Raw genomic sequence first — 53,279 nt, 5'->3', positions numbered from 1 at the left:
GGCGCCTCCCCAGCCCGCGCCCGGCGCGCCCGCCGCACGCCAGCCCGCGCCCGGCGCGCCCGCCGCGCGCCCCACCGCCGCCCGGGTCGAGCCCGGCGCCCGACCGGTCGGCACCGGCAACGGCCTGGGCCGGGCGGTGACCGGGCTGTCCGCCCGCCTCGCCGAGCGCGATGCGGCGGCCCGGCGGCTGCGCCGCGTCCGCCTGGCGGTGGCGGCCGGCGTCGTCGTCGTGCTCGGCGCCGTGGCCTGGGCCCTGCTGGTCTCCCCGCTGTTCGCCCTGCGCACCGACGCCGTCGACCTGCGCGTCACCGGCACCACGGTCGACGAGGCCGAGGTCCGCGACGTCCTCGCCCCCGCGGTCGGCACGCCGCTGCTGCGGGTGCGCGCGGCCGGGCTCGCCGAGCGGCTGGGGCGGGTCGTCGAGGTCGAGCACGCCGAGGTGGTCCGGGCCTGGCCGCACGGCCTGACCGTGCGGGTCACCGCGCGCGAGCCGGTGGCCGCCGCGCCGGCGCCCGAGGGCGGCTGGGCCCTGGTCGACGGCGACGGCGTGCGGGTGGGGTCCGTGGGCGAGGTGCCCGAGGGGCTGCCCGAGGTGACCGTGCCGCTGGGGGACAGCGCCGAGACGGCCCCCGCGCTGCGCGCCGTGCTGGGCGTGCTCGCGGCCCTGCCGCCGGACCTCCTCGGGCAGGTGGCGCAGGCCGGGGCCACCGGCACCGCGCAGGTCACCCTCACCCTCGACGACGGCGCCGCCGTGCGGTGGGGGAGCGCGGAGGAGAACGCGCTCAAGACCGAGGTGCTGCGCGTGCTGCGCCAGCAGCCGGCGGGCGTGTACGACGTGAGCGTGCCTCGCTCGCCGACCACCGCCTGACCGGGCGGCCGGGCACCGGGAGAGGCGCGCGCCACACGGCGCGCGACACACCTGGCGCGGTGATTGCCCCGTCCCAGCCGGGCACCTAGCGTCCTGGGTGGGCACCAAATGACATAAGTCTAACCCTGAAGTAGAGGTTGAGGGTTGGGCTCGGGAAAGACGACGAGAGGGACCGACGTGGCGGCACCGCAGAACTACCTGGCAGTGATCAAGGTGGTGGGCATCGGCGGTGGCGGCGTGAACGCCGTCAACCGGATGATCGAGGTCGGTCTGAAGGGCGTCGAGTTCATCGCCGTCAACACCGACGCCCAGGCCCTCCTCATGTCCGACGCCGACGTCAAGCTCGACGTCGGCCGCGAGCTCACCCGCGGCCTCGGCGCCGGCGCCGACCCCGAGGTCGGCAAGAAGGCCGCCGAGGACCACGCGGAGGAGATCGAGGAGGTCCTGCGCGGGGCCGACATGGTCTTCGTCACCGCCGGCGAGGGCGGCGGCACCGGCACCGGCGGCGCGCCGGTCGTGGCCCGCATCGCCCGCTCCCTCGGCGCCCTGACCATCGGCGTGGTCACCCGCCCCTTCACGTTCGAGGGCCGGCGGCGCGGCGTGCAGGCTGAGTCCGGCATCGAGGCGCTGCGCGCCGAGGTCGACACCCTCATCGTCATCCCGAACGACCGCCTGCTCTCCATCAGCGACCGCAGCGTGTCGGTGCTCGACGCCTTCAAGTCGGCCGACCAGGTGCTCCTCTCCGGCGTCCAGGGCATCACCGACCTCATCACCACCCCCGGCCTGATCAACCTCGACTTCGCCGACGTCAAGTCGGTCATGCAGGGCGCCGGCAGCGCCCTCATGGGTATCGGCTCGGCCCGCGGGGAGGACCGCGCGGTGCAAGCCTCGGAGCTGGCGATCTCCTCGCCGCTGCTCGAGGCGAGCATCGACGGCGCCCACGGCGTGCTGCTGTCCATCCAGGGTGGCTCGGACCTCGGCCTGTTCGAGATCCACGAGGCGGCCCGGTTGGTGCAGGAGGCCGCCCACCCCGAGGCGAACATCATCTTCGGTGCGGTCATCGACGACGCCCTGGGCGACGAGGTGCGCGTCACCGTCATCGCCGCCGGCTTCGACGACGGCAGCGGCCCCGCCGGCGCGTCGGCGAAGCTCGGCGGCCGCGCCCAGGTCGCCCCGCCGCAGGTGCTCGCCCCCGCCGCGGTCACGCCCAGCGCGCCCAGCCCCGAGCCGGTCGAGCCGGCCCACCGCGCCGTCCCGGTGGTCGAGGAGCCCACCGTCGTCGCGCCCTCGCCCGCCGGCGCCACGTCCGGGGAGCAGGTCCCGGCCTTCATCGGCGACGGCGAGTTCCAGCGCAGCCGCTCCTTCGAGGTGCCGCGGGTCTTCGACGAGGAGCCGGTCCGCCGGCGCGACGAGGACCTGGACATCCCCGACTTCCTCAAGTGAGCCCGGCGGAGGACCTCGTGCAGCTCCTCCCCGCCGACCTCGGTCCCGGCGCGCGCGGTGGCTTCACCGCGCGCGCCGGCGGCGTCTCCGGCGGGCCGTACGCCGGCGGGACCGGCGGCGGGCTCAACCTCGGGCTGCGCGTGGGCGACGACCCCGCCGCCGTGCTCGCCAACCGGGACCGGGTCGCCGCCGCCCTCGGGGCGCCGGTGGGCTGGATGGACCAGGTGCACGGCGCCGCCGTCCGCGTGCTCGACGGCGCGCCGGACCCGCGCAGCGAGGGGGAGTGCGACGGGCTCGTCGCCCTCGCCGGGTCCGCCGGGCCGGTGGCCGCCGGGGTGCTCGTCGCCGACTGCGTGCCGGTCCTGCTCGCCGCCGCCGACGGGTCCGCCGTGGCGGCCGTCCACGTCGGGCGCCAAGGGCTGGTGCGCGGGGTGCTGCCCGCCGCGCTCGACCGCCTCGCCGAGCTCGGCGTCCCGCCCGCGGGCCTGCACGCCGCCGTCGGGCCGAGCATCTGCGGGCGCTGCTACGAGGTGCCCGCCGCCCTCCGCGAGGAGGTGGCCGCGCAGGTGCCCGGCACCGCCGCCACCACGGCGTGGGGCACCCCGGCCCTGGACCTGCCGGCCGGCGTGCTCGGTCAGCTGGCCGCCCGCGGCGTCACCCGGGTCCACCACGTCCAGGCGTGCACCCGCGAGGACGCTCGCTTCTACTCCTACCGCCGCGCCGGCGAGCACGGGGCCGGTCCCACGGGCCGCTTCGCCGGGGTGGTCCGCACCGCCGCCTGAGCGCCGCGCGCGGCGGGGTCCGCGCGTCCGGGCGTCCGGGCGCCGGGCGGTCCGCCTCGCCGGCCGGTGTGCCGCGACACGCCGTCGCACGTGCCCGTGCGGCCGACGGCGCTGGTCTAGCGTCGGAACGAGCGGTACGGCGTGACCCGACGTCCTGCCGGGATGAGCGACGAGGAGCAGCGATGGCCGGAACCATGCGCAAGATGATGGAGTACCTCTCCCTGGCCGAGCCGGAGGACGAGCTGTACGAGGACGGCCCCGAAGCGGAGGCCTACCGCGAGGAGGACGACGTGCGGACCGAGGTCACCGAGCGCGCCGAGCACCGCGCCGAGGTCACCCCCATCTCGCGCGCCGTGTCGCTGCACACCGAGGAGCCGGCCGCCGTGGAGGACCTGCGACGCATCGTCACCGTGCACCCCGCCACCTACAATGAGGCGCGGGTGATCGGGGAGGCCTTCCGGGAGGGCACGCCGGTCATCATGAACCTCACCGGCATGAGCGAGAGCGAGGCCAAGCGGATGGTCGACTTCGCGGCGGGGCTCGTCTTCGGGCTGCACGGCGCGATCGAGCGGGTGACCAACCGGGTGTTCCTCCTGTCGCCAGCCACCGTTGAGGTTGAGTCCGACCGTGCCGACGAGCGGATCCCCGGCCGCTTCTTCAACCAGAGCTGAGTTGTGTGAGCATCTTCTTCGAGATTCTTGCTTTCCTTCTTCTGCTGTACATGCTCGTCCTCGTGGCGAGGCTGGTCTTCGACTGGATCCAGGTCTTCGCGCGTAGCTGGCGGCCCACCGGCGTCGTGCTCGTGATCGCCAACGTCATCTACTCGCTGACCGACCCGCCCCTGCGCTTCCTGCGGCGCCTCATCCCGCCGCTGCGCATCGGGCAGATCTCCATCGACCTGGGTTTCCTCATCCTCTTCATCGCCGTGTCGTTCCTGAGGAACATCGCGGCGGTTCTCGCGGCGAGCTGACTGATACCCTCAGCCGACACCCGCCGCCGATGGTCCGCTACGGTTTGTTCCGTGAGTGGGGACCAGGGCTCACGACCGAACGACACGACACCGAGGTGACGACTCATGGCGCTGCTCACGGCAGACGACGTCCTCAACAAGAAGTTCCAGCCCACCAAGTTCCGTGAGGGCTACGACCAGGACGAGGTCGACGACTTTCTCGACGAGGTGGTCAACACGCTGCGGGTGGTGACCGGCGAGAACGAGGAGCTCAAGGCCAAGCTGGCCGCCGCTGAGCGTCGTGTTGCCGAGCTGAGCCGCGGCGAGGGCACCGAGGCCCCCGCCCGTCCCGCCCCCCAGGCCCAGCCGGCGCCCCAGCCGCAGGCCGCCCCCGCACCGGCGCCCGCCGCGGCGGGTGCGACCGAGCCCGAGTCCGCCACCGGGATGCTCGCCCTGGCCCAGCGCCTGCACGACGAGTACGTGCGCAACGGCAAGGAAGAGGGCGACCGGATCATCTCCGAGGCCCAGATCGAGGGCCAGCGGATCATCAAGGAGGCCGAGGACCAGCACAACCGGACCCTCACCCAGCTCGAGCAGGAGCGCTCGCTCCTCGAGCGCAAGATCGACGAGCTGCGCACCTTCGAGCGCGACTACCGCACCCGCCTGAAGAGCTACCTCGAGTCGCTGCTGAGCAACGTCGAGGGCGGCGCCAAGGCCGAGGCGCTCTGACGTCCTGCTGACGCACGGCGGCGACGACCCACCGGGTCGTCGCCGCCGTCGTTCGTGGGACACTTCCCGGGATGGACAACCAGCCTGAGACCCCCGCCGTGGCGCCCGCGCGCCGTCGGCGCCTCCTCGCCCTCCTCGTCGGGCTCGCCGTCGTCGTCTTCGCCGTCGACCAGGTCACCAAGTACCTCGCCGAGCAGCGCCTGACGCCCGGCACGCTCACGCCGCTGCTCGGCGACCTGCTCGGGCTGCAGCTCATCTACAACCCCGGCGCCGCGTTCTCGCTGGCGACCGGGATGACGTGGATCTTCACCCTCGTCTCCGTCGTCGTCGTGGTGGTCGTGGTCCGCATCTCCCGGCGGCTGGGCTCCCTCGGGTGGGCGCTGGCCCTGGGCCTGCTGCTGGGCGGCTGCCTGGGCAACCTCTACGACCGGCTCTTCCGCGAGCCCGGCCTCGCCGTCGGGCACGTGGTCGACTTCATCAACTACGCCGGCTACTTCGTCGGCAACGTCGCCGACATCGCCATCGTCGGGGCGGCCGTCGCGGTCGCGCTGCTGGCCGTGCTCGGCCGCGAGGTCGACGGCAGCCGGGCGCACGGCCGGGCCGACGGCCCCGCGGCCGACGAGGACCTGCCCTCCGGCACCGGCACCGAGGCGCCCGGGGGGAGCGCCCGTGCCTGAGGTCCGGTCGCTGCCGGTGCCCGACGGGCTGGCGGGGGAGCGGGTCGACGCCGCCCTGGCGCGCCTGCTCGGCCTCTCGCGCACCCGGGCGGCCGAGCTCGCGGCGGCCGGGCACGTCACGCTCGACGGGCGGCAGCTGGGCAAGTCCGACCGGCTCGTGGCCGACGCCTGGCTCGAGGTCACCCTCCCCGACGTCGCCGCACCCGCCGCCGCGGCCCCGGAGCCCGTGCCGGGGATGGGCATCGTCTACGAGGACGACGACGTCGTCGTCGTCGACAAGCCGGTGGGCGTGGCCGCCCACCCCAGCCCGGGCTGGGGCGGGCCGACCGTGGTCGGGGCGCTGGCCGCCGCCGGCCACCGCATCTCCACCTCCGGGGCGGCCGAGCGCCAGGGCGTGGTCCACCGCCTCGACGTGGGCACCTCGGGGCTGATGGTGGTGGCCAAGTCCGAGCGGGCCTACACCGTGCTCAAGCGGGCGTTCAAGGAGCGCACGGTGGACAAGGTCTACCACGCGCTCGTGCAGGGCCACCCCGACCCCTCCACGGGCACCATCGACGCGCCCATCGGGCGCCACCCCACCCACGACTACAAGATGGCCGTCGTCGCCGGCGGCAAGGACTCGGTCACCCACTACGAGACCGTCGAGGCGATGCCCGGCGCGTCGCTGCTCGAGGTACACCTGGAGACCGGGCGCACCCACCAGATCCGGGTGCACATGGCCGCGGTGCGCCACCCGTGCCTGGGCGACGTCACCTACGGCGCCGACCCGCGCCTGGCCGAGCGGCTCGGGCTCTCGCGCCAGTGGCTGCACGCGGTCCGCCTGGGCTTCGAGCACCCCACGACCGGGCGGTGGCTGGAGGTGGCCAGCCCCTACCCGGAGGACCTGGAGCGGGCGCTGGAGATGATGCGCGAAGGGGGCTACCGGTGAGCGGAGACCGGCCGACGGGGGACGACCGCGCGCTGCTCGACGGCGGTGGGGCGCTCGACGGCGGTAGGGTGCTCGACGACGGCGCGGTGCTCGACGACGGCGCGGCGGGCGGGATCGCCGTCGTCCGCGTGACCACCCGCGCCCAGCTCGAGCAGGCCTGGCAGGTGCGGCTGGAGGTCTTCGTCGAGGAGCAGCAGGTGCCCGTCGAGGAGGAGATCGACGCGCTCGACACCGCGGCCTCGACCACCCACGTGCTCGCCGTGGACGCGTCCGGGGCGGTGCTCGGGACCGGCCGGCTGCTCAGCGACCCCGCCCACCCCGGCGAGGTGCACCTGGGGCGGCTCGCGGTGCGGGCCGCCGCGCGCGGCCGGGGCGCCGGGGCGCGCCTGGTCGTCGGGATCGAGGCTCTGGCCCTGGCCGAGCACGCCGTGGTCGACGGCGCCGACGCGCTGGCCGTGACCGTCGAGCTGTCCGCGCAGGAGCACGCCCTGGGCTTCTACCGGCGGCTGGGCTACGAGCTGCTGCCCGGGGAGCGCTACCTCGACGCCGGCATCTGGCACCGGGACATGGCACACCGCATCACCGGCTGACGGCCCGGCGGGCGGCGCGCCCGGGGCGTCCCACCCCGTGTGGCGCGCCCCTCCCCGGACACGCCAGCGGGTCGCCCGGGCATGTCACCGGGGCCACCTAGACTGGCCCGCATGGCAGCCGGAGGATCAGCAGACTTCGTCCACCTCCACGTGCACACCGAGTACTCGATGCTCGACGGTGCCGCCAAGCTGGACCCGCTGTTCGCGGAGGTCAACCGGCTCGGGCAGAAGGCCATCGCCATGACCGACCACGGCTACATGTTCGGCGCCTACGACTTCTGGTCCAAGGCCACGAGCGCCGGCGTCAAGCCCATCGTCGGGGTCGAGGCGTACCTGACCCCCGGCACCGCCCGCGCCGACAAGACCCGCGTGCGCTGGGGCGACGACTCCCAGACCGACGACGACGTCTCGGCGCGCGGCTCCTACACGCACATGACGCTGCTCGCCCGCACCACCGAGGGCATGCACAACCTGTTCCGCATGGCGTCCCTGGCCTCGCTGGACGGGCAGATGGGCAAGGCCCCCCGCATGGACCGCGAGCTGCTCACCACCTACGGCAACGGGCTCATCGCCACCACCGGGTGCCCCTCGGGCGAGGTGCAGACCCGCATCCGGCTGGGCCAGTACGACGAGGCGCGCCGCGCCGCCGGGGAGTTCCAGGACATCTTCGGCAAGGAGAACTTCTACGTCGAGCTCATGCAGCACGGGCTCGACATCGAGTCCCGGGTGATCCCCGACCTGCTGCGCCTGTCCCAGGACATCGGCGCCCCGCTGCTGGCCACCAACGACTCGCACTACGTCAAGGCCGAGGACCACAGCACCCACGACGCGCTGCTGTGCATCAACTCCGGCTCCGTGCTCGCCGACCCCAACCGGTTCAAGTTCACCGGCGACACCTACTACGTGCGCTCGGCCGCCGAGATGCGCGAGGTCTGGCGCGACCACCCGGACGCGTGCGACAACACCCTCCTCGTGGCCGAGCAGTGCGACGTGCAGTTCCGCACCACGAAGGACGGCGCGAACTACATGCCGGTCTTCGAGGTCCCGCCGGGGGAGGACGAGCAATCCTGGTTCGTCAAGGAGGTCGAGCGCGGGCTGCACTACCGGTTCCCGAACGGCATCCCCGACGACGTGCGCAAGCAGGCCGAGTACGAGGTCGGGATCATCACCCAGATGGGCTTCCCGGGGTACTTCCTCGTCGTCGCCGACTACATCAAGTGGGCCAAGTCCCAGGGCATCCGCGTGGGGCCGGGCCGTGGCTCCGGCGCCGGGTCGATGGTCGCCTACGCCATGCGCATCACCGACCTCAACCCGCTCAACCACGGGCTGATCTTCGAGCGCTTCCTCAACCCCGACCGCGTGTCCATGCCCGACTTCGACGTCGACTTCGACGAGCGCCGGCGCGGGGAGGTCATCGACTACGTCACCAAGAAGTACGGCGACGACCGCGTCGCCCAGGTGGTCACCTACGGCACCATCAAGGCCAAGCAGGCCCTGAAGGACTCCTCCCGGGTGCTGGGCTACCCCTACGCGATGGGGGAGAAGCTCACCAAGGCGATGCCGCCGTCGGTGATGGGCAAGGACATCACCCTGCACGGGATCTTCGACCCCAGCGACAAGCGCTACGCCGAGGCCGAGGAGTTCCGGCAGGTCTACAACGCCGACCCCGAGGCCCAGAAGATCGTCGCGACGGCGCAGGGCCTGGAGGGCATCAAGCGGCAGTGGGGCGTGCACGCCTGCGCCGTCATCATGTCCTCGCACCCGCTGATCGACATCATCCCGATCATGCGCCGCCCCCAGGACGGCGCGATCATCACGCAGTTCGACTACCCGACCTGCGAGGGCCTCGGCCTGCTCAAGATGGACTTCCTGGGCCTGCGCAACCTCACCGTCCTCGGCGACGCGCTGGAGAACATCGCCTTCAACGGCAAGGAGGCGCCGGACCTCGAGCGCCTCGGCCTGGACGACCGCAAGACGTACGAGCTGCTCTCGCGCGGGGAGACCCTCGGGGTGTTCCAGCTCGATGGCGGCGGCATGCGCACCCTGCTGCGACTGATGCGCCCGGACAACTTCGAGGACATCTCCGCCGTCGGCGCCCTGTACCGCCCGGGCCCGATGGGCGCCAACTCCCACACGAACTACGCGCTGCGCAAGAACGGCCAGCAGAAGATCGAGCCGATCCACCCCGAGCTCGAGGAGCCGCTCAAGGACATCCTGGGCACGACCTACGGCCTGATCGTCTACCAGGAGCAGGTCATGGCCATCGCGCAGAAGGTCGCCGGGTTCACGCTCGGCCAGGCCGACCTGCTGCGCCGCGCGATGGGCAAGAAGAAGAAGGCGGAGCTGGACAAGCAGTTCGCCGGCTTCGAGGCGGGCATGCTCGAGCGCGGCTTCTCCAAGGCCGCCGTCAAGACCCTCTGGGACATCCTGCTGCCGTTCTCCGACTACGCCTTCAACAAGGCGCACTCGGCCGCCTACGGCGTGGTGTCCTACTGGACCGCCTACCTCAAGGCGAACTACCCGGTCGAGTACATGGCCGCCCTGCTCACCTCGACGCAGGACAACAAGGACAAGCTCGGGATGTACCTGGCGGAGTGCCGCCACATGGGCATCACCGTGCTCCCGCCGGACGTCAACACCTCCGCGGCGAACTTCACCCCGGTGGGCGACGAGATCCGCTTCGGCCTGGCCGGCATCCGCAACGTCGGCGCCAACGTCGTGCAGGCGATCATCGAGGCACGCGAGGAGAAGGGCGCCTACGCCTCCTTCAACGACTTTCTCGACAAGGTGCCGGTGGTGGTGTGCAACAAGCGCACCATCGAGTCCCTCATCAAGGCCGGCGCGTTCGACACCCTCGGCCACACCCGCCGGGCGCTGGTGGCCCGGCACGAGGAGGCGGTCGACGCCGTCGTCGACGTCAAGCGCAACGAGGCCGTGGGCCAGTTCGACCTCTTCGCCGCCCTCGGCGGCGACGACGGCGCGGCCGGCGCCGGCTTCACCGTGGAGATCCCGGACCTGCCCGAGTGGGACAAGAAGCAGAAGCTCGCCTTCGAGCGGCAGATGCTCGGGCTGTACGTCTCCGACCACCCCCTCGCCGGGCTCGAGCACGTCCTGCAGCGGGCGGCCGACACCCAGGTGACGTCGCTGCTCGAGGACGACGCGAAGCCGGACGGGTCCAGCGTGCACATCGCGGGCCTGGTCACCTCCCTGCAGCGGAAGATGACCAAGAACGGCAACCCGTGGGCCATCGCCTCGGTCGAGGACATGACCGGCTCGATCGAGGTGCTGTTCTTCCCGCAGACCTTCGCCACCGTCTCCACCGCCCTGGCGGAGGACACGATCGTCACGGTGCGCGGGCGGCTCAACCGCCGCGACGACATCCCGACGATCTACGCCCAGGAGATGACCCTGCCCGACGTCTCCGACGCCGAGGACGGGCCGGTGAGCCTGACGCTGGCGGCGAACCGGTGCACCGGCCCGGTGGTCGAGCAGCTGCGCGGCATCCTCACCAACCACCCGGGGCCGTCGGAGGTGCGCCTGCGCCTGACCAGCCCCGGGCGGGCGACGGTCATGAAGCTGGCGGACAACCTGCGCGTGGCACCCAGCTCGGCGCTGTTCGGCGACCTCAAGGCGCTGCTCGGCCCCAGCTGCCTCGTGCACTGAGCCGCGGGGCGCGCGGCGGCGCGGTGAGCACCACCAGGCCGGCCAGCAAGATGCCCATGCCCGCCCAGCCCAGGGCCGGGAGCCGTTCGTGCAGGACGAGGACGGCCAGGGCGGCGGCGACGGCGGGCTCGAGCAGGGACAGGGCGGTGGCGGTGCTCGCGGCGACGGTGCCCAGGCCCCGGCCGAACAGCACGTAGCCGAGGAACATGGGCACGACGGCGAGGTAGGCGACGGCGGCGACGTGGGGCCCGGCCGCGACGATCGGCCCGCCGGTGAGCAGCAGGACCGGCAGCAACAGCACGCCGCCGAGCCCGAAGATCGCGCCCATCACCGGGCGGGAGGGCAGCCCGCGGCGCATGAGCCGCGCGGCGCCCCAGGAGTACAGCGCGTAGGTGAGGCCGGCCGCCAGGCCCAGCGCGATGCCGAGCGCCGGATGGGTGCCGGCGGCGGTGCCGGGACCGGGCGCCGGCCCGGCGTCGACGGCGCGGGCGACGGCCAGCGTCAGCACGCCCAGAAGGCCGGCCGCGGCGCCGAGCGCCCACCGGTGCGAGAGCGGCTGGCGGTCCACGATGCGCTCGACCAGGGCGGCCGCCACCGGCGCCGACCCGATGGAGACCACCGTGCCCACCGCGACCCCGGCCAGGCGCATGGAGGTGTAGAAGGCCAGCGGGTACACCGCCACCGCGGCGGCGGAGACCGCCAGGGTGCGCCACTGGGCGAGCAGGCCGGCGCGGTGGGCGCGCATGCCGCGGTGCGCGGCCGCCGCCTGCAGCAGTCCGCCGACGCCCATCGCCGCCGCCCCGACGGCGAGCGGTCCGACGCCGGGGGCCAGCGCCGCCGCGGTGCCCGTCGTGCCCCACAGCAGGGCCGCGGCCAGCACGCAGAGGCTGCCGAAGGTCGTCCCGTGTCTCACCGGGCGCTCCCGGCGGCGTCCACCAGCTGCAGGGCCAGCTCGCGCGCCCGGTGCAGCCGGCTGGAGTCGCCCTCCAGCCCGGCGCGGGCCATCGCCCCCTCGAGCAGGAACGCCAGGTGCTCGCCCAGCGCGGCGACGCGGGCGCCCGGCAGGCCGTCGAGCTCGGCGAGGTGCGTCGCCAGCAGCCCCTCCACCTCTTCCTTGTGCCGGCGCACCAGTTCTCGCCCGGGCGCGCCGGCGGGGAGCTCGGCCGCCGCGTTGAGCAGCCCGCAGCCCCGGAAGCCGTGGCGGTAGGCCATCTCGGCGTGGTCGGTATAGGCGTCGAACACGGCGGCGACTCGGTCCCGGGGGCCCGCCGCCTCCGCGAGGCGACGGCGGTAGAGGCCCAGCCACTCCTCGTGCCGCGCGTGCAGGTAGGCCAGGACGAGGTCGTCCTTGCCCGCGAAGTTGTTGTACAGGCTCATCTTCGCCACGCCGGCCGCGGCCGTGATCGCGTCGATGCCGGTGCCGGTGATCCCGCGGTCGTAGAAGCACTCCGCGGCGGCGGCCAGCAGCCGGTCGCGGGCCGACCCGTGCGCGGGCCCCCGCGGAGGGGCCTGCGCGCCCCGGTGCTGCCCTTCGGTCATGGCGCCTCCTGGACTAGACAGACCAGTCTACCTAGACGCTCGGCCCCGAGCCCCGAGCCCCGAGCCCCGAGCCCCGAGCCCCGAGCCCCGAGCGGCGAAACGACGATCTGCGCCATCTCGGACGCGGCTGTAGGGATCGTGCGAGTGTCGGACATATCAGGGGTATGAGCGCGCCACCTCCGACCGGGACCGCCGCCCGGCCGCCCGATGCCACGATGTACGGCATGACGTCGTCCGATATGCCGGGTGCGGCGGTCTTCCGCAGGATCTTCGAGGAGGCCTACGACGACGTCGTGCGCTTCGTGGAACGCCGCTGCGACCCGGCCGGCGTCGAGGACGTCGTCGCCGAGGTCTTCCTCGTCGCCTGGCGCCGTCTCGCCGACCTCCCGGCGGACCCGACCGGCGTGCGCCCGTGGCTCTTCGCCGTCGCCCACCGGACCCTGGCCAACGCCCACCGGGGGCGTCGCCGGGCTCGGGCGCTGCTGGTGCGGGTGGCTGCCCAGCCGCCGGCGCATGTCACCGACCCTTCGGAGGTGGTGCACCGGGTCGACCTCGCCCGCGCCTTCCGCCGCCTCGGACCCCGCGACCAGGAGGCGCTCGCCCTGGTGGCGTGGGACGGGCTGACGCCGACCGAGGCCGCGGTGGTCCTGGGCGTCTCGACGTCGGCGTTCAGCGTGCGGCTGAGCCGGGCGCGAAGCCGGCTCCGCTCCCACCTCGACGATCCCCGCCCGACCGAAGGAGCCCTCGCATGAGCACCGACGACGCCGACCTGCGCGACCTCCGGGTGCTCGACCCCGCCCACGCGCCGCGAGCGGCGACCGGCCGGGAGCCCGCCGCGCAGGTGATGCTGGAGCGCATCCTCGCCGAGGCGCGGGCCGGTGGCCCCGCCGGTGCCGCCCGCGGGGGCGGCGGCGCTGGCGGGTCAGCCGCGCGCGGGCCGGTGCGCCGCTGGCTGCTCGTGGGTGCGGCCGCGGCGGTGGCCGTCGGCCTCGTCGTGCTGCCGCCGTGGGGCGCCCCGGAGCACGCCTTCGCCACCTGGACGGCCGTGCCCGAGGAGCTCCCGGTCGCCCGGCTGCAGGAGCGGCTGGGCGAGCTGCCGTGCGCGACTGGCCGCTCGAGCGAATCGAGCCTGAGCACCGGCGAGGTGGTCCTCGCCGAGGAACGGGGGGACGTGACCTTCATCGTCACGGCCAGCCCCGTGGGCATGGCGCACTGCCTGGTCCTGGACGGGCAGGTCACCAGCTCCGGCTGGGGCAGCTTCGTCGGAGCGGCGGAGCTGGCACCTACCGAGGTGGGCACCGTCCTCGCCGCCGGGGCCGGGGCCGGCGCCGGCGCGTACACCGCGATCTACGGGCGCGTGGGCAGCGACGTCGTCGGCGTCGACGTCCACCCGCTCGGATCGCCCGACGACCCCCACGCGCCGCCACCCGGTGTGGTGCCCGAGTCGGTGCAGGCGACGGTCGACAACGGCTTCTACGGCGCGTGGTGGCCCGGGAGCGGGGGCGGGGCGTTCGAGCTGACGATCCACCTGGCCGACGGCACGACGCTGGAGCGGGTGCCGGCGTTCGAGTAAGGCCGCGGCCTCGCGTGCGCCCGCCCACCGGTCCGCGACGGCGGCGGGCAGCTCACCCCACCCTGGCCGCCACGGTGCCGGTCGGCAGCGACACCTCGACGAGCATCCCGGGCGCCAGCTGCCGGCCCCGGCGCGTCTCGACCTCGCCGTCGACGCTGACCTCGCCGTCGGCGATGAGGTCGCGCGCCCGGGCGCCGGAGTCGGCGAGGTTCGCCAGCTTGAGGAACTGGCCCAGCCGGATGGTGCCCTGCGTGGGGATCGTGGGGACGTCGTCAGCGGTCATGAACCGATCCTGCCAGGCGGGCGGCGAGCACCCGGCGCGGGGCGGCGGCCCGCCGGGCCGGCCGAGCCGCCACCGGCGCCGTCCGAGGCGCCAACTAGGATCGACCCCATGCTCCAGCGCATCGACCTTCGTGGCCAGACCCTGTCCTCCGCCGAGCTCGCCGGCGTGCTGCCCCGCGCCGCGCTCGACGTCGAGGCGGCGATGGCCCAGATCCGTCCGGTCATCGACGACGTCCGGGACCGCGGCGCGGCCGCGCTGCGCGACCTCGGCGAGCGGTTCGACGGCGTGCGGCCGGAGCACCTGCGGGTGCCGGCCGCCGCGATCGCGCGGGCGCTGGAGCAGCTCGACCCGGCGGTGCGCGAGGCGCTGGAGCTCTCCATCGCGCACAACCGCGCCGGCCACGAGGCCCAGCTGCCCCGCGAGACGACCACCGCGATCGTCGACGGCGGCGTGGTGCGCCAGCGCTGGGTGCCGGTGCGCCGGGTCGGCCTGTACGTGCCCGGCGGCCTCGCCGTCTACCCCTCCAGCGTCGTGATGAACGCCGTGCCCGCCCAGGTCGCGGGCGTGGAGCAGCTGGCCATCGCCAGCCCGCCGCAGAAGGCGTTCGGCGGCCTGCCGCACCCGGTGATCCTCGCCGCCTGCGCGCTCCTGGGCGCCGAGGAGGTCTACGCCGTCGGCGGCGCCCAGGCGGTCGCCATGTTCGCCTATGGCGCCCGCGCCGAGACCGCCACCGACCGGGCCGACCTCGCCGCCGCCGGGCTCGACGGCGACCAGCTGTGCGCGCCGGTGGACGTCGTCACCGGCCCGGGCAACGTCTACGTCGCCGCCGCCAAGCGCGCCGTGCGCGGCGTCGTCGGCATCGACGCCGAGGCGGGCACCACCGAGATCGCCGTGCTCGCCGACGCGACGGCGGACCCGGGGTTCGTCGCGGTGGACCTCATCTCCCAGGCCGAGCACGACCCGGCGGCCGCCTCGGTGCTCATCACCGACTCCCCGGAGCTCGCCGACGCCGTCGACGCCGAGATCGAGCGGCGGGTGCCGGCCACCAAGCACGCCGAGCGGGTGCGCACCGCGCTGTCCGGCCCGCAGTCCGGCACGGTGCTGGTCGCGGACCTGGACCAGGCGGTGGCCGTGACCGACGCCTACGGTGCCGAGCACCTCGAGGTCCAGACCGAGAACTCCGCCGCGGTGGCCGACCGGATCCGCAACGCCGGCGCGATCTTCGTCGGCCCGTACTCCCCGGTGCCGCTGGGCGACTACCTCGCCGGGTCCAACCACGTGCTGCCCACCGGCGGAACCGCGCGCTTCGCCAGCGGCCTCAACGTGACGGCGTACATCAAGTCCGTCCAGGTCATCGAGTACGGCGAGACCGCGCTCAAGGAGGTCGCCGCGCCGCTCACGGCGCTCGCCGCCTCCGAGGACCTGCCCGCGCACGGCGAGGCGGTCAACGCGCGGTTCTGACCCATCCGGTGCCGCCCCGCCCCCGGGGCGGCACCATGGGCGGCGTGGCTCGCATCCCTCGTTGGCTGGCCCGGGCGCCCATCCCGCTCCTGCGCGCCGGGCTCGGCCCGCTCCTGAGCCCGTACGTGCTGGTCGAGCACCTCGGGCGGCGCACGCGACGGCGACGCTACGTGGTGCTCACGGTCGTGCTCCGGGAGCCCGGCGCGGTGGTGGTGGCGGCCGGCTACGGGCCGGGCTCGCAGTGGTACCGCAACCTCGTCGCCGACCCCCGCGTGCGGCTGTGGTGGCGCCACGCCGTCGGTGTGCGCGGGCGCGCCGAGCTGCTCGACGCCCCGGAAGGGACGCGCTTGCTCGAGCGCTACCGGCGCCTGCACCCCTGGCGCGCGCGGATGCTCGCGCGGGCTCTCGGGCTGGACCTCGACCGGCCCGGCACGCTCGAGCAGGTCGCGGCGCGCGTGCCGTTCGTCCGGCTCAGCTCGCCGCGGCTGTGACGCTCAGCGCTGGGCGAGCACGAACGGGTGCACGGCCGTGGCGCCGGCCTGACGCAGCAGGCGCGCCGCGACGGCCAGGGTCCAGCCGGAGTCGGTGTAGTCGTCGACGAGGACCACCGTGCGCCCGGGCAGCCCGGCGACCGCGGCCTCCGACAGCCTCAGGTGCAGGCGGCGCTGGATGCCCGCCAGCCGCTGGGCGGAGTTGACGTCGTGGCGGCCGGCTGGCCGGTCCGGGTCGGGGACCACCTCGCCGACGACGGGCGCGCGCAGGATGTGGGCGACGCCGCGGGCGAGGTGGGTGACCAGCTCGGGCCGGGCGGCGGAGGCGAGGACGACGACGCCGTCGACGCCGGGGGACCCGTCTCCGCGGCGGAGGGCTGGCGCCCACTCCTCGAGCACCTGCTGGACCGGGCGGCGCAGCGCCGCGGGCAGGAGCCCGTCCCGGCCGTGCGCCGCCTCGACCGGCCCCGCCGGGGAGGTTGGATCGGCCGCAGGGTCGGTGGGCGCTGGATCGGCCGCGGGGTCGCCGGCCGTCGCCGCGCCAGCGCCGTGGGCCGGCTCGAATAGCTCACGCAGGGGGACGGACCAGCCGAGCCCGTCGAGCCGGGCCAGCGCCCGGCCGTCCTCGGCGCGCTCGGCGTCGGGGATCTTCCCGCGCAGGTCCAGGCCGAGCGCCTCCATGCCGGTGGGCCACTGCCGCCGTGGGGTGACCTCGATGCCGGGACGGTCCATGGCCGCGCGGGCCTGCTGCACGGCGCCGACGTCGACCGACGGGTCCAGGCTCAGGCCGCCGCACAGGTCGCAGCGCCCGCACCGCCAGCCCGGCTCGAGCTCGGGGTCGTCGAGCTGGGCGCGCAGGTACGCCATCCGGCACCCGGAGCCGTCGAGGTGCTCGTAGCCGAGCATCGCCTGCTGCTCCGCCTCGCGGGCGGCGGCGACGCGGGCGTAGCGCTCGCCGTCGTAGACCCACTCCCGCCCGGTGGCCTCCCACCCGCCGCGGACCCGGCGCACGGCGCCGTCGACGTCGAGGACCTTGAGCATGGTCTCCAGCCGGTTGCGGCGCAGGTCCACCTGCGTCTCCAGCCGTGCCGTGGACATGGTGCCGCCGGCCGCCAGGGCGGCCAGGGCATCGCGCACCGCGTGCTCGGGCGGGAACGCGAGCGAGCCGAAGTAGTCCCAGATGTCCTGGTCCTCGCGCCCGGGGAGCAGCACGACGTCGGCCCGGTCGACGCCGCGGCCGGCGCGGCCGACCTGCTGGTAGTAGGCGATGGGGGAGGAGGGGGCGCCGAGGTGGATGACGAAGGCGAGGTCGGGCTTGTCGAAGCCCATGCCGAGCGCGGAGGTGGCGACGAGCGCCTTGACCCGGTTGGCCTTGAGGTCGGCCTCGAGCTGCTCGCGCTCGGCGGTGTCGGTCTGGCCGGTGTAGGCGCGGACGTCGTGGCCGGCGGCCCGCAGCTGCTCGGTCACCTGCTGGGCGGCGGAGACCGTGAGTGTGTAGATGATGCCGGAGCCGTCGTAGCGGGCCAGCTGCTGGCCCAGCCAGGCGATCCGGCTGGGCTGGTCGGGCAGAGGCAGCACCCCCAGGTGCAGCGAGGGCCGGTCGAGGGAGCCGCGCAGCACCAGGACGTCTTCGTCGTGCCGGCCCACGCCGAGCTGCTCGGCGACGTCGGTGCTCACCCGCGCGTTGGCGGTCGCCGTCGTCGCGAGCACCGGGATGCCCGCCGGCAGGTCCCCGAGCAGGGTCCGGATGCGGCGGTAGTCCGGGCGGAAGTCGTGGCCCCAGTCCGAGATGCAGTGTGCCTCGTCGACGACGACGAGGCCGGCGCTGGCGGCCAGGCTCGGCAGCACCTCGTCGCGGAAGGCGGGGTTGTTCAGCCGCTCCGGGGAGCACAGCAGCACGTCCACCTCACCGCCGGCGATCGCGGCGTGCACCGCGTCCCACTCCGTGACGTTGGAGGAGTTGATGGTCACCGCGCGGATGCCGGCGCGCGCCGCGGCGTTGATCTGATCGCGCATGAGGGCCAGCAGTGGGGAGATGATCACGGTCGGGCCGGCGGGCGGGCGGTCGGCGGCGCCGGCGCGCAGGAGCATCGTCGCGACGAAGTACACCGCCGACTTGCCCCATCCGGTGCGCTCGACCACGAGCGCCCGCCGTCGGCGCGCGACCAGGGCCTCGATCGCGGTCCACTGGTCCTCGCGCAGCCGGGCGTCCTCCCGGTCGACCAGCGACCGCAGGGCCGCCTCGGCCCGTTCCCTGAGGGTCGCGGGCGCCTGGGTTCCCGAGCTGGCCACTGCTGACTCCGTCATGAATCGTCCCCTCCGTCGGCGTCCACGCTCTCACAGTCGGCGCGCCTCCCGTCGTCGGGGTGTGGGCGGCGGGGGACCTGCTGGTCCTGCGAGAGACAAGGGTCCGTGAGCTCGCCGGCGGCTTCCGCCGGCTCGGGGTCCTCGGCGTCAGCGGCGGCCAGCTCCTCGGCGAGCGCCCAGCTCTCCAGCAGCACCGTGGTGGCGTAGGCGGTGTCCAGCGGCTCGCCCGACCACTCGGGGGTGAGGGTCGCGGCGTCGACGGCGACGGCGGGGCGCCAGCCATCGAGCCGCCCGGCCTGGGCCGGTACGGGATGGATGATCGCGCCGCGCCGGTCGCGGACCGTCACCGAGCCGTCGGGATCCAGGGTGAGCGAGTACTGGCCCTCGTGGAGGAGCCTGTGGTTGGTGCCGCACAGGAGCACCATGTTGGTGATCACGGTGAGTCCGCCGTCGGCCCAGTGCAGGACGTGGTGGGCCTGCAGGAAGTGCCTGCGCGTGCAGCCGGGGTAGCGGCACCCGCGGTCCCTGCCCCACAGCGCCCGGATCAGCGCCGCGGTCGGCTTCCGCACCTTCGCGCCCACCTCCAGCGTGCGGCCCGAGACGCCGACGCCGTCGTCGTGGACCTCGACGACGATCCCCGCGTCGCACGCGAGGCGGCGGGCGGTCTCCGGGTGCAGGGCCGGGCCGTCGTCGAGGCGCGGTGTCGTGACGAGGGACTCGGTGGCGAGGGCCTGCGGCGGCGGGGCGGCGTCGGACGCCATGAGCGGCGCCGTCCCGTTCCCGTCGACCGCTGGGGCGGTGTCGACCGTGTCCACCGGCGCGGTGGGCGAGCGGAGGTCGGCGAGCGTCACGTGCACGACCGTCTCGGGGGAGCGGCTGGTGCGGGGCCTGTCGTCGCCCGGGACCGGCGCCTCGGCGCACAGCTCCACCAGCGCGTCGGCGAGGGACCTGCGGTCGGCGACGGTCGGGTCCGGCGGCTCGTCCTCCCGCCTTGGGGGGGCGTCCGCCTCGGGTGGCACCGTGTCGGCGAGCTCGGCCTCAGCACGGTCGCGGCGCACCTCGAGCGCCTGGACGATCAGCGCCCCGTCCTCCGGAGAGAAGCGCCCGGACAGGAGCAGCGAGCCGTCGTCGGCCCACCGCCAGGACAGGTGCCGGCGCGCGTGGCGCTCGCGGCTGTCCTCAAGGGTCTGCGTCGTGCGCAGCCCGCGCACGAGACGCTCGAGGTGATGGGCAGGCGCATGCAGGGCGACGTCGACCAGGTCGGCCTCGGTCTGGGGCGTGGCCACCCGCGTGATGGCGCGGACCTTCGAGTAGGAGAGGCGGCCCTGGGCGAAGGCCCGGACCGTGACCGGCAGGGCGCGCAGCGCGCGGGCGACCCGCACGTGCTCCCGGGCGGCCACGGGGCCCATCCCGCATCGCCAGCCGAGCCAGTGCGCGGCGGAGAGGATGCCGTCCTCGCCCCAGGCCTCCCGTGCGTCGAACTCGCCGAGCAGGACCAGGAACCGGCAGGTCGCGGCGGCGATGTGGGCCGCCACGGTGGTCAGCTCGTCGACGAGCGCCTCGTCTGACGCCGGGACGGGGCCGCCCGGCGGGGACGTGGAGTCCGACACCGGTTGATCCTCGGGCATGGCCGTCGCGGGTGGGTCGCCGGTTGCCAGCAGCATCGCACACCTCCGTCGTCGAAACTTCGTTCGAGCCTAGGAGAGGGGGCTGACATCGGTCGCTTGGCCTCGAGAAAGATGTGGAAACTCCTCCGAGGGAACGAGAACGGCCAGGGGCGCCGTGTGCGGGCACGGTGCGGGCGCTTCCGCGGAAACATCGGTGGCGCCGGCGGCGAGGGCTGGCTGCACACGCGGGCAGGCCGCGACCGCGCGTGCAGGGAGAGCAGAACCGGTGCTTCGTCACTCCCCGCCGTCATCCGGACGAGCGGCGGTCAGGCCGCGCTCGATCCGGCGGTCGGGGATCAGCCACACGAGCGCGACCGTGGCGAAGACGGCGACCGCGGCCCGGCTGCTGAGGAAGGACAGGCCGATGCCGATCACGTAGAGCACCGGCGAGAGCTTGCCCTTGAGGTCCCGGCCCACCGCGGCGGCGACGATGGACCCCTCGCCCTGGTCCCGGATGATCAGGCCCTGCAGGGCGTAGTAGGCCAGGGCGGCGGCGAGCAGGACGACGCCGTAGGCCGCGGTGGGCACCGACGCGAAGGCGTTCTCGCCCATCCAGGCGGTGGTGAACGGGACCAGCGACAGCCAGAACAGCAGGTGCAGGTTCGCCCACAGGATCGGCCCGTTCACCCGCGTGGTGGCCTGCAGCATGTGATGGTGGTTGTTCCAGTAGATGCCGAGGATGACGAAGCTCAGCACGTACGACAGCAGCACCGGCCACGCGTCCCGCAGGGCGTGCCAGGTGGTGTCGTGCGGCGTGGGCAGCTCGAGCACCATCACCGTGATGGCGATCGCGATGACCGCGTCGCTGAACGCCTCCATGCGACCGGTCGACATGGATCGACGCTAAGCGACGCCGGGCGGCATGACGCGGCGGCATCGGCAGCCCAGTAGCGCCGGCAATGCCCGCCCGCCGGGCGGGACGATTCCGCGGAAGCGCCCCGGGGCAACCCGCCCGGGAAGAGTGGCCCCGGGCGCTCGCGGCCCGAGCGGGACGGCGGGGCCGCGCGGCGAGCGCCTGCAGGCGCCACGCGCCACCGTCCGTCACTCGGCCACGCGCCGTCGGGCCCGCCCACGGCACCTAGACTCGTGGGGTGACCACCCCCTCCACCGAGGCGACCGAGAGCGTGCGGCTGCCGCTGCGCCCCGAGCTCGCGGGCCTCGAGCCCTACGGCGCGCCGCAGCTCGACGTGCCGGTGCGGCTGAACGTCAACGAGAACCCCTACCCGCCGTCGGACGCCGTCGTCGCGGACATCGCCGCCGCCGTCGCCGAGGCCGCCCACGGCCTCAACCGCTACCCGGACCGCGACTTCGGCGAGCTGCGCGCCGAGCTCGCCGAGTACCTGCGCGTGGAGTCCGGCGTCACGCTCGCCCCGCACCACCTCTGGGCGGCGAACGGCTCCAACGAGGTCATGCTGCACCTGCTGCAGGCCTTCGGCGGCACCGGCCGCGCGGTCCTCTCCTTCGCGCCCACGTACTCGATGTACCCCGAGTACGCCCGCGACACCCTCACCGCGTGGATCGCCGCGCGGCGCGAGGAGGACTTCAGCCTCGACCCCGGCTACGCCGTCGCCCAGGTCGCCGCCCACCGCCCCGCGGTGATCCTCCTCGCCAGCCCGAACAACCCCACGGGCACCGCCCTGCCGCTGAGCACCATCGAGGCGATCTGCGAGGCGGCCGCGACCACCGGGCCGGCCGACGCCGACGGCGGCCCCACCGCCTCGGTCGTGGTCGTGGACGAGGCGTACGGCGAGTTCCGCCGCGAGGGCACCCCCACCGCGCTGGACCTGCTCGAGCGCTTCCCCCACCTGGCCGTCTCCCGGACGATGTCCAAGGCGTTCGGCATGGCCGGGCTGCGCCTGGGGTACCTCGCGGCGGCCCCGGCGCTGGTGGACAAGCTCCGCGTCGTCCGGCTGCCCTACCACCTCTCCGCCGTGACGCAGGCGGCCGCACTGGCCGCGCTGCGTCACCGCGGTGCGCTGATGGGCCAGGTGGCCTCGCTGCGCGCCGAGCGCGACGAGCTCGTGACCTGGCTGCGGGGGCACGGGCTGCAGGTGGCAGACTCGGACGCCAACTTCGTGCTCTTCGGAGTTTTCGAAGATCGCCACGCGGTGTGGAATGGTCTGCTGAAGCGTGGCGTCCTCATCCGCGAGGTGGGGCCCGCGGGCTGGCTGCGCGTCTCGGTCGGGACGCCGCAGGAGACGGCCGCCTTCAAGGCGGCGCTGGAGGAGGTGCTGGGCTGGTGACGCAGCAGCTGGTGGGAACGCGCACGGCGCGGGTCGTGCGCACGACGTCGGAGTCCGACGTCGTCGTCGAGCTGGACCTCGACGGCACCGGGCGGACCGACATCTCCACGTCGGTGCCCTTCTACGACCACATGCTCACCGCGCTGGGCAAGCACTCCCTCATCGACCTCACCGTGCGCGCGACCGGGGACACCCACATCGACGCCCACCACACCGTCGAGGACGTCGCCATCTGCCTCGGCGAGGCGCTGCGCCAGGCGCTGGGGGACAAGAAGGGCATCTCCCGCTTCGGGGACGCCATGGTGCCGCTGGACGAGGCCCTCGCGCTCGCGGTCGTCGACGTCTCCGGGCGCCCCTACCTCGTCCACTCCGGCGAGCCGGAGGGGCAGGAGTACCACCTCATCGGCGGGCACTTCACCGGTTCGCTGACCCGGCACGTGCTCGAGTCGATCGCCCACCACGCCGCCATCTGCCTGCACGTGAGGGTGCTGGCCGGGCGCGACCCGCACCACATCGTCGAGGCGCAGTTCAAGGCGCTGGCCCGGGCGCTGCGCGCCGCGGTCGCGCTCGACCCCCGCGTGGAGGGCGTGCCGTCGACCAAGGGGGCACTGTGAGCCCCGCCGCAGGGCGCCCCGACGACGGCGACCGGCGGCCGGAGGACGAGCGGCCCGACGGCGAGCGCCCGGACGACGCCGCGCCGTCGGTGCCCGGCGACCTGCCGGACCAGGGCACCCCCGGCGACGCCCCGCTGACCGAGGCCGACGTCGAGCGGATGCTCGCCGCGCTGGGCGCGGCCGCCGAGGTGCCCGGGCCGGACGCCACCCAGGTCGGCGGCACCGAGGCCGGCGGCGCGCCCGACGAGGCCGGGGCGCCCGCCGCGCACCAGCGCCCCGGCGCCATCGCGCTCGTGCTCACCCCGGTCGCCTCGGCGCCGGCGCTGGCCGGGCTGTGCGCGATGAGCGGCATCGACGTCGACGTCGTCCCCTCCACCTCCGGAGCGGTCGCCGTGCTCGAGCTCGCCCCGAAGCAGGCCACGGACGAGTGGGACATCAGCGAGCTCGTCGGCGAGGGCGGCGGACCGAGCCTGCCGCCGGAGGCGGAGGAGCTGGCCACCACCCTGTCCCGGCTGGCGCGGGCCGGCGTCGTGCTCCTCGCCGCCGAGCTGGCCACCGACGTGGGCATCGAGGCCGGCCTGTCCGGGCACATCCACGCCCGCCAGTACACCGGCGGGGAGCCCGAGGGCGACATGCCCGCCGGGCTGGTGCTCGCCAACGCCGACCAGGTGGTCGAGGACCTGCTGCTCGGCCGGGTCCGCCCCCAGGACGTCAAGGGCCACCAGCGCTCCGGCACGCTGCCGCGCTGGAAGGCCGCCCGCATGTTCGCCCGCGGTCTGCGACGGAGAAAGCCATGAGCACGGTCGTCGTCTTCGACTACGGCTCGGGGAACGTCCGGTCCGCCGTCCGCGCGCTCGAGCGCATCGGCGCGGAGGTCGAGCTGACCGCGGACCCGGCCGCCGTCGCCGCTGCGGACGGGCTCGTGGTGCCCGGCGTGGGCGCGTTCGCCGCCGTCATGGACCAGCTGCGCGCCGTCGGCGGGGACCGCATGATCGAGCGCCGCCTGGCCGGCGGCCGGCCGGTGCTGGGCATCTGCGTGGGCCTGCAGGTGATGTTCACCAAGGGCACCGAGCACGGCGTGACCACCGCCGGGCTGGACCAGTGGCCCGGCGAGGTCGAACGGCTGCGCGCCGACGTCGTCCCGCACATGGGCTGGTCGACCGTGGAGCCGCCCGAGGGCACCGTGCTGTTCCGGGGGGTCGAGGGCGAGCGCTTCTACTTCGTGCACTCCTACGGCGTCCAGACCGACCCGGCCGCGGCGCTGCGCGGGGACACCCCGCTGCGCGAGCCGCTGGTCACCTGGGCCGAGCACGGCTCCCGGTTCGTCGCCGCCGTGGAGAACGGCGCGCTGTCGGCCACCCAGTTCCATCCCGAGAAGTCCGGCGACGCCGGCGCCCAGCTGCTGCGCAACTGGGTCTCCACGCTCGGCTGAACGCCGGACGACCACGGCTGACCGCCGGAAGAGAAGAGGTACGAACCGCATGAGCACACCGCGCCTGGAGCTGCTGCCCGCCGTCGACGTCGTGGACGGCCAGGCCGTCCGGCTCTTCCAGGGCGAGGCCGGCTCGGAGACCTCCTACGGCGACCCGGCCGAGGCGGCCCGCGCCTGGGTTGAGGAGGGCGCGGAGTGGATCCACCTCGTCGACCTCGACGCGGCCTTCGGGCGCGGCAGCAACCACGACCTGCTCGCCCGGATCGTCGGGGAGCTGGACGTCAAGGTCGAGCTCTCCGGCGGGATCCGCGACGACGAGTCCCTCGAGCGGGCCCTCGGCTCCGGCGCGCGGCGCGTCAACCTCGGCACCGCCGCCCTGGAGAACCCCGAGTGGACCTCCAAGGTCATCCGCGAGCACGGCGACCGCGTCGCCGTCGGGCTCGACGTGCGCGGCACCACCCTGGCCGCCCGGGGCTGGACCCGCGAGGGCGGGGACCTGTGGGAGGTCCTCGCCCGCCTGGAGGCCGACGGCTGCTCGCGCTACGTCGTCACGGACGTGACCAAGGACGGCACCCTGCGCGGCCCCAACGTCGAGCTGCTCCGCGAGGTGTGCGCGCGCACCCAGGCGCCGGTGGTCGCCTCCGGCGGCATCGCCAACCTCCACGACATCGAGGCCCTGCGGGGGCTGACCGACGTCGGCGTCGAGGGCGCCATCGTCGGCAAGGCGCTGTACGCCGGCGCCTTCACCCTGTCCGAGGCGCTCGATATCGCCGGCCGGCCGTGAGCGACGACGACCGGCTGGTGCCCCGCCCCGACGGCGGGCTCGTCCAGCCCGCCGGCCGCGAGCCGCTGCGGATCGCGGAGGGGCTCGCCCACGACCACCTCGCCGGACCCGCCGACTCCGCCGGGCAGCCCTGGGCGGGGCGGATGCTCAAGCCCAACCCCTTCGCGGGCGACGACGGGACGGTCGAGCCCGCCATGGCCGCGGCGCTGGCCGAGGCCGACGACGGCGAGCGGGTGCGCGCCGTCGTGGAGGCGCTGCGCACCGGGCGCGTGCTCGTGCCGGTCGTGGCCCACGAGCACCCCGGCACCACCGACGACGGCGCCGTCCGCAGCCACGACGCCGACGCGTTCCGTTCCGGGGACCGCGCGGCGGACGCCATGGCCTCCGCCGCGATGGTCTCCGTGCGCACCCCCGACGGGCGCGCCGCCCTGCCGATCTTCTCCGGCGTCGCCGCGCTGCACGCCTGGGACGCCACCGCCCGGCCGGTGCCGGTCGAGGCCACCCGTGCGGCGCTGTCCGCGGTGGGGGAGACCGACTCCCTCATGGTCCTCGACCCCGGCGGCGAGGGGACCGTGCTCGTGCCGCGCCCGGCGGTGTGGGCGCTGGCCCAGCAGAAGCCGTGGACCCCGTCCTGGGCCGACCCCGAGCTGCCGCAGCTGCTGACGACCGCCCTGGCCGGCATCGCCGGCCTGGTCGGGGTGCGTCTGGAGCGCGGGGAGCGGGCGGAGCTGCGGGTGGTCCTCGCCGTGCGCGCCGGGCTGTCGGCCGAGCAGCTGCGCGACGCCGTCGGCCGCGTGAGCCAGGCCCTCGCCGAGCAGCCGCAGGTGCGCGAGCGGGTGGACTCCCTCGAGCTCTACCCGGTGGCGGTCGAGGCCGGCTGAGCCCCGCTCAGCGGCACGCGGTGAGCGGCGCGAACGCCGAGGTGTCGGCCAGCAGCGCCTGGAGCAGGCTGAGCGGCACGAGGTAGCTCTGCCCCCGGTCGTCGCCGGCGTAGACGACGCCGACCACGCGGCCGTCGGCGTCCAGCGCGGCGCTGCCCGAGCTGCCGCCGACGACCGCCGCGCTCGTGACGATCACCTGGTCCATCCCGGTGCCCAGCGGGTCCGGCACGGCGCCGAGCACCTGCCCGGCCGACGTCGTCAGCGCCCCGCCGCTGGGGTAGCCGACCACGGTCACCGGCGTGCCCGCGGCCGGGTCGCCCGCGGCGAGCCCGGGCACCTGGGGCAGCGGCTCGGCGGTGCGGACCAGGGCGAGGTCGGCCACCGGCGTCGAGCTCACGGTGACGACGTCCACGTCGCGCCCGTCGTAGGTGGACACCTGGAGCTCGGCGGAGTCGGCGACCACGTGGCGGTTGGTCACCACGGTGTGCTCGTCCAGGGCGAAGCCGGAGCCGACCGAGAGGGACCCGCAGCCGACGTTGCGCACCCGCACCGCCATCCGCTCGGCCGCGGCGACGCCGTCGGGGGTGAGCGAGCCCGACGCGGCCACCTGCGGGGCCGGCGCGTCGGGGACGTAGTCGGGCAGCGGCCCGGGCATCGGGGGCAGCGCCCCGCAGCCGGCCAGCGCGGCGGCGACCACCGCGACGAGCGCGAACCGGGCGCGCCGGCTCACTGGCCCAGCTCGCGCTGCAGCTGGGTGTTGGCCGCCTCCGCCTGGTCGCACAGGCGCGTGACGTCCCCCTCGAACCCGGCCAGGGACGCGGGGTCGTACCGCTCCTGGTCCTTGAGGTAGCCGATGAGCCGCTCCTGGCCCCGCACGCACTCCTGGAGGGCGGAGGCCACCGCCCGGGCGGCCTCCGACACCCGCGCCTGGTACGCCGCGAGCTGGCGCTGGGCCTCCCGGTCGTCGCCGGTCTGGGCCTTCTCGTCGGCCAGCTGGACGAGCCGGTCCTGGGCGGTCTGCAGCTGGGCCTGGACGGCGCCGAGGTCGCTGCTGCGCTGGTCGAGGTCCGCCTCGGTCTGCGCCAGCCGGCGGCCGAGGTCGGTGGCGGTGGTGTCGAGCACGTCGGCCCGCGCCGACCACGCCCGGGCCAGCACGGCGAGGTAGGCTCCGGTCGCGAGCGTGGCCACGAGGACGACGGCGAGCAGCACCGTGAGCCACCGGCGCCGGGAACGGGCCGGTGCCGCGGGAGCGGGCGGTGTGGTCGGGCTCTCGTCGGTGAGCGCCACGCTCCCGTCGTCGTCAGGCTGCATGCGTGGTAGTGTTGCAGACCGACCAACCGGGGTCGGGCTGCGCCATGCGCGGGTCGATCCGGGTGTGCAAGTGGAGATTCTCCCACCTAGGTCTCGACCGTCCGAAAAGGCGGGCAGAGGCCGGGTCAGGTCAGCAAGGGGTCACGACCCCTTGCGCGCGGGTGCCCGCCGGGCGTCCCGCGCCGACCTCGAGGCCTCCGCGTGCACCGCACGGCGGAGGCCTTCTTCGTCCCTGCGGGTCGAGGGCACGAACGAGGCAGAAGGAGCACAGCATCAGCGAGCCCCGCATCAACGATCGGATCCGCGTTCCCGAGGTGCGTCTCGTCGGCCCCGCCGGCGAGCAGGTCGGCGTGGTCCGGGTCGAGGACGCCCTGCGCCTGGCGCAGGAGGCCGACCTCGACCTGGTCGAGGTCGCGCCCGACGCGCACCCGCCGGTCGCGAAGCTCATGGACTACGGCAAGTTCAAGTACGAGTCGGCCATGAAGGCACGCGACGCCCGCCGCAACCAGGCGAACACGGTTCTCAAGGAGATCCGCTTCCGCCTGAAGATCGACCCGCACGACTACGAGACCAAGAAGGGTCACGTCGTGCGGTTCCTCAAGGGCGGCGACAAGGTCAAGGTCATGATCATGTTCCGGGGCCGTGAGCAGTCCCGCCCCGAGATGGGCATGCGGCTGCTGCAGCGCCTGGCGGACGACGTCGCCGAGCTCGGCTCGGTGGAGTCGGCGCCGCGCCTCGACGGCCGCAACATGACCATGGTCATCGGCCCGCACAAGAAGAAGGCCGAGGCCAAGCACGAGCAGCGCCGCAAGCGCGAGGCTGAGCGCGCGGAGAAGAAGGGCTCGGCCCCGGCCGACGAGGCTGCCGCCGACGTGGCCCCGGCCGACGCGGCCGGCGGCGCGGCGCCTGCCGAGCCCACCGCCTCCTAGCGCACCGCATACCTGCAAGACGCCCCGGCGCCCGCCGGCCCGGGGCAGGAGAGATCTGTGCCGCCGGCGCAGCAACCGAGGGACGAACATGCCGAAGATGAAGACGCACTCCGGTGCGAAGAAGCGCTTCCGGACCACCGGCAGCGGCAAGCTGATGCGCGAGCAGGCCAACAAGCGCCACCTGCTCGAGCACAAGTCGAGCCGGCGGACCCGCCGCCTGTCGCAGGACCAGGTCGTCGCCCCGGCCGACACCAAGAAGATCAAGAAGCTGCTCGGCAAGTAACGCCGCCCCCCACCTAGAAGGAGACTGACGTGGCACGCGTCAAGCGGGCGGTCAACGCCCAGAAGAAGCGCCGCACGACCCTCGAGCGCGCCAGCGGCTACCGCGGCCAGCGCTCGCGCCTGTACCGCAAGGCGAAGGAGCAGGTCACCCACTCGATGACCTACTCCTACCGCGACCGCCGGGCCCGCAAGGGCGACTTCCGTCGCCTGTGGATCCAGCGCATCAACGCCGCGGTGCGCGCGGAGGGCATGACCTACAACCGCTTCATCCAGGGCCTCCACGCCGCGGGTGTCGAGGTGGACCGCCGCATGCTCGCCGAGCTGGCCGTGTCCGACAGCGCCGCGTTCGCCGCGCTCGTCGCCACCGCCCGCGAGGCGCTGCCCGCGGACGTCAACGCCCCGGCCGCCTGAGCCGGACTCAGGTCCGCCCCAGCGGCGGAACACCCATGACCGAGCGCCTGGACGCCCAGCTGACCAACCCCCGCGCCGAGCGGGTGCGACGGGTCGGCGGGCTGTCCAGGCGCTCGGCGCGTCGACGGCACGGGCAGTTCCTCGTCGAGGGCCCCCAGGGCGTGCGCGAGGCCGTCGTCCACGCCGCGCGCCAGGTGCGCGACGTCTACCTCACCCCAGCCGCGGCCGACCGGCACCCGGAGATCGTCGCCGCCGCCCGCGCCGCCCGGCTCCACCTGCACACCGCCACCGCCGACGTCCTGGACGCGATGAGCGAGGACGCCCAGGGCGTCCTCGCCGTCCTCGACGCCGCCGGCGCCACCACCTCCGCCACCCTCGAGGACCTCGCCGCCGTCGAGGGCGCCGCGCCCCGCCTCGTGGCCGTCCTGGCCGGGGTCGCCGACCCGGGCAACGCGGGCACCGTCATCCGCGCCGCCGACGCCGCCGGCGCCGACGCCGTCGTGCTCACCGCGGGCAGCGTGGAGGCGCTCAACCCCAAGGTCGTGCGCTCCACCGCCGGGTCGCTGTTCCACCTGCCCGTCGTCACCGGCGCCCCGCTGGACGCCACGCTCGCGGAGCTGCGCGCCCGTGGCGCCGCCGCCGGCGCCGCCCCCACGGTCCTCGCCGCCGACGCCGCGGGGGAGTGGGACCTCGACGAGCTGCAGGACCGTGCCCACTCCGCGGCCATCGGCGCCGCCACCACCTGGGACGACGCCCTGGCCGCCACGGAGCTGCTCGCCCCGGACCTGGCCGCGCCCACCGTGTGGGTGTTCGGCAACGAGGCGCACGGGCTCGCCCCGGCCGAGCGGGACGCCTGCGACGCCGTCGTGCGCGTGCCCATCCACGGCCTGGCCGAGTCGCTGAACCTGGCCACCGCGGCGACCCTGTGCCTGTACGCCTCGGCCCGCGCGCAGCGCCGCGGGGACGGGCGTGGCTGAGCCGGTCGCGCTCGAGGCCGCCCCCCACGACCTCGCGGCGCTGCTCGCGCGCGTCGCGGCGGTGCGCGAGCGTGGCGGCCTGGCGCGGGGCGGCCGGGCGCTGATCGGCCTCGTGGGCGCCCCGGGCGCCGGGAAGTCCACCGTCGCCGACCTGCTCGCCACCGCCCTGCGCGCGGCCGGCACCGATTGCGCCGTCGTCGGGATGGACGGCTTCCACCTCGCCCAGGCCGAGCTCGAGCGCCTCGGCCGGGCCGCCCGCAAGGGCGCGCCGGACACCTTCGACGCCGAGGGGTACGTGGCGCTGGTGCGCCGCATCCGGGTGCAGCGCCCGGACTCGCCCACGGTGTACGCCCCGCTGTTCGACCGGCACCTGGAGAACCCCGTCGGCAGCGCCGTGCCCGTCGTGGCCACCACCCCGGTGGTGCTCACCGAGGGCAACTACCTCCTGCTCGCGGACGAGCCGTGGCACCGCCTGCGCGCCCTGCTCGACGAGACCTGGTTCGTCGAGGCCGACGACGGCGACCGGCGCGCGCGCCTGCTCGCCCGCCACGTGGCCCACGGGCGCAGCCCCGAGGCCGCCCGCGCGTTCGCCGAGGGCTCGGACGAGCGCAACGCCCGGCTCATCGCCACCACGCGGGAGCGCGCCGACGTGGTCGTGCGCTGGCACACCGGGGTCAGCTAGCCGCCCAGCCCAGCGCGCCGGCGAAGCGCACCGAGCGGCTCGCCACCTCTGTCCCGCGTGCCAGCGCATCGCGCCACGACGCCCCGCCGGCCAGGTGAACCGCGACCGCCCCGTGCAGGACGTCGCCCGCGCCGAGGGAGTCGACGACCTCGCCCGCCGGCACCGCCGGCACGTCGAGGGCGTACCGGCGGCCCTCGTCCAGGACCGCCACCGGCCCCGCGCCGTGGGTCTGGGCGACCAGGCCGGGTCCGAGCCCGGCCGCCGCCGCCAGCACGTCCCCGGTTCCGCCGAGTCCGGCGGGCACGACGAAGTCCGCGGACACCACGGCGAGGTCCACGTGCGCGAGCAGCTCCTCCAGCCCCGGCTTCCACGACCCGCCGTCGAGCAGGACGACGACGCCGCGCGCCCGGGCCTGCGCGGCCAGCGCCACCTGGGCGGGCAGGAGGTGGCCGTCGACGAGCAGCGCGCCCGCGCCGTCGAGCACGCCCGGCGGGGGCGGCGCGGTGGGGCGCCCGACGGCGTTGGTCGAGACCACCGCCCGCTCGCCGGTGCCCGCGGTGACCAGCACGGTGGACAGCGCCGGACCCGCGGCGCCGGTGGCGACGTCGACCACGCCCACGCCGGCGGGCGCGAGCTGGGCGCGCACGAGGTCGGCGACGGGCCCGGGACCCAGCGCCGTCACCAGGGCGACGTCCCTGCCGAGGGCGGCGGCGGTGCGGGCGGCGTTCGCGGCGGGCCCGCCCACCTCCACCGCGAGGGAGCGGGCGACGACCTTCTCGTCCGGGCCGGGCAGGCGGTCGACGACCTGGGTGACGTCGAGGGTGATCAACCCGCAGCACACGACTCCGGCCATGCGCCGATCGTGGCACGGGCGGCCGGGGTCAGGTCGCCGGGCGGCCCTGCTGGACGTACTTGAACAGCTCGTCGCGCTCGTCCTGCAGCTCGTCGAGCCGCTGCTTGACGACGTCGCCGATGCTGACGATGCCGGCCAGGCGCCCGTCGGCGATCACCGGCAGGTGCCGCACCCGCCGGTCGGTCATCGTGCGGGCGAGGGCCTCGAGGTCGTCCTCCAGGCCGCAGGTGATCACGTCGGTGCTCATGACGTCCCGGACGCGGACCTCGCCCGGCGCGGCCCCGCGCCCGTGCAGCCGGGTGACGATGTCCCGCTCGCTGACGATCCCGTCCACCCGGGCGCCGTCGTCGGAGACGACGACCGCGCCGATGCGGTGGACCACCAGCAGCTCGACGACCTCGGCGACCGTGGCGTCGCCGCGGATGGTGGTCACGGTCGCGCCTTTGCGCCGAAGAACGTCTGAGATACGCATGCCGAACTGTACCGCACGGTGTGAGGGACGTCACTACTGGGGCGTTGACGACAGCCCGCCCGCGGAGGATCATCCGCGCCATGCGCGTCGTCCCGCTCGCGTCGCACGCCCGCTGGATCGAGGATCCGCGGGGCGGCGGGCGCGGGGTGCGCGTGAGCACCCACGACGACGCCGGGATGGTCGTGCTCAGCATGTGGCGCGCGGACGAGTGCGTCGCGACCGTGCGGCTGCGGGCCGAGGAGGCCGGGGAGCTCGTGGCCGCCCTCGCCGCGGCGCTGGCCCACCTCGCCGACGTCGCCGCCCCGGCCCAGCCCCGGGTCTGCTGAGCGCCGCGGTGCCACGATGAGGCGATGAGGCTCTTCGTCGCGCTCGCCCTGCCGGACGACGTCCAGCGCCACCTGGACCTCGCCACCGCCGCCCTTCTCGGGGACGAGGGGCGCCCCGGCCCGCACCCGCTGCGCTGGGTGCCGCTCGAGCAGCGGCACATCACCCTGGCCTTCTACGGCGAGGTGCCCGAGGGGGTGGTGCCGGAGCTGCGCGGCGAGCTCGCCCGGGCGCTGGCCGGCTTCGCCCCGCTGCGGCTGCAGCTGCGCGGCGCCGGGGTCTTCTCCCGGCGCACCCTGTGGATCGGGGTGCAGCAGCAGCGCCCCGACGACGCGGCCCCGCCCGGTCCCGGCCGCGGCGAGCCGGACGGGCTCGTCACCCTCATGTCCGCCTGCGAGGACGTCGGTGAGCACTTCGCCCGCGTCGAGCGGCGCGACCGGCACCGCGCGCACGTCACCCTGGCCCGGCTCAGCGCGCGCCGTCCGGAGCCGGACGAGCTGGCCGGCCGCGCCCACGCGCTCTCGGTGTACGCCGGGCCGCCATGGACGGCCGGCACCGCCGACCTCGTCTCCTCCCGGCCGGGGGCCGGGAGGAGCGGCGGCCCGCTCTACGAGGTGGTCGACCGCTTCCCCCTCGGCGGCGGCTGACCCTTCCGCGTCCCGCCCGCCTGCCCTAGGCTGGCCCGCCCGGGCGCACCGCGGCCCCGGCGCCCGCGGGCGCACCGCCGCACCGACGCCCCTCGACGCGAGGAGAGGTCATGTCTGGACGCGTGGTGCACTTCGAGATCCCGTTCGACGACGCCGAGCGTGCCCGGCGCTTCTACCGCGAGGCCTTCGGCTGGCAGATCCAGGACCTGCCCGAGCTGAGCTACCACATGGTCACCACCGGCCCCACGCCCGAGGGCGGCGGGATGCCCACCGAGCCGGGCTACATCGGCGGCGGGATGATGCAGCGCCAGGGGGAGATCACCTCGCCCGTGGTCACCGTGGACGTCGAGGACATCGACGCCGCCCTCGAGACGATCGGTGCGCTGGGCGGACAGACGGTCCTCGGTCGGCAGCCGGTGGGCGACATGGGCTTCGCCGCGTACTTCCGCGACCCGGAGGGCAACGTCGTCGGGCTGTGGCAGACCGCCCGGGCTCGGGGGCAGGAGGCGTCCACGGCCACCGGGCAGGCGGGCCGGCAGCCGGGCGGCCAGCCGATGACCCCGGCGGAGGAGCTCGATGCCGCCCAGGGCGGCGGGGCGCAGGAGGGCGGTCCGACCACCGCCGAGCCGACCGGCTGAGCCGCGTGTGAGACGATGACCGCGTGCTCCGCGTCGTGACCGCCGTTTCCCGGCGATTTACCGGGCCCGCCCAGGGCCCGGTCCACGCGCGCTGAGACCTGCCCGGGCGGGCGCTGTTACTAGACTGACCCGCTGGCAGCGTGTGGCCCCTTCGAGGCGTGCCGCCCTGCCGATCCCGACCCGCCCGGAAGGTTTGCATGTCCGCTGACTCTGCCCCGATCTCCCCGCTGGACGAGCAGGCGGTGACCGCCGCGCTCGACGCCGGCCTCGCCGCCGTCGCCGCCGCGTCCTCCCTCGAGGCCCTCAAGGAGGCCCGCCTCGCCCACACCGGCGACCGCAGCCCCCTGGCCCTGGCCAACCGCGCCATCGGCGGCCTCGAGCCGAAGGACAAGGCCGCCGCCGGCAAGCTCGTCGGCCAGGCCCGCGGGCGCCTGACCAAGGCGATCGCCGCCCGCCAGGGTGAGCTCGAGGCCGAGCGCGACGCCGAGGTGCTGCGCACCGAGACCGTCGACGTCACCCTGCCCACCGACCGCGAGCCGTGCGGCGCCCGCCACCCGCTGGAGACCCTCATGGAGGACATCTCCGACTTCTTCGTGGCCATGGGCTGGGAGATCGCCGAGGGCCCCGAGGTCGAGCACGAGTGGTTCAACTTCGACGCCCTGAACTTCGGGCCGGACCACCCCGCCCGGCAGATGCAGGACACCTTCTACGTCGAGGGCCAGAGCCACCTGGTGCTGCGCACCCACACCTCCCCGGTGCAGGCGCGCACCATGCTCACCCGCGACGTGCCGATCTACATCGCCTGCCCCGGCAAGGTCTTCCGCACCGACGCCCTCGACGCCACCCACACCCCGGTGTTCCACCAGGTCGAGGGGCTCGCCGTGGACAAGGGCCTGACCATGGCGCACCTCAAGGGCACCCTGGACCACTTCGCCCGGGCGATGTTCGGGCCCGAGGCCCGCACCCGGCTGCGGCCGAGCTTCTTCCCCTTCACCGAGCCCAGCGCCGAGATGGACCTGTGGTTCCCGCAGAAGAAGGGCGGGGCCGGCTGGATCGAGTGGGGCGGGTGCGGGATGGTCAACCCCAACGTCCTGATCGCCGCCGGGATCGACCCCGAGGTCTACTCCGGCTTCGCCTTCGGCATGGGCGTCGAGCGCACCCTCATGCTGCGCCACGGCATCGCCGACATGCACGACATGGTCGAGGGCGACATCCGTTTCTCCCAGCAGTTCGGCACCACCGGAAGGGGCAACTGACATGCCGTACGTCCCGCTGACCTGGCTCGCCGAGCACACCGCGGTGCCCGCCGGCACCACCGCCGCCGACCTCGCCGCCGCCCTGGTCCGGGTCGGCCTGGAGGAGGAGCGCATCGTCCCGCCGCAGGTGACCGGCCCGCTCGTCGTCGGCCGCGTGCTCACCGTGGCCAAGGAGGAGCAGAAGAACGGCAAGACGATCAACTACTGCCGCGTCGACGTCGGGGCGCACAACGACGCCCCCGGCACCGGGAAGGAGCCGTCGCACCTGCCCAGCCGCGGCATCATCTGCGGCGCGCACAACTTCGCCGAGGGCGACCACGTCGTCGTCGCCCTGCCCGGCGCCGTCCTGCCCGGGCCGTTCCCCATCGCCTCGCGCAAGACCTACGGGCACGTCTCCGACGGCATGATCTGCTCGGCCCGCGAGCTCGGCATCGGCGAGGACCACTCCGGGATCATCGTCCTCGAGCGGATGCTCGGCGCCGACGCGGTCCCCGCGCCCGGCACCGACGCCCTCGGCCTGCTCGGCCTGGGCACCGAGGTCCTCGAGATCAACGTCACCCCCGACCGGGGCTACTGCTTCGCCATGCGCGGCGTGGCCCGGGAGTACTCCCACGCCACCGGCGCCGCGTTCACCGACCCCGGCCTGCCAGAGAACCTCCCGGGCGGGGGCGTGCCGGCGGCGACGCCGGACGGCTTCCCCGTCGAGGTCGACGACGCCGCCCCGCTCAACCGCGTCCCCGGCTGCGACCGGTTCGTCACCCGCGTCGTGCGCGGCGTCGACCCGGCCGCCCCGTCGCCGGAGTGGCTGCAGGAGCGGCTCGTCCAGGCCGGCATGCGGCCGATCTCCCTCGCCGTGGACGTGACGAACTACGTCATGCTCGACCTCGGCCAGCCGCTGCACGCCTACGACCTGGCCAAGGTGGCCGGCCCGATCGTCGTGCGCCGGGCCGTCGCCGGGGAGACGCTGACCACCCTCGACGACGCCGAGCGCCGCCTCGACCCCGAGGACCTCCTCATCACCGACTCGCCCGGCGGCGCCCGCGGCGCCCGCGTGCTCGGCCTGGCCGGCGTCATGGGCGGGGCCGACACCGAGGTCTCCGCCACGACCACCGACGTCCTGATCGAGGCCGCCCACTTCGACCCCGTCTCCGTCGCCCGCACCGCCCGGCGCCACAAGCTGCCCACCGAGGCCGCCAAGCGCTTCGAGCGCGGGGTGGACACCGCCCTGCAGGCCGTCGCCGCCCAGCGGGTGGTCGACCTGCTCGTCGCGCACGGCGGCGGCACGGCGGACCCGGCCGTCTCGGACCTGGACACCACCACGGCGCCCGCGCCGATCGTCTTCGACCCGGCCGAGGCCACCCGCCTGGTCGGCGTGGCCTACCCGCGCGAGCAGGTCCTCGACCTCCTGCGCCAGATCGGCTGCGCCGTCGCCCCGGCCGCCGACCCGGCCACCACCGCCGACGACGACGGCGCCGACGACGCCACCGCCGCCCTCGCCGTCACCCCGCCCACCTGGCGTCCCGACCTCGTCGGGCCGGCCCACCTGGTCGAGGAGGTGGCCCGCCTGGCCGGCTACGACGAGATCCCCTCCGTCCTGCCCACCGCCCCGGCCGGGCACGGCCTGACCACCGCCCAGCGCCAGCGCCGCGACGTGGCCCGGGCGCTCGCCGAGCACGGCCTGACCCAGGTGCTGTCCTACCCCTTCATCGGCGACGTCCACGACAAGATGGGCCTGCCGGCCGAGGACCCGCGCCGCCGCGCGTTGCGGCTGGTCAACCCGCTGGCCGACGACGCCCCGGCGCTGCGCACCTCCCTGCTCGACACCCTGCTGGACACCGCCCGGCGCAACGTCAGCCGCGGCGCCGCCGAGCTGGGCGTCTTCGAGATCGGCCTGGTCACCCGGCCCGACGGGCTGGTGGCCGGGCAGGGACCGGGCGTGGACCGGCGCCCGACCGACGCGGAGCTCGCCGCCCTGCGCGCCGCGGTCCCGGCCCAGCCGCGCCACGTCGCCGGCGTCCTGGCCGGCCCGCGGGTGCCCGACGGCGTGTGGGGCCCGGGCCGTCCCGCCGACTGGGCCGACGCCGTCGAGGCCGCCCGGGTGGTCGCCCGCACGGTCGGGGTGGACCTGGGCGTGCGCGCCGGTGCCCAGGAGCCGTGGCACCCCGGGCGGTGCGCCGAGCTGGTGCTGCCCGGCGACGGGGAGCGGGTCGTCGGCCACGCCGGCGAGCTGCACCCCACGGCGTGCGAGGCGCTCGAGCTGCCCGCCCGCACGGTCGCCTTCGAGGTCGACCTCGACGCGGTGCTCGCCGCGAGCCCGGACGAGCCGCTGCAGGTCGCCCCCGTCTCGACCTTCCCGCCGGCCAAGGAGGACGTGGCGCTGGTCGTCGACGCCGCCGTGCCCGCGGGGGAGGTGCTCGCCGCGGTCCGAGAGGGCGCCGGCGAGCTGGCCGAGGAGGTCCGCCTCTTCGACGTCTTCACCGGCGAGCAGCTGGGCGCGGGCAAGAAGTCCCTGGCCTTCGCGCTGCGCCTGCGCGCCGCCGACCACACGCTCACGGCGGAGGAGACCGCCGCCGTGCGCACCCGGATCGTCAAGGTCGCCGGCCAGCGGGTCGGCGCCGTCCTGCGCAGCTGATGTCCACCCCGGTGCCGGGCGGGCGGCAGGGGCCGGTCGACCCCGTCGTCCCGCCCGCCCGCACCGCCCTGGTCACCGGCGCCTCCCGCGGGATCGGGCGGGCCCTGGCCGTCGGGCTCGCCCGGGCCGGGCTCGACGTGGCGGTGCTGGCCCGCGACGCGGAGAGGCTGGCCGCGACCGCGGCGGAGATCCGCGGCCTCGGCCGGCGCGCCGTGGCCGTGGCCGCGGACGTCACCGACCCCGCCGCGGTCACCGCGGCGGTCGAGACGGCCGCGGCCGGCCTGGGCCCGATCGACCTGCTGGTCAACAACGCCGGGCGCATCGACGCCGAGGTGCCGCTGTGGGAGGCCGACGCCGAGCAGTGGTGGTCGGTGGTGGAGACCAACGTGCGCGGCCCGTTCCTGCTGGCCCGCGCCGTGGTGCCCGGCATGCTCGCGCGCGGCGGCGGGCGGGTCATCGACCTCAGCTCCGGGGCCGGCACGCGCGACAACGCCGACGCCAGCGCCTACAACGTGGCCAAGACCGCCCTGTTCCGCCTCGGCGGCAGCATGCACGAGGCCGGCTACGTGCGCGGGCTGCGCACCTTCGAGCTGGCCCCCGGCGTCGTCGTCACCGACATGACCCGCTCCATGCGCGCCCACGCCGGGCGCACCAAGTGGACGGACGTGGCCGACGTCGTCGAGCTCGCCGTCGTCATCGCCCGCGGGGGCCTGGACGACCTGTCCGGCCGGTACCTGCGCGCCGGCACCGACACCCCGGCCTCGCTGCGCTTCCGGGCCTCCCTCGGCGAGCTGGGGGAGGCCCGGCGGCTGCGGGTGACCGACTGGCCCGACGCGAGGACATAGGTCCCCCTTTCGCCCCGCGGCCGGGCCGCACAGTGGAGGGATGAGAGTCCTCGTCGTCGTCGCGTCCAAGCACCGCGCCACCGCCGAGATCGGCGACGCCATCGTCGCCGAGCTGCGCGCCGCGGGGCTGCAGGTCCGGCGCGTGAGCCCCGCGGAGGTGCGCACCTTCGCCGGCGTCGACGCGGTCGTGCTCGGCTCGGCCGTGTACATGACGCAGTGGATGGAGTCGATGCGCGCCCTCGTGGCCCGCCACGCCGACGTGCTGCGCCGGCTGCCGGTGTGGGTCTTCTCCTCCGGGCTGGCCGGGGTGGCGGCCGGGGGAGAGGTGCCCGACCCGGCGCGGGCGTCGGCGCTCGTGCGCGGCATCGAGCCGTCGGGGTACGCGGCCTTCAAGGGGCGGCTGGACCCCGGGGCGCTGGGGCTGCGGGAGCGGGCGGTGACCCGGCTGGGCAGCGCCGCCGAGGGCGACTACCGCGAGTGGGACACGATCCGGGCCTGGGCCCGCGAGGTCGCCGGCGAGCTGCTCGCTCACGCCCCGGCCGAGCGCCCCCTCCTCCTGCGCTGATGCGTGCCCGAGCGGTCAGGGGACGAGCAGCACCTTGCCGGTGGTGCCCCGGCCCTCGAGCGCCTCGTGCGCCTGGCGCGCCTCGGCCAGCGGGAACCGCGCGCCCACGCGCACCGTCAGGCGCCCCGCGACCGCCGCGCCGAACACCTCCCCGGCCCGCCACAACAGCTCCTCCCGGTCCGCCACGTAGTCGGCCAGCTTGGGCCGGGTGACGAACGCCGACCCGACGCTGTTGAGCCGCTGGAGGTCGAACGGCGGCACCTGCCCGCTCGCGCCGCCGAAGAGCACGAGCATGCCGCGACGGCGCAGCGAGGCCAGCGAGGCGTCGAAGGTGGTGCGGCCCACGCCGTCGTACGCCACGTCGACGCCGGCGCCGCCGGTCAGCTCGCGCACGATCCCGGGCAGCTCGGCGGTGAGGTCGTCGAGCTCGGTGTAGCGCACGACCTCCGCGGCCCCGGCCTCGCGGGCCAGCACCTCCTTCTCCCGGCTGCCCACCAGGCCGATGACGCGGGCGCCGCGGGCGGTGGCCATCTGGGTGAGCAGCAGCCCGACGCCGCCGGCCGCGGCGGTCAGCAGCGCGGTCTGGCCGGGGCCGAGGGGGAACGTCGAGGCGACGAGGTAGTGCGCCGTCATGCCCTGCAGCGGCAGCGCCGCGGCGGTCTCCAGGTCCAGCCCGTCGGGGACCGGCAGCGCCGCCGCCGCCGGCACCAGGACCTGCTCCGCGTACGACGCGCGCGCGTCGGCCCACGCCACCCGGTCCCCGACCGCGACGTCGGTCACCCCCTCGCCGACCGCGGTCACCGTGCCGGCGCCCTCGGCACCCGGGACGTGCGGGAACGGCATGGGGTAGACGCCCGAGCGCTCGTAGGTGTCGCGGAAGTTCACCCCGGCGGCGGCGAGCCGGACGACCAGCTCGCCGGGCCGGGCGTGGGGCTCGGGCATGTCGACGACGGACAGGACCTCGGGGCCACCGGCTTCGGTGGCGTGGATGGCGCGCATGCGCCCAGGATGCCGCAACACCGTGACCGGCGGCACAGCGGGTGGCGGCGCCGTCACATGGCGAGACGCACACGACCGACCATGCATGACCCTGTATCGTTATGCAGGTGACATTCACTGCAGCGGTGGCCGGCGCCTCCGGCTACGCCGGTGGCGAGGTGCTGCGCCTCCTGCTGGGCCACCCGGAGATCGAGATCGGCGCGGTGACCGCGCACAGCAACGCGGGCCAGCGCCTCGGCGAGGCGCACCCCCACCTGCTGCCCCTGGCCGACCGCGTGCTCGCGCCCACCGACGCGGCCACCCTGGCCGGCCACGACGTCGTCGTCCTCGCGCTGCCCCACGGGCGCTCCGGCGAGATCGCCGCCGCGCTCGCCGACGCCGGCTCCGACGCCCTGGTCCTCGACTGCGGCGCGGACCACCGGCTGGCCGACGCCGCCGACTGGGAGCGGTTCTACGGCACCGCCCACGCCGGCACCTGGCCCTACGGCCTGCCCGAGCTCATCCTCGCCGACCAGGGCGCCCGCCAGCGCGACCAGCTGCGCGGCGCCCGCCGCGTCGCGGTGCCCGGCTGCAACGTCACCGCCGTCACCCTGGCCCTCCAGCCCGGCGTGGCCACCGGCGTGGTGGACCCGGCCGACGTCGTCGCCGTGCTGGCCGTGGGCTACTCCGGCGCCGGCAAGGCCGCCACGACCCACCTGCTCGCCGCCGAGGCGCTCGGCTCCCTGGCCCCCTACGCCGTCGGCGGCACCCACCGGCACGTGCCCGAGATCGAGCAGAACCTGCGCGCCGCCGGCGCCGGGCGGGTGCGGCTGTCCTTCACCCCGGTCCTGGCCCCGGTCTCGCGCGGCATCCTCGCCACGGTGACGGCGCCGCTGACCGCCGGCATCATGCCCGCCACCGTGCGCGCCGCCTGGGAGCAGTACTACGCCGACGAGCCCTTCGTGCACCTGCTGCCCGAGGGCACCTGGCCGACCACCGCGATGGTCACCGGCGCCAACACCGCCCTGGTCCAGGTGGCGGTGGACGAGCGGGCCGGTCGCGTCGTCGCCCTGTGCGCCATCGACAACCTCGTCAAGGGCACCGCCGGCGCAGCGGTGCAGTCCATGAACCTCGCCCTCGGCCTGCCCGAGACCGCGGGCCTGTCCACCGTGGGGGTCGCCCCGTGAGCGTCACCGCACCCCGGGGCTTCCGCGCCGCCGGCGTCACCGCCGGGCTCAAGGCGTCCGGCAAGCCCGACCTCGCCCTCGTGGTCAACGACGGGCCCGAGCACGTCGCCGCCGGCGTCTTCACCTCCAACCGGGTGGTGGCCGCCCCGGTGCTGTGGTCGAGGACCGCGGTCGGCGACGGCGTCGCTCGCGCCGTCGTCCTCAACTCCGGCGGCGCCAACGCCTGCACCGGCCCGGAGGGCTTCGCCGACGCCCACCGCACCGCCGAGCACGTCGCCTGCGCCCTCGACCTCTCCGCCGGGGACGTCCTCGTCTGCTCCACCGGCCTGATCGGCGAGCGGCTGGACCTGCCGGCCCTGCTCGCCGGGGTCGACGCCGCCGCGCTCGCGCTCGCCCCCGACGGCGGGCCCGCCGCGGCGACGGCGATCATGACCACCGACACCGTGCCCAAGGAGGTCGTCGTCGAGCGCGGCGCCTGGCGGGTCGGCGGCATGGCGAAGGGGGCCGGCATGCTCGCCCCCGGCCTGGCCACCATGCTGTGCGTGCTCACCACCGACGCGGTCGTCGCCGCCGCCGACGCCGACGCCGCGCTGCGCGCGGCCACCGCCGTGACGTTCGACCGGGTCGACTCCGACGGGTGCATGTCCACCAACGACACCGTGGTGCTGCTCGCCTCGGGCGCCTCCGGCGAGCGCGTCGGTGCCGCCGAGCTCGGCGAGGCGGTCACCGCCGCCTGCGCCACGCTCGCCCGGGCCCTGGTGGCCGACGCCGAGGGCGCCAGCCACGACATCGCCGTCACCGTCCGCGGCGCCACCACCGAGGCCGCCGCGGTGGCCGTCGCCCGGGCGGTGACCCGGTCCAACCTGTTCAAGGCCGCCGTGTTCGGCAACGACCCCAACTGGGGCCGGGTGCTCTCCGCGGTGGGCACCGTGCCGGTCGAGGTCGCCCCATTCGACGCCGACGCCGTGGACGTGGCGATCAACGGGGTGCTCGTCTGCCGCGCCGGCGGGGTGGGGGAGGACCGCGCCCTGGTCGACCTCGCCGCCGGCCGCGAGGTGCGCGTGGACGTCGACCTGCACGCCGGCGACGCCGCGGCCACCGTCTGGACCAACGACCTCACGCACGACTACGTCCACGAGAACAGCGCGTACTCCACATGAGCGAGCACACCACCTTCAGCCCCGGTCCCTCCGAGGACCTCGACACCGAGCGGGACCTCTTCGCCTTCCAGAAGGCCGAGGTCCTCATCCAGGCGCTGCCCTGGCTGCGGCGCTTCTCCGGCGCCCGCGTCGTGATCAAGTACGGCGGCAACGCCATGGTCGACGACCGCCTCAAGCGCGCCTTCGCCCAGGACGTGCTGTTCCTGCACCAGGTGGGCCTGCACCCGGTCGTCGTCCACGGCGGCGGGCCGCAGATCAACCAGCTGCTCGACCGCCTCGGGCTCGTCTCGGAGTTCCGCGGCGGGCTGCGGGTGACCACCCCCGAGGTCATGGACGTGGTGCGCATGGTGCTCACCGGGCAGGTCCAGCGCGAGCTCGTCAGCCTGCTCAACGCCGAGGACGCCCACGCCGTCGGCCTGTCGGGCGAGGACGGTCAGCTGCTGGTCGCCGAGCGGCGCCCCGCGCTCGTGGACGGCGAGCCGGTCGACGTCGGCCTCGTGGGCGACGTCGTCGCCGTCGACCCCCAGGCGGTCGAGGACCTGCTCGCCGCCGGCCGCATCCCTGTGGTCTCCACCGTCGCCGTCGACGCCGGCGAGCCCGGCCAGGTGCTCAACGTCAACGCCGACACCGCCGCCGCGGCGCTGGCGGTCGCGCTCGGCGCGACCAAGCTCGTCGTGCTCACCGACGTCGAGGGCCTCTACGCCGCCTGGCCGGACCGCGCCTCGCTCATCAGCCAGCTGCGCGCCGGCGAGCTCGAGGCCCTGCTGCCCGCGCTGCAGTCCGGGATGGTGCCGAAGATGGAGGCGTGCCTGCGCGCGGTGCGCGGCGGCGTGCCGCAGGCGCACGTCATCGACGGGCGCCAGGAGCACTCGATGCTGCTGGAGATCTTCACCGATGCCGGGGTGGGCACGCTCGTCCTCCCGGACGAGGAGGGACAGGCATGACCGAACCGACCACCACCTCCGCCGCGACCGGGCCGGGCTGGGCCCAGCGCTACGGCGCGGCGCTGATGAACACCTTCGGCGCCCCGCAGCGGGTGCTCGTGCGCGGCGAGGGCGCCTACGTGTGGGACGCCGACGGGCGGCGCTACCTCGACCTGCTCGGCGGCATCGCCGTCAACGCCCTGGGCCACGCCCACCCGGCCTACGTCGCCGCGGTGACCGAGCAGCTGGGCACCCTGGGGCACGTGTCGAACTTCTTCGCCACCCCGGCCCAGGTCGGCCTGGCCGAGAAGCTCCTGGCGCTGGTCACCCCCGGCGGGGCGCCGGCCGGCTCGCGGGTCTTCTTCGCCAACTCCGGCACCGAGGCCAACGAGGCCGCGCTCAAGATGGCCCGCCGCCACGGCGGCGCCGCCCGGCCGCGGGTCCTGGCCCTGGAGGGCGCCTTCCACGGCCGGACCATGGGGGCGCTGGCCCTGACCCACAAGGCCGCCTACCGCGAGCCGTTCGAGCCGCTGCCCGGCGGGGTGGAGTTCGTGCCCTTCGGCGACCTCGCCGCCCTCGAGGCGGCGATGGGCGACGACGTCGCCGCGGTGTTCCTCGAGCCGATCCAGGGCGAGGCCGGCGTGCGCCCGCTGCCGCCGGGCTACCTCGCCCGGGCCCGGGAGCTGACCAGCGCCGCGGGTGCCCTGCTCGTCCTCGACGAGATCCAGTCCGGGATGGGCCGCACCGGGACGTGGATGGCCCACCACCTGCCGCACGTCGGCGGCGGGGTGGTGCCCGACGTCGTCACCCTCGCCAAGGGCCTGGGCGGGGGCTTCCCCATCGGCGCCGCGGTGGCCCTCGGCGAGCACGCCGCCACGCTGCTCGGCCCCGGCCAGCACGGCACCACCTTCGGCGGCAACCCGGTGGCCGCCGCCGCCGCGCTCGCCGTCATCGGCGTCATCGAGGACGAGGGCCTGCTCGCGCACGTGGCCGAGCTGGGCACCTGGCTGCGCGAGAAGCTCGCCGGCCTCGGCCACGCCCGCCTCGCCGGGGTGCGCGGGGAGGGCCTGCTCATCGCCGCCGAGCTGACCGAGCCGGTGGCCGCGCAGGTGGCCGCGGCGCTGCTCGACGCCGGGTTCATCGTCAACCCGGTGCGCGCGGACGCCCTGCGCCTGGCCCCGCCGCTGGTGCTGACCACCGCGCAGGCGCAGTCCTTCCTCGACGCCCTGCCCGCCGCGCTCGACGCCGCCGGGACCCGGCCGTGAGCGCGGACCTGGGGGAGCCGACCAGCCGGATGCCGGCCACCAAGGCGGCCCGGCACGCCGTCATCGCCGAGATCCTCGAGCGCACCCCGGTGCGCTCGCAGTCCGAGCTGCGCGAGGCGCTGGCCGCCCGCGGCATCCAGGCCACCCAGGCCACGCTCTCGCGCGACCTGGACGAGCTGCGCGCGCTGAAGGTCCGCGGGGTCGACGGCGAGCAGGTCTACGCGCTGCCCCCGGAGGGCGGCACCGCCCAGCCCGTCAGCGAGCAGGAGCAGATCGCGGCGCGGCTGCAGCGCTGGTGCGCCGAGGTGCTCGTCACCGCGGACACCGCCGCGAACCAGGTGGTGCTGCGCACCCCGCCGGGCGCCGCCCAGCTGCTGGCCTCCGCCATCGACCACTCCGTCCTGCCCGGCGTGCTCGGCTGCATCGCCGGGGACGACACCGTCCTCGTCATCGCCCGGGACGCCGCGGCCGCCCAGGCGCTGACCACCCGCCTGCTCGCCCTCGCCGGGCGCGGGCGGCCCCAGCCTCCGGGCCCGGGCGCCACGCCCGCCGCCCTCTGACACTCCCGCGGGCACCAGCCGCGCGGGACCGAACCACCAGGAGAAGACCCCATGACCGCCACCCAGACCCAGCCCGAGTCCACCACATCGCCGAAGAAGGACCGCGTCGTCCTGGCCTACTCCGGCGGCCTGGACACCTCCGTCGCGATCGGCTGGATCGGCGAGCGCACCGGCGCGGAGGTCATCGCCGTGGCCGTCGACGTCGGCCAGGGCGGGGAGGACCTCGAGGTCGTCCGTCAGCGGGCGCTGGACTGCGGCGCGGTCGAGGCCTATGTGGCCGACGCCCGCGACGAGTTCGCCGAGGAGTACTGCATGCCGGCGCTGCGCGCCAACGCCCTGTACATGGACGCCTACCCGCTGGTCTCGGCGCTCTCCCGCCCCGTCATCGTCAAGCACCTCGTGCGCGCCGCCCGGCAGTTCGGCGCCACCACCGTCGCCCACGGCTGCACCGGCAAGGGCAACGACCAGGTCCGCTTCGAGGTCGGCATCACCTCCCTCGCGCCGGACGTGCGCTGCATCGCCCCGGTGCGCGACCTCGCCCTGACCCGCGACGTCGCCATCGAGTACGCGAACAAGCACGACCTGCCCATCGCCACGACCAAGCACAACCCCTTCTCCATCGACCAGAACGTCTGGGGCCGGGCCATCGAGACCGGCTTCCTCGAGGACATCTGGAACGCGCCGACCAAGGACGTCTTCAACTACACCGACGACCCCACCTACCCGCCGGCGCCGGACGAGGTCGTCATCTCCTTCGCCCAGGGCGTCCCGGTCGCCATCGACGGCCAGAAGGTCACCCCGCTGCAGGCGATCCAGGAGCTCAACCGCCGCGCCGGCGCGCAGGGGATCGGCCGCATCGACATCGTCGAGGACCGCCTGGTGGGCATCAAGTCCCGCGAGGTCTACGAGGCCCCGGGGGCCATGGTGCTCATCGCCGCCCACAAGGAGCTCGAGAACGTCACCCTCGAGCGCGAGCAGGCCCGCTTCAAGCGCGGAATCGGCCAGCGCTGGACCGAGCTCGTCTACGACGGCCAGTGGTTCTCCCCGCTGAAGAAGTCGCTCGACGCCTTCATCGACGACACCCAGCGCTACGTCTCCGGCGACATCCGCCTGGTGCTCCACGGCGGGCGGGCGACCGTCACCGGCCGGCGCAGCGAGCAGAGCCTGTACGACTTCAACCTGGCCACCTACGACACCGGCGACGCCTATGACCAGTCCCAGTCCAAGGGCTTCATCGAGATCTTCGGGATGACCTCGAAGCTCGCCGCGGCCCGCGACGTCAAGTTCGGCAACGGCGTCGAGCTCGGCACCGGCGACCTCGCCGCCGAGTAGCGCCTCCGGGCGCGAGAGGTCATCTGCTCGGTGAGACGCCCATCTCACCGAGCAGATGGCCTCTCACCGGCGGGCGGGGCGGTGTCACGACGCCGGCGCGGCCAGCGTCGCGACGAGCACGGCCTTGATGGTGTGCATCCGGTTCTCCGCCTGGTCGAAGACGATCGAGGCGGGGGACTCGAATACCTCGTCGGTGACCTCGAGGGCGTCCAGGCCGGTGCGGGCGTAGATGTCCCGGCCCAGCGAGGTGCCCAGGTCGTGGAAGGCCGGCAGGCAGTGCATGAACTTCACGTCCGGGTTGCCCGTGGCGGCCAGGAGGTCGGCGTTGACCTGGTAGTCGCGCAGCAACGCGATGCGCTCGTCCCACGCCTCCTTCTTCTCGCCCATGGACACCCACACGTCGGTGTAGACGAAGTCCACGCCCCGCACGCCCGCGGCGACGTCGTCGGTGACCGTGAGGCGGGCGCCGGTGCGGGCGGCCACCTCGCGGGCCTGGGCGACCACGCCGGCCTCGGGCTGGAGCCCGGCCGGGGCGACCAGGCGCACGTCCATGCCGAGCATGGCCCCGGCGACCAGCAGCGAGTGGGCGGTGTTGTTCCGGGCGTCGCCGACGTAGGCGAAGGCGATCTCCTCGTCGGCCTTGGCCCGGCCGTCGACGGCGGCGTGCTCGCGCATCGTCAGCTGGTCGGCGAGCATCTGGGTGGGGTGCCACTCGTCGGTCAGGCCGTTGAAGACGGGCACGCCGGCGTGGGCGGCGAGGGTCTCGACGTCGGCCTGGCGGGCGCCGCGGTACTCGATGCCGTCGAAGAAGCGCCCCAGCACCCGGGCCGTGTCCTTGAAGGACTCCTTGTGCCCGATCTGGGAGCCGGCCGGGTCGAGGTAGGTCACGTGGGCGCCCTGGTCGTGGGCGGCGACCTCGAACGCGGTGCGGGTGCGGGTGGAGGTCTTCTCGAAGATCAGGGCGATGTTGCGGCCGGCGAGGCGGCGCTCCTCCCGGCCGGCCTTCTTGGCCGCCTTGAGGTCGGCCGCCAGGTCGAGCAGCGAGCGCCACTCCCCGGGCGTGAAGTCCAGCTCCTTGAGGAAGCTCCGTCCGTGCAGGTCGCTGGTCACGCCTTCTACCCCTGTTCGCCTCGGTGTCAGATGCCCTCCCGGATCGTAGGGCAGCTCATGCAGTGCGGGCCGCCGCGTCCGCGGCCGAGCTCCCCGCCCGGCACGACGACGACCTCGATGCCCATGTCCCGCAGGTAGGCGTTCGCGGTGGCGTTGCGGTCGTAGGTCACGACGAGGCCGGGGGACAGGGCGAGGGCGTTGCACCCGTCGCCCCACTGCTCGCGGGCGGCGGCGTGGGCGTCCTGCTCGGGGGTGAGGATGCGCAGGCCCGTGACGCCCATCGCCTCGGCGATGGCCGCGTGCATGTGCTCGGGCTCGTGGTGGACCACCCGCAGCCCGTCGGGACCGGGGGTGAGCGTGGAGGACGGCAGCATGCCCAGGCCCGCGTACTTGAGGAAGGAGCGCTGGTCGACCATGGTCATGACCGTGTCGAGGTGCATGAACGCGCGCGCCTTGGGCATGGTCAGCGCCACGACCCGGTCCGCCGCCCCGGCCGCGAACAGCCGGGCGGCGAGCAGCTCCACCCCCTGCGGGGTGGTGCGCTCGCCCATGCCGACGAGCACGGTGCCGCCCCCGAGCACGAGCACGTCCCCGCCCTCGACGGTGGCGCGCGCGTCGGCCAACGGCGCCGACCAGCGGTGGTGGGCACGGCCGGCAAACCTCGGGTGCCAGCGGTAGATCGCCTCGTAGTGGACGGACTCGCGCACCCGGGCGGGCATCCGCATGTGGTGGACGGCGACGGCGTCGTACACCCACGAGGAGGTGTCCCGGGTGAACAGGTGGTTCGGCAGCGGCGGCAGCACGAGGGCGTCGAGGGCGAGGTCGTGGAGCACGAGCGAGCGGGGTGCGGCGATGCGGTCGAGCATCTCGCGCTTGGTCAGCCCGCCCAGGAGCACCTCGGCGAGCTCGGCGTCGTCCATCGCCTGCGCCATCTCCCGCAGCGCCGGCGCGGCGCTGGGCCCGTAGAGGCGGCCGCCGAAGGTGTGGTCGACGACGTAGGCCCGCGCCTCGGGCACCGCCAGGGTCTCGCGCAGCAGATCGCTGAGGTGGAGGACCTCCGCCCCCACCCCGGCCAGCGCCGCGGTGAACTCGTCGTGCTCCTCCTGGGCGCGGCGGACCCACAGCAGGTCGTCGAAGAGCAGCTCGTCCTTGTTCTGCGGGGTCAGCCGCAGCAGCTCGCGGCCGGGTCGGTGGACGATCACCTGACGCAGCCGCCCCACCTCCGAGGCGACCTCGAGCGGCGGGGACGACGGCGCGGGCGCCTCGGCGGGGACCGGCTCCGGTGCGGGGGTCTCCCTCAGCATGTCTCCTCGCTCGGCTGGGCGGCGGTGCTCGTGGCACACCGTCTCACGGCCCACCGACGCGGGAAAGGCGAACAGCTCGGCCGCGAGCGTCGTCGGCGGCGTGGACGGGTGTGCGCCGCACGGCCCGGGCACGGCAAGATCGCCCCATGGACACCTCCTCCGCCGACCAGCCCACCCCCGCCGCGCACCTCAGCCTGTGGGGCGGGCGCTTCGCCGGCGGGCCGGCCGACGCCCTGGCCGCCCTGAGCAAGTCCACCCCCTTCGACTGGCGCCTGGCCCGCTACGACATCGCCGGCTCCCGCGCCCACGCCCGGGTGCTGCACCGTGCCGGCCTGCTCGACGACGCCGAGCTGGCCGGCATGCTCGACGCCCTGGACCGGCTCGACGCCGACGTCGCCTCCGGCGCGTTCGCCCCCGCGCCCGACGACGAGGACGTGCACACCGCCCTCGAGCGCGGGCTCATCGAGCGGGCCGGGGCGCACCTGGGAGGCAAGCTGCGCGCCGGCCGCTCGCGCAACGACCAGATCGCGACCCTCGTGCGGCTGTACCTGCGCGACAGCGCCCGGGACCTGGCGGCAGGCGTGCTCGACGTCGTCGACGCCCTCGTCGCCCAGGCGGCCGCCCACCCCGACGCCGTCATGCCCGGGCGCACCCACATGCAGCACGCCCAGCCCGTGCTGCTCGCCCACCACCTCCTCGCGCACGCCTGGCCGCTGCTGCGCGACGTGCAGCGCTGGGTGGACTGGGACGTCCGCGCCGCCGTCTCCCCCTACGGCTCGGGGGCGCTCGCGGGCTCCTCGCTCGGCCTGGACCCCGACGCCGTCGCCGCCGACCTCGGCTTCGCCGCGGCGGTGGAGAACTCCATCGACGGCACCGCCGCGCGCGACGTCGTCGCCGAGTTCGCGTTCGTGGCGGCGATGACGGGCGTGGACCTCTCGCGGCTGAGCGAGGAGGTCATCGTCTGGGCCACCAAGGAGTTCGGGTTCGTGCGCCTCGACGACGCCTACTCCACCGGCTCGTCGATCATGCCGCAGAAGAAGAACCCCGACGTCGCCGAGCTGGCCCGCGGCAAGGCCGGCCGGCTGATCGGCGACCTCGCCGGCCTCCTGGCCACCCTCAAGGGCCTGCCCCTGGCGTACAACCGGGACCTGCAGGAGGACAAGGAGCCCGTCTTCGACGGCGTGGACACCCTCGAGCTGCTGCTGCCCGCCGTCGCCGGGATGGTCGCAACCCTGACCTTCGACACGGAGCGGATGGCGGCGCTCGCGCCGCAGGGCTTCTCGCTGGCCACCGACGTGGCGGAGTGGCTCGTGCGCCAGGGCGTGCCCTTCCGTGAGGCCCACGAGGTGGCCGGCGCGTGCGTGCGCGAGTGCGAGGGCCAGGGCAAGGAGCTGTGGGACCTCACCGACGCCGAGCTCGCCGCCATCAGCTCGCACCTCACGCCGGCCGTGCGGGAGGTCCTCACCGTGGAAGGCTCGATCGCCTCGCGCGACGGGCACGGCGGCACCGCGCCGGTGCGGGTCGTCGAGCAGCTGGCCCGCGCCGCCGACCGCGCGGGGACCCTGCGCGTCTGGGCGGAGGGCGCCGACGAGGAGACGCGCGACGCGGAGGAGCCGACGACGGCGTGAGCGGCGCGGCCGACGGCGCGGAGGCCCGGGGCGACGGCGGGTTCGTCGCCGCCCCCCGGGGTCGCGGGGAGGACTGGGCGGCGCTGCTGCGCCGCCCCGCCCTCGACGTCGCCCCGCGCCTGCTCGGGTCGGTGCTCACGGTCCGCGAGCACGCCGGGCCGGGCCGCGCGGCGCGGCCCGCGGACGCCGCGGGCCACGGCGACCGGGGCCCGGCCGGGGTCGTCTCCGTCCGCCTCACCGAGGTCGAGGCCTACAGCGGGGAGCTGGATCCCGGCTCGCACGCCTTCCGGGGCCGCACCACCCGCAACGCGCCGATGTTCGAGGTCGGCGGGCGGCTGTACGTGTACTTCTCCTACGGCATGCACTGGTGCGCCAACCTCGTGTGCGGGCCCGCCGGACAGGCGTCCGCCGTGCTGCTGCGTGGCGCCGAGGTGGTCGCCGGGCACGACCTGGCCCGGGTGCGTCGCCGGGCCGCGCGCTCCGACCGCGACCTCGCCCGCGGACCGGCGCGGCTGGCCCAGAGCCTGGGCCTGACCGGCGCCGACAGCGGCCTGGTGCTCGCGCCCGGCGGCCGCGCCGAGCTGGAGCTGCGCGCCGCGGTGGACCCCGCGCGCCTGCGGACCGGGCCGCGGGTGGGCGTGGCCGGACCCGGCGGCGACGCCGGCCGGTACCAGTGGCGCTTCTGGATCGACGGCGAGGCCACCGTCTCCACGTACCGGCCGGCCGCGCCGCGCCGCCGATGACGCGGCCGGCGCCCGCGCCGCAACCGGTCGAGCCCGCGCTGGGTGGGGCAGCTCAGCGAGCCTCGGACCGACCGAGGTTCGGCGGCGGCGTGACCCGGCTCCCGGGGCCCGGATGCGGGGCTTCGCCGTCGGGCGCGGCACACTGGTAGGCGTGTCCGGGGACAGGTCCCGGGCGGAACGACGAGAGGCACAAGAGTGACTGACATCCTCGACGAGCTCCAGTGGCGCGGGCTGCTGGCACAGTCAACCGACATCGACGCGCTGCGCTCGGTGCTGGCCGAGGGTCCGGTCACCTTCTATTGCGGTTTCGACCCGACGGCGCCGAGCCTGCACATCGGGAACCTTGTCCAGATCCTGACGGTGCGGCGCCTGCAGCTGGCCGGCCACCGGCCCCTGGCGCTCGTCGGCGGGGCCACGGGCCTCATCGGCGACCCGAAGATGACCGGCGAGCGCACGCTCAACGAGCGCGACGTCGTCGCGGGGTGGGTCGAGCGCATCCGGGCACAGATCGAGCCGCTGCTGGACTTCGACGGACCCCACGCCGCCCAGATGGTCAACAACCTCGACTGGACCGCCGGGCTGTCAGCGATCGACTTCCTCCGGGACGTCGGCAAGCACTTCCGGCTCGGGACCATGCTCGCCAAGGACACGGTGGCACGCCGGCTGGCCAGCGACGACGGGATCTCCTTCACCGAGTTCAGCTACCAGATCCTCCAGGGCATGGACTACCTGGAGCTCCACCGCCGCTACGGGTGCGTGCTCGAGACCGGCGGCAACGACCAGTGGGGCAACCTGCTGTCCGGCGTCGAGCTGGTCCGCAAGGTGGAGGGGGCCGTCGTGCACGCGCTCACCACGCCCCTCATCACCAAGGCGGACGGGACCAAGTTCGGCAAGACCGAGTCCGGCACCGTATGGCTCGATCCCGAGCTGACCACGCCGTACGCCTTCTACCAGTTCTGGCTCAACACCGCCGACGCCGACGTCGTGCACTACCTCAAGGTCTTCACCTTCCGCTCCAGGGAGGAGCTCGAAGCGCTCGAGCGGGCCGTCGCCGAGCGCCCGCAGGCGCGCGAGGCGCAGCGTGCGCTGGCCGAGGACGTCACCGCCCTCGTCCACGGCCCGGGGGCAGCCGAGCGGGTGCGGCGGGCCTCGCAGGCCCTGTTCGGCCGGGACGACCTCCGCGAGCTGGACGGCGTGACCCTGCGCGACGCGGTCGCCGAGCTGCCCCGCGGCGAGGTGGCGGTGGGGGAGTCCACCGTCGTCGACCTCCTGCTGTCCACGGGCCTGGAGAAGGGACGTTCCGCGGCCCGCCGCACCATCGCGAGCGGTGGGGCCTACCTCAACAACGAGAAGATCGAGGACGAGGACCGCGTGCTCACCGACCAGGACCTCCTCGACGGGGGCTACGCCCTGGTCCGCAAGGGACGCCGGCACCTCGCGGTCGGCGTGGCCGCGCAAGGCTGACAGCCGCGGGCGGCCGCTCGCATCGGCGACTGACATGGCGGGTCGGGACCACGGTCCCGACCCGCCATGTTGCGTACTGCCGGCCCGGGGATCAACGGGGACGCGGTTCGGCCGACGCACGGGACGCGGACATGCACCCCGGTGCGGACGCAAGCCGGCGCGCCGGGCGTCGCCGTGTGCGGAGCGTCTCGCCCGCTCCCAGGCCCGTCAAGAGGGCCGACCGGGACCGCGGAGCGTGTAAAACCGCAGGTCAGGAGCGCGTTCACGTGTCGGCCACCTCGGTGAAACCTGAAGTTGACGCCCCCTGCGGAGCCCCGTAATGTACTTCCTGCTGCTCCGGACGGGAGGCACGGACGAGAGGCCGACAGGCGCTCGAGGCCGGTTCCACCAGACGCAGAACCTCCAACAACAATGCACCGGTGACATCGTCGTCGGTAAATGTCGTGCGAGGGACCATCTGAATCGCGGCCTAACCGCCGGTGAGATCACATCACCGGGTTTTGACGGCCGGGAATCGAATGGTTAAGATAGAGAGGTTGCCCCGGAGGGGTCGGGAACGTGGTTTCCGGGTCTGATGGTGTGTGTCTGTTCTTTGAGAACTCAACAGTGTGCCAAGTTTTTGATGCCATATGGATTCGTGGGCGTCGCTGGCCGGGCCGAGGGTCTGGTGTGGTGGTGTCCGCGGGTTTTGTTTTGTTTTGGTTACGCGCCTTCTGCCTGCCTCGTCGGGTGGGGGTGTGATGCCATGGATTGACCCGTCCGGGTTTGCCCGGGGGGTTGTCTTCGTATGGTTTGTCGCCCTCTTTTGGGGGTTTGGCAGCATTTTTTTACGGAGAGTTTGATCCTGGCTCAGGACGAACGCTGGCGGCGTGCTTAACACATGCAAGTCGAACGATG

At 75.0% G+C, this 53,279-nt stretch carries 53 protein-coding genes, 1 rRNA gene and 1 pseudogene; 42 read left to right on the top strand and 13 right to left on the bottom strand.

Going from position 1 to position 53,279, the window contains the following annotated elements:
* The 10 genes from GD880_RS18610 to dnaE all read left to right on the top strand — a co-directional run.
* On the top strand, positions 1–868 hold an 868-nt coding region (locus GD880_RS18610; protein WP_152233100.1), incomplete at its 5' end, for a cell division protein FtsQ/DivIB.
* A 177-nt stretch (positions 869–1,045) separates the two neighbouring features.
* Complete coding sequence (gene ftsZ, locus GD880_RS18605; RefSeq protein WP_152233099.1) at positions 1,046–2,311, top strand: cell division protein FtsZ; 1,266 nt, start codon at positions 1,046–1,048, stop codon at positions 2,309–2,311.
* Between the two features lie 17 nt (positions 2,312–2,328).
* The gene (locus tag GD880_RS18600; RefSeq protein WP_152233109.1) at positions 2,329–3,093 is read left to right on the top strand and encodes a polyphenol oxidase family protein; all 765 of its coding nucleotides are present in this window, start codon (positions 2,329–2,331) and stop codon (positions 3,091–3,093) included.
* 182 nt (positions 3,094–3,275) lie between these two features.
* The gene (locus GD880_RS18595; RefSeq protein ID WP_152233098.1) at positions 3,276–3,764 is read left to right on the top strand and encodes a cell division protein SepF; all 489 of its coding nucleotides are present in this window, start codon (positions 3,276–3,278) and stop codon (positions 3,762–3,764) included.
* 5 nt (positions 3,765–3,769) lie between these two features.
* Positions 3,770–4,063: a YggT family protein gene (locus GD880_RS18590; protein ID WP_152203321.1), complete on the top strand. Its 294-nt coding sequence runs from the start codon at positions 3,770–3,772 to the stop codon at positions 4,061–4,063.
* 105 nt (positions 4,064–4,168) lie between these two features.
* A complete protein-coding gene (locus GD880_RS18585; RefSeq protein WP_152233097.1) occupies positions 4,169–4,771 on the top strand; it encodes a DivIVA domain-containing protein in 603 nt (200 codons plus the stop codon).
* A 71-nt stretch (positions 4,772–4,842) separates the two neighbouring features.
* Positions 4,843–5,448: a signal peptidase II gene (lspA, locus tag GD880_RS18580; protein ID WP_152233096.1), complete on the top strand. Its 606-nt coding sequence runs from the start codon at positions 4,843–4,845 to the stop codon at positions 5,446–5,448.
* Positions 5,441–6,376 carry an RluA family pseudouridine synthase gene (locus GD880_RS18575; RefSeq protein ID WP_152233095.1) on the top strand — a complete coding sequence of 312 codons (936 nt, stop codon included), beginning with the start codon at positions 5,441–5,443 and terminating at the stop codon, positions 6,374–6,376. Before lspA ends, GD880_RS18575 begins: the two co-directional genes overlap by 8 nt.
* On the top strand, positions 6,373–6,966 hold the full coding sequence (locus GD880_RS18570; protein ID WP_226909818.1) for a GNAT family N-acetyltransferase: 594 nt from the start codon (positions 6,373–6,375) through the stop codon (positions 6,964–6,966). Before GD880_RS18575 ends, GD880_RS18570 begins: the two co-directional genes overlap by 4 nt.
* A gap of 111 nt (positions 6,967–7,077) precedes the next feature.
* On the top strand, positions 7,078–10,629 hold the full coding sequence (dnaE, locus tag GD880_RS18565) for a DNA polymerase III subunit alpha (RefSeq protein WP_152233094.1): 3,552 nt from the start codon (positions 7,078–7,080) through the stop codon (positions 10,627–10,629).
* Here dnaE and GD880_RS18560 read toward each other — a convergent pair.
* Both GD880_RS18560 and GD880_RS18555 read right to left on the bottom strand, forming a co-directional pair.
* The gene (locus tag GD880_RS18560) at positions 10,592–11,542 is read right to left on the bottom strand and encodes a DMT family transporter (RefSeq protein WP_226909817.1); all 951 of its coding nucleotides are present in this window, start codon (positions 11,540–11,542) and stop codon (positions 10,592–10,594) included. The genes dnaE and GD880_RS18560 overlap by 38 nt on opposite strands.
* Entirely contained in the window at positions 11,539–12,168 is a 630-nt protein-coding gene (locus GD880_RS18555) for a TetR/AcrR family transcriptional regulator (protein ID WP_152233093.1), read from the bottom strand. Before GD880_RS18555 ends, GD880_RS18560 begins: the two co-directional genes overlap by 4 nt.
* Positions 12,169–12,392: 224 nt before the next feature.
* Here GD880_RS18555 and GD880_RS18550 point away from each other — a divergent pair, with 224 nt between their 5' ends.
* Both GD880_RS18550 and GD880_RS18545 read left to right on the top strand, forming a co-directional pair.
* Positions 12,393–12,920 (top strand): RNA polymerase sigma factor, encoded by a 528-nt coding sequence (locus GD880_RS18550; protein WP_152233092.1) that lies wholly within the window; start codon positions 12,393–12,395, stop codon positions 12,918–12,920.
* Entirely contained in the window at positions 12,917–13,741 is an 825-nt protein-coding gene (locus GD880_RS18545; RefSeq protein WP_152233091.1) for a hypothetical protein, read from the top strand. Before GD880_RS18550 ends, GD880_RS18545 begins: the two co-directional genes overlap by 4 nt.
* Before the next feature lie 52 nt (positions 13,742–13,793).
* On the opposite strand, the gene GD880_RS18540 is transcribed toward GD880_RS18545, so the two are convergent.
* Entirely contained in the window at positions 13,794–14,024 is a 231-nt protein-coding gene (locus GD880_RS18540) for an RNA-binding S4 domain-containing protein (protein ID WP_152233090.1), read from the bottom strand.
* Positions 14,025–14,132: 108 nt separating this feature from the next.
* Between GD880_RS18540 and hisD the strand changes: the two genes are divergently transcribed.
* Both hisD and GD880_RS18530 read left to right on the top strand, forming a co-directional pair.
* Positions 14,133–15,485, top strand: a complete 1,353-nt coding sequence (gene hisD, locus GD880_RS18535) for a histidinol dehydrogenase (RefSeq protein WP_152233089.1) — start codon at positions 14,133–14,135, stop codon at positions 15,483–15,485.
* 44 nt (positions 15,486–15,529) lie between these two features.
* Positions 15,530–15,976 carry a nitroreductase family deazaflavin-dependent oxidoreductase gene (locus GD880_RS18530; RefSeq protein ID WP_226909816.1) on the top strand — a complete coding sequence of 149 codons (447 nt, stop codon included), beginning with the start codon at positions 15,530–15,532 and terminating at the stop codon, positions 15,974–15,976.
* 3 nt (positions 15,977–15,979) lie between these two features.
* On the opposite strand, the gene GD880_RS18525 is transcribed toward GD880_RS18530, so the two are convergent.
* The 3 genes from GD880_RS18525 to GD880_RS18515 all read right to left on the bottom strand — a co-directional run bounded on the left by GD880_RS18525 (position 15,980) and on the right by GD880_RS18515 (position 20,784).
* Entirely contained in the window at positions 15,980–18,283 is a 2,304-nt protein-coding gene (locus GD880_RS18525) for a RecQ family ATP-dependent DNA helicase (RefSeq protein ID WP_152233087.1), read from the bottom strand.
* The gene (locus tag GD880_RS18520) at positions 18,280–19,893 is read right to left on the bottom strand and encodes an HNH endonuclease signature motif containing protein (RefSeq protein WP_193314600.1); all 1,614 of its coding nucleotides are present in this window, start codon (positions 19,891–19,893) and stop codon (positions 18,280–18,282) included. Before GD880_RS18520 ends, GD880_RS18525 begins: the two co-directional genes overlap by 4 nt.
* 291 nt (positions 19,894–20,184) lie before the next feature.
* Complete coding sequence (locus tag GD880_RS18515; protein ID WP_152233085.1) at positions 20,185–20,784, bottom strand: TMEM175 family protein; 600 nt, start codon at positions 20,782–20,784, stop codon at positions 20,185–20,187.
* Positions 20,785–21,041: 257 nt separating this feature from the next.
* Between GD880_RS18515 and GD880_RS18510 the strand changes: the two genes are divergently transcribed.
* The 6 genes from GD880_RS18510 to GD880_RS18485 are packed head-to-tail and all read left to right on the top strand — an operon-like array spanning position 21,042 to position 25,904.
* Positions 21,042–22,193, top strand: a complete 1,152-nt coding sequence (locus tag GD880_RS18510; protein ID WP_152233084.1) for a histidinol-phosphate transaminase — start codon at positions 21,042–21,044, stop codon at positions 22,191–22,193.
* Positions 22,190–22,807, top strand: a complete 618-nt coding sequence (hisB, locus tag GD880_RS18505) for an imidazoleglycerol-phosphate dehydratase HisB (protein ID WP_226909815.1) — start codon at positions 22,190–22,192, stop codon at positions 22,805–22,807. Before GD880_RS18510 ends, hisB begins: the two co-directional genes overlap by 4 nt.
* Positions 22,804–23,604, top strand: coding sequence for a hypothetical protein (locus GD880_RS18500; RefSeq protein ID WP_152233083.1), 801 nt, complete (start codon positions 22,804–22,806; stop codon positions 23,602–23,604). The genes hisB and GD880_RS18500 overlap by 4 nt, the downstream gene beginning before the upstream one ends.
* Positions 23,601–24,239, top strand: coding sequence for an imidazole glycerol phosphate synthase subunit HisH (hisH, locus tag GD880_RS18495; RefSeq protein ID WP_152233082.1), 639 nt, complete (start codon positions 23,601–23,603; stop codon positions 24,237–24,239). The genes GD880_RS18500 and hisH overlap by 4 nt, the downstream gene beginning before the upstream one ends.
* Positions 24,240–24,288: 49 nt before the next feature.
* Complete coding sequence (priA, locus tag GD880_RS18490; RefSeq protein ID WP_152233081.1) at positions 24,289–25,023, top strand: bifunctional 1-(5-phosphoribosyl)-5-((5-phosphoribosylamino)methylideneamino)imidazole-4-carboxamide isomerase/phosphoribosylanthranilate isomerase PriA; 735 nt, start codon at positions 24,289–24,291, stop codon at positions 25,021–25,023.
* Positions 25,020–25,904 carry an SseB family protein gene (locus GD880_RS18485; protein ID WP_226909814.1) on the top strand — a complete coding sequence of 295 codons (885 nt, stop codon included), beginning with the start codon at positions 25,020–25,022 and terminating at the stop codon, positions 25,902–25,904. Before priA ends, GD880_RS18485 begins: the two co-directional genes overlap by 4 nt.
* 7 nt (positions 25,905–25,911) lie before the next feature.
* Here the strand turns inward: GD880_RS18485 and GD880_RS18480 are convergent, their stop codons facing one another.
* Together GD880_RS18480 and GD880_RS18475 are read right to left on the bottom strand one after the other, a co-directional pair.
* Positions 25,912–26,634, bottom strand: coding sequence for a S1 family peptidase (locus GD880_RS18480; protein WP_226909813.1), 723 nt, complete (start codon positions 26,632–26,634; stop codon positions 25,912–25,914).
* On the bottom strand, positions 26,631–27,215 hold the full coding sequence (locus GD880_RS18475) for a hypothetical protein (RefSeq protein ID WP_152233080.1): 585 nt from the start codon (positions 27,213–27,215) through the stop codon (positions 26,631–26,633). Before GD880_RS18475 ends, GD880_RS18480 begins: the two co-directional genes overlap by 4 nt.
* Positions 27,216–27,487: 272 nt before the next feature.
* Between GD880_RS18475 and infC the strand changes: the two genes are divergently transcribed.
* The 5 genes from infC to GD880_RS18450 all read left to right on the top strand — a co-directional run bounded on the left by infC (position 27,488) and on the right by GD880_RS18450 (position 30,496).
* Complete coding sequence (gene infC, locus GD880_RS18470; RefSeq protein ID WP_152233103.1) at positions 27,488–28,144, top strand: translation initiation factor IF-3; 657 nt, start codon at positions 27,488–27,490, stop codon at positions 28,142–28,144.
* 88 nt (positions 28,145–28,232) lie between these two features.
* Positions 28,233–28,427: a 50S ribosomal protein L35 gene (gene rpmI, locus GD880_RS18465; RefSeq protein ID WP_152203338.1), complete on the top strand. Its 195-nt coding sequence runs from the start codon at positions 28,233–28,235 to the stop codon at positions 28,425–28,427.
* Positions 28,428–28,456: 29 nt separating this feature from the next.
* Entirely contained in the window at positions 28,457–28,837 is a 381-nt protein-coding gene (gene rplT, locus GD880_RS18460) for a 50S ribosomal protein L20 (RefSeq protein ID WP_152203339.1), read from the top strand.
* A gap of 35 nt (positions 28,838–28,872) precedes the next feature.
* The gene (locus tag GD880_RS18455) at positions 28,873–29,814 is read left to right on the top strand and encodes a TrmH family RNA methyltransferase (protein ID WP_152233079.1); all 942 of its coding nucleotides are present in this window, start codon (positions 28,873–28,875) and stop codon (positions 29,812–29,814) included.
* Entirely contained in the window at positions 29,807–30,496 is a 690-nt protein-coding gene (locus GD880_RS18450) for a nucleoside/nucleotide kinase family protein (protein WP_226909812.1), read from the top strand. The genes GD880_RS18455 and GD880_RS18450 overlap by 8 nt, the downstream gene beginning before the upstream one ends.
* On the opposite strand, the gene GD880_RS18445 is transcribed toward GD880_RS18450, so the two are convergent.
* The gene (locus GD880_RS18445; RefSeq protein WP_152233078.1) at positions 30,489–31,349 is read right to left on the bottom strand and encodes a PfkB family carbohydrate kinase; all 861 of its coding nucleotides are present in this window, start codon (positions 31,347–31,349) and stop codon (positions 30,489–30,491) included. The genes GD880_RS18450 and GD880_RS18445 overlap by 8 nt on opposite strands.
* 28 nt (positions 31,350–31,377) lie before the next feature.
* A complete protein-coding gene (locus GD880_RS18440) occupies positions 31,378–31,782 on the bottom strand; it encodes a CBS domain-containing protein (protein ID WP_319593277.1) in 405 nt (134 codons plus the stop codon).
* A 119-nt stretch (positions 31,783–31,901) separates the two neighbouring features.
* Between GD880_RS18440 and GD880_RS18435 the strand changes: the two genes are divergently transcribed.
* The 7 genes and pseudogenes from GD880_RS18435 (at position 31,902) to GD880_RS18405 (ending at position 38,728) form a co-directional block, all read left to right on the top strand.
* Positions 31,902–32,147 (top strand): hypothetical protein, encoded by a 246-nt coding sequence (locus tag GD880_RS18435; protein ID WP_152233076.1) that lies wholly within the window; start codon positions 31,902–31,904, stop codon positions 32,145–32,147.
* 24 nt (positions 32,148–32,171) lie between these two features.
* A complete protein-coding gene (locus GD880_RS18430) occupies positions 32,172–32,792 on the top strand; it encodes a 2'-5' RNA ligase family protein (protein ID WP_152233075.1) in 621 nt (206 codons plus the stop codon).
* A gap of 110 nt (positions 32,793–32,902) precedes the next feature.
* A pseudogene (locus tag GD880_RS18425) lies at positions 32,903–33,283 on the top strand (VOC family protein); the annotation flags it as partial.
* Positions 33,284–33,627: 344 nt separating this feature from the next.
* Positions 33,628–34,686, top strand: a complete 1,059-nt coding sequence (gene pheS, locus GD880_RS18420; protein WP_152233073.1) for a phenylalanine--tRNA ligase subunit alpha — start codon at positions 33,628–33,630, stop codon at positions 34,684–34,686.
* 1 nt (position 34,687) lies between these two features.
* On the top strand, positions 34,688–37,318 hold the full coding sequence (gene pheT / locus GD880_RS18415; RefSeq protein ID WP_152233072.1) for a phenylalanine--tRNA ligase subunit beta: 2,631 nt from the start codon (positions 34,688–34,690) through the stop codon (positions 37,316–37,318).
* Complete coding sequence (locus GD880_RS18410) at positions 37,318–38,163, top strand: SDR family NAD(P)-dependent oxidoreductase (RefSeq protein ID WP_152233071.1); 846 nt, start codon at positions 37,318–37,320, stop codon at positions 38,161–38,163. Before pheT ends, GD880_RS18410 begins: the two co-directional genes overlap by 1 nt.
* 40 nt (positions 38,164–38,203) lie before the next feature.
* Positions 38,204–38,728 (top strand): flavodoxin domain-containing protein, encoded by a 525-nt coding sequence (locus GD880_RS18405; protein WP_152233070.1) that lies wholly within the window; start codon positions 38,204–38,206, stop codon positions 38,726–38,728.
* 15 nt (positions 38,729–38,743) lie between these two features.
* Here the strand turns inward: GD880_RS18405 and GD880_RS18400 are convergent, their stop codons facing one another.
* Complete coding sequence (locus tag GD880_RS18400; RefSeq protein ID WP_152233069.1) at positions 38,744–39,727, bottom strand: quinone oxidoreductase family protein; 984 nt, start codon at positions 39,725–39,727, stop codon at positions 38,744–38,746.
* 101 nt (positions 39,728–39,828) lie between these two features.
* Here GD880_RS18400 and argC point away from each other — a divergent pair, with 101 nt between their 5' ends.
* Genes argC through GD880_RS18370 form a run of 6 tightly spaced genes read left to right on the top strand, consistent with a single transcriptional unit; the run spans position 39,829 to position 46,133 of the window.
* The gene (gene argC, locus GD880_RS18395; RefSeq protein WP_152233068.1) at positions 39,829–40,893 is read left to right on the top strand and encodes an N-acetyl-gamma-glutamyl-phosphate reductase; all 1,065 of its coding nucleotides are present in this window, start codon (positions 39,829–39,831) and stop codon (positions 40,891–40,893) included.
* Positions 40,890–42,053 carry a bifunctional glutamate N-acetyltransferase/amino-acid acetyltransferase ArgJ gene (argJ, locus tag GD880_RS18390; protein ID WP_152233067.1) on the top strand — a complete coding sequence of 388 codons (1,164 nt, stop codon included), beginning with the start codon at positions 40,890–40,892 and terminating at the stop codon, positions 42,051–42,053. The genes argC and argJ overlap by 4 nt, the downstream gene beginning before the upstream one ends.
* Positions 42,050–42,997 carry an acetylglutamate kinase gene (gene argB / locus GD880_RS18385; protein WP_152233066.1) on the top strand — a complete coding sequence of 316 codons (948 nt, stop codon included), beginning with the start codon at positions 42,050–42,052 and terminating at the stop codon, positions 42,995–42,997. Before argJ ends, argB begins: the two co-directional genes overlap by 4 nt.
* Positions 42,994–44,241: an acetylornithine transaminase gene (locus GD880_RS18380; RefSeq protein ID WP_152233065.1), complete on the top strand. Its 1,248-nt coding sequence runs from the start codon at positions 42,994–42,996 to the stop codon at positions 44,239–44,241. The genes argB and GD880_RS18380 overlap by 4 nt, the downstream gene beginning before the upstream one ends.
* A gap of 29 nt (positions 44,242–44,270) precedes the next feature.
* On the top strand, positions 44,271–44,801 hold the full coding sequence (locus GD880_RS18375) for an arginine repressor (RefSeq protein ID WP_152233101.1): 531 nt from the start codon (positions 44,271–44,273) through the stop codon (positions 44,799–44,801).
* Between the two features lie 51 nt (positions 44,802–44,852).
* Positions 44,853–46,133: an argininosuccinate synthase gene (locus GD880_RS18370; protein ID WP_152233064.1), complete on the top strand. Its 1,281-nt coding sequence runs from the start codon at positions 44,853–44,855 to the stop codon at positions 46,131–46,133.
* 84 nt (positions 46,134–46,217) lie between these two features.
* Here GD880_RS18370 and argF read toward each other — a convergent pair whose 3' ends face one another.
* Positions 46,218–47,243, bottom strand: coding sequence for an ornithine carbamoyltransferase (argF, locus tag GD880_RS18365; RefSeq protein ID WP_152233063.1), 1,026 nt, complete (start codon positions 47,241–47,243; stop codon positions 46,218–46,220).
* A gap of 26 nt (positions 47,244–47,269) precedes the next feature.
* Positions 47,270–48,547 (bottom strand): arginine deiminase, encoded by a 1,278-nt coding sequence (locus GD880_RS18360; protein WP_152233062.1) that lies wholly within the window; start codon positions 48,545–48,547, stop codon positions 47,270–47,272.
* 146 nt (positions 48,548–48,693) lie between these two features.
* On the opposite strand from GD880_RS18360, the gene argH reads away from it, so the two are divergent.
* The 4 genes from argH to GD880_RS18340 form a co-directional block, all read left to right on the top strand.
* Positions 48,694–50,175, top strand: a complete 1,482-nt coding sequence (gene argH / locus GD880_RS18355; protein WP_152233061.1) for an argininosuccinate lyase — start codon at positions 48,694–48,696, stop codon at positions 50,173–50,175.
* Positions 50,176–50,258: 83 nt separating this feature from the next.
* Positions 50,259–50,918 (top strand): DNA-3-methyladenine glycosylase, encoded by a 660-nt coding sequence (locus tag GD880_RS18350; protein WP_405002764.1) that lies wholly within the window; start codon positions 50,259–50,261, stop codon positions 50,916–50,918.
* Between the two features lie 195 nt (positions 50,919–51,113).
* A complete protein-coding gene (tyrS, locus tag GD880_RS18345) occupies positions 51,114–52,382 on the top strand; it encodes a tyrosine--tRNA ligase (RefSeq protein ID WP_152233059.1) in 1,269 nt (422 codons plus the stop codon).
* A gap of 826 nt (positions 52,383–53,208) precedes the next feature.
* Positions 53,209–53,279 (top strand): 16S ribosomal RNA (locus GD880_RS18340); the annotation flags it as partial.

Source organism: Georgenia ruanii, from assembly GCF_009193175.1.
Taxonomy (GTDB): domain Bacteria; phylum Actinomycetota; class Actinomycetes; order Actinomycetales; family Actinomycetaceae; genus Georgenia; species Georgenia ruanii.
Note: the sequence above shows the minus strand (reverse complement) of the source record. Positions and strands in the feature narration are given on the sequence as shown.

Excerpts from the sequence above, each read along its gene's own strand:
- GD880_RS18405 (WP_152233070.1), top strand. The coding sequence starts at position 38,204 with ATGAGAGTCCTCGTCGTCGTCGCGTCCAAGCACCGCGCCACCGCCGAG.
- GD880_RS18370 (WP_152233064.1), top strand. The coding sequence starts at position 44,853 with ATGACCGCCACCCAGACCCAGCCCGAGTCCACCACATCGCCGAAGAAG.
- GD880_RS18585 (WP_152233097.1), top strand. The coding sequence starts at position 4,169 with ATGGCGCTGCTCACGGCAGACGACGTCCTCAACAAGAAGTTCCAGCCC.
- GD880_RS18540 (WP_152233090.1), bottom strand. The coding sequence starts at position 14,024 with ATGACCGCTGACGACGTCCCCACGATCCCCACGCAGGGCACCATCCGG.
- GD880_RS18430 (WP_152233075.1), top strand. The coding sequence starts at position 32,172 with ATGAGGCTCTTCGTCGCGCTCGCCCTGCCGGACGACGTCCAGCGCCAC.
- GD880_RS18435 (WP_152233076.1), top strand. The coding sequence starts at position 31,902 with ATGCGCGTCGTCCCGCTCGCGTCGCACGCCCGCTGGATCGAGGATCCG.
- GD880_RS18360 (WP_152233062.1), bottom strand. The coding sequence starts at position 48,547 with ATGCTGAGGGAGACCCCCGCACCGGAGCCGGTCCCCGCCGAGGCGCCC.
- GD880_RS18595 (WP_152233098.1), top strand. The coding sequence starts at position 3,276 with ATGGCCGGAACCATGCGCAAGATGATGGAGTACCTCTCCCTGGCCGAG.
- lspA (WP_152233096.1), top strand. The coding sequence starts at position 4,843 with ATGGACAACCAGCCTGAGACCCCCGCCGTGGCGCCCGCGCGCCGTCGG.
- hisH (WP_152233082.1), top strand. The coding sequence starts at position 23,601 with ATGAGCACGGTCGTCGTCTTCGACTACGGCTCGGGGAACGTCCGGTCC.
- GD880_RS18545 (WP_152233091.1), top strand. The coding sequence starts at position 12,917 with ATGAGCACCGACGACGCCGACCTGCGCGACCTCCGGGTGCTCGACCCC.
- argH (WP_152233061.1), top strand. The coding sequence starts at position 48,694 with ATGGACACCTCCTCCGCCGACCAGCCCACCCCCGCCGCGCACCTCAGC.
- GD880_RS18410 (WP_152233071.1), top strand. The coding sequence starts at position 37,318 with ATGTCCACCCCGGTGCCGGGCGGGCGGCAGGGGCCGGTCGACCCCGTC.
- GD880_RS18525 (WP_152233087.1), bottom strand. The coding sequence starts at position 18,283 with ATGACGGAGTCAGCAGTGGCCAGCTCGGGAACCCAGGCGCCCGCGACC.
- hisD (WP_152233089.1), top strand. The coding sequence starts at position 14,133 with ATGCTCCAGCGCATCGACCTTCGTGGCCAGACCCTGTCCTCCGCCGAG.
- pheS (WP_152233073.1), top strand. The coding sequence starts at position 33,628 with ATGTCCGCTGACTCTGCCCCGATCTCCCCGCTGGACGAGCAGGCGGTG.
- GD880_RS18445 (WP_152233078.1), bottom strand. The coding sequence starts at position 31,349 with ATGGCCGGAGTCGTGTGCTGCGGGTTGATCACCCTCGACGTCACCCAG.
- priA (WP_152233081.1), top strand. The coding sequence starts at position 24,289 with ATGAGCACACCGCGCCTGGAGCTGCTGCCCGCCGTCGACGTCGTGGAC.
- GD880_RS18515 (WP_152233085.1), bottom strand. The coding sequence starts at position 20,784 with ATGTCGACCGGTCGCATGGAGGCGTTCAGCGACGCGGTCATCGCGATC.
- GD880_RS18555 (WP_152233093.1), bottom strand. The coding sequence starts at position 12,168 with ATGACCGAAGGGCAGCACCGGGGCGCGCAGGCCCCTCCGCGGGGGCCC.
- GD880_RS18375 (WP_152233101.1), top strand. The coding sequence starts at position 44,271 with ATGCCGGCCACCAAGGCGGCCCGGCACGCCGTCATCGCCGAGATCCTC.
- rpmI (WP_152203338.1), top strand. The coding sequence starts at position 28,233 with ATGCCGAAGATGAAGACGCACTCCGGTGCGAAGAAGCGCTTCCGGACC.
- dnaE (WP_152233094.1), top strand. The coding sequence starts at position 7,078 with ATGGCAGCCGGAGGATCAGCAGACTTCGTCCACCTCCACGTGCACACC.
- GD880_RS18400 (WP_152233069.1), bottom strand. The coding sequence starts at position 39,727 with ATGCGCGCCATCCACGCCACCGAAGCCGGTGGCCCCGAGGTCCTGTCC.
- pheT (WP_152233072.1), top strand. The coding sequence starts at position 34,688 with ATGCCGTACGTCCCGCTGACCTGGCTCGCCGAGCACACCGCGGTGCCC.
- GD880_RS18550 (WP_152233092.1), top strand. The coding sequence starts at position 12,393 with ATGACGTCGTCCGATATGCCGGGTGCGGCGGTCTTCCGCAGGATCTTC.
- argC (WP_152233068.1), top strand. The coding sequence starts at position 39,829 with ATGCAGGTGACATTCACTGCAGCGGTGGCCGGCGCCTCCGGCTACGCC.
- GD880_RS18475 (WP_152233080.1), bottom strand. The coding sequence starts at position 27,215 with ATGCAGCCTGACGACGACGGGAGCGTGGCGCTCACCGACGAGAGCCCG.
- GD880_RS18380 (WP_152233065.1), top strand. The coding sequence starts at position 42,994 with ATGACCGAACCGACCACCACCTCCGCCGCGACCGGGCCGGGCTGGGCC.
- GD880_RS18455 (WP_152233079.1), top strand. The coding sequence starts at position 28,873 with ATGACCGAGCGCCTGGACGCCCAGCTGACCAACCCCCGCGCCGAGCGG.
- argB (WP_152233066.1), top strand. The coding sequence starts at position 42,050 with ATGAGCGAGCACACCACCTTCAGCCCCGGTCCCTCCGAGGACCTCGAC.